Raw genomic sequence first — 57,671 nt, 5'->3', positions numbered from 1 at the left:
GTAAGGTGATGGTGGATAAGATCGCGCAAAAGATCGACGCCTTCCAACAGAACAACAATATCTTGATCAGCGATAAGGCAACCATCAACGCCAAACCACAACTAGAGATCTTTGCAGATGACGTAAAGTGTTCTCACGGTTGTACTATTGGACAGTTAGATGAAGACGCGCTATTCTATCTGCGTTCACGCGGGATTGGAAAGAAAGAGGCTAATGCCCTTTTGATGTATGCCTTTGCTAACAATGTTTTGGAAAGTGTAAAGATCCCAGAATTGAAAAATAGAATCAACGGATTGATCGCTGAAAAGATTGGCGTTCAACTCGGATTTGATCTGTAATATATAGCCCTAAATTTAGATGAATCAAACAGCCAAAATACCTTTTGATGTAGCCGCTATCCGCAAAGAGTTCCCTATTCTCAAGCGCGAGGTAAACGGTTATCCTTTGGTGTATTTTGACAACGCAGCCACGTCTCAGAAACCTCAAGTGGTCATTGACAGTATTGTAGACTACTACAGCAACTACAATGCGAACATTCACCGCGGAGTACACGCATTATCACAAGAGGCTACAGATGCATATGAGGCTGCGCGCAAAAAGATTCAGAAATTCATCGGGGCAGAAAAACAACACGAAGTGATCTTCACTTCGGGAACCACTCACAGTATCAATATTGTGGCCAACGGCTTCAGTCATTTACTTCAAAGCGGTGATGAGATCTTGGTCTCTGCCATGGAGCACCATTCCAATATTGTGCCCTGGCAAATGCTTTGTGAGCGCACTGGAGCAAGCCTGAAGGTAATTCCAATGAACGAGGACGGTACCTTGATCATGGAAGACTATCAGGCGCTTTTAAGCGCCAAAACCAAACTGGTCTTTGTTAATCATATTTCCAATGCTTTAGGGACGATCAATCCCGTGAAGGAGATCATTGCCCTAGCCCATGAGCACGGAGCGGCGGTTTTAATTGATGGAGCACAATCTTGTGCACACCAAGCTGTGGATGTACAAGAATTAGACGCCGATTTCTATGTGAGTTCTGCGCATAAAATGTGCGGCCCTACAGGAATTGGTTTCTTATACGGCAAGGAATCTTGGCTCAATAAACTGCCTCCTTATCAAGGAGGTGGTGAGATGATCAAAGAGGTGACTTTTGAGAAGACCACCTACGCAGAATTGCCACACAAATTTGAAGCCGGAACACCTAATGTGTCTGGTGGAATTGCCTTTGGAATTGCCATTGACTACCTAAATTCCATAGGCTTGCAAGCTATTGCAGATTACGAGAATGAGCTACTAGAATACGGAACTCAGCAGCTTTTGACCCTTCCTGGATTGCGTATTTATGGAACGACAAAAGCAAAGACCTCGGTTATTTCTTTTAATTTAGAGGGCGTGCATCCGTATGATGTTGGCACCATTCTTGACAAATTAGGTATAGCAGTGCGAACCGGACACCACTGTGCGCAGCCCATTATGGACTTTTATAAGATCCCTGGGACCGTACGAGCGTCCTTTTCATTTTACAACACTACCGAGGAAATTGATCGATTGGTAGCTGGAGTAAAACGCGCACAGCAAATGCTTAGTTAAACCTAAATTTGAAGTCTATGCGAATCGCGATATTATTAGTACTCGGCTTAATGTTGAGTTGTAACGGCAGTAAACAAAGCGCAGCAAGCGGTAAATCCAAAGCAGATATGAACCTCAACGGTAATTACAAAGTAGTTACTATGAATGGAGAAGCCTTTGCTGATCAAGGTATGGAGCTCATTTTTGACCCCAATACCAACAGTGTAAATGGTTCCTCTGGATGTAATAAGTTGTTTGGAAACTTCACTCAGACTGATGGCAGTATATCTATTGAGGCTCTAGGGTCGACCAAGATGTTCTGTGAAGGAAGAATGGACCTAGAAAAGCAGTTGATTCAAGGACTTACTGCAGTCAATGGTGTTGCAGCTACTGATGACGGTAAATTGAACTTAATGAACGGCGATACCGTTTTAATGCAATTGGAAAAAATAGCAGAATGACCATAGCGGAAATTCAAGAAGAAATAATTGACGAGTTTGCATTCTTTGAAGATTGGATGCAGCGCTACGAGCACATGATCGCTTTAGGGAAATCATTGCCTCTGGTAGATCCGCAGTACAAAACCGATGAATTCATCATCAAAGGCTGCCAATCTAAAGTTTGGTTACATGCTGAACTCCAAGACGGACAGGTTATGCTTACTGCAGACAGTGATGCCATCATTACCAAAGGTATTGTGGCTTTGCTGATCCGGGTTTTCTCTGGACAATCCCCAGAAGCAATTGTCAATGCTGATCTTGCCTTTGTCGATGAGATCGGACTTAAGGAGCATTTGTCTCCAACCCGAGCCAATGGCTTGGTTTCAATGATCAAACAAATCAAATTATACGCAGTGGCGTATCAATCTCAATTAAAGGCATAAATATGAGCGAGCAAACCGTAGATACCGCCGAACTTGGAGAAAAGATCGTAAAGGTTTTAAAGACCATTTTTGATCCGGAGATTCCAGTTGATATTTATGAATTAGGACTTATTTACGACGTCTTGGTCAATGAAGACATGGACGTAAAAATACTAATGACACTAACCACACCAAACTGCCCGGTAGCTGAAACGCTTCCCAAGGAAGTTGAAGACAAGGTTAAATCCATTAAAGCGGTAAAAGACGCTGAAGTGGAGATCACCTTTGATCCGCCTTGGAGTCAAGACCTGATGAGCGAAGAAGCCAAACTAGAACTGGGTATGTTGTAAAAATTACAGGCATGACTACATACGGAATCGATGCCCTAGCTGTCTATATCCCCAAACTGTATTTGGATATTGCAGATCTGGCTGAAGCACGAGAAATCCCATATGAGAAAACTGAGAAAAGGACTGGGTCTGGAGCAAATGGCCTTGCCCGACACCGATGAGGACGCAGCGAGTTTTGCTGCCAACGCACTCTGGAAACTCATAAACGACAACGGCCTTGATCCCCGCGAGATTGGACGTATATATGTTGGGACAGAAAGTGCGGTAGACGGTTCCAAACCCACAGCAACTTATGCTACGGAGTATGTAGAACAACGCTTAGCTCCACAATATGGCAACCGTTGCTTTAAGAACTGTGACGTTGTTGATTTGACCTTTGCCTGTGTGGGTGCTGTAGATGCATTACAAAACTGTTTGGATTGGGTTAAAGGAGGGCAGGACAGAAAGGCCATAGTGATTGCCTCTGACTTGTCTAAATACGAATTACACTCTACCGGAGAGTACACCCAAGGTGCTGGTGCCGTAGCTACCTTAATCACAGCCAACCCTAGAATTGTGAGCATTGACGATACTTGGGGAATTGGAATGCAGAGTGTGGGTGATTTCTTTAAACCACGCCGCAGTTTTGTCAAAGAAGATCTTTTAAAAGAACTAACAGACTCGGCTGATATCTCACTTCCAAAAACAGAACAAACAGGATCCTTGTGGTCAGACCCACATAGAATTGTCAATGTCTATCGCGAAGAGCCTGTTTTTGATGGACAATATTCTAACGCTTGCTATTCTAACAGGATTACAGAAGCCTTGGCACATTATAAAGAACAAAAAAGTAGTGCTGATTTTACGAATTGGGACTACTTGGTGTTTCACCTACCCTATGCCTATCACGGTCGCAGAATCATTTTGCGCAACTGGCTGGAGTGGATCTCTGGAACTCCAACTTATGACGCTTTGATCGCAGAGGTAGGATCTCCAGATCAAGATCCTAAAGGCTGGAAACGCGCTGTGGCAAAATCAAGTTTATACACAAAATTCGTGGCGGATCACATTGAGATTACAGAACGCGCATCTTCTGTAATTGGAAATATGTACACCGCCTCTATTTTTATGGCCTTAGTGAGCTTGCTGATGCATGCAAAAAATGACCAGACCGACTTGAGCGGCAAAGCGCTTGGATTTATCGCTTACGGAAGTGGTTCTAAATCGAAAGTGTTTACTGGAACTATCCAAGAAAACTGGAAAGACGGCATGGCCACATTAGACCTCAGCGGCCAATTGGCACAACGCCAACAAGTAGATATTGAGACCTATCAGCAGTTACACACTGGAGCTAGACAAAAACCAGTGGTGGTATCGGATGATATTGTATTAACTCATATTGAGTCTGAAAAGGAGACGGCGATTGGTTTGAGAACCTACGCCCAAAACAAAGCTTAAAGCATGGAAGATCCCATTGTAAATCGCGTAGCGAAAAGCCCATTGGTCAACTTGGATCTGGAAGAACTGTTTCCAGAGATCGAGGTGGCAGAGCTGGACATTTCTCAATGGCTTACAGGCGGGTTCATTCTTAAAGAAAAAGAATTCAGAACGGCTTTGGAAGCAGCCGATCTTTCTACTTACACGGACAAAGTAGTTGCTTTGCATTGTAGCACTGATGCCATACTTCCTGGTTGGGCCTTTATGCTGGTTGCAGCCGCAGTGAATCCTATGGCTGAATTGGTTGTATTGGGTGATAAATCCACCGCTATGACCGCCTATGCACAGCGCTATATGGAAGGTCTTGACCTCAGTGAGTATCAAGACAGACCGGTGATCATAAAAGGCTGTGGGAATCGAGATATTCCAGAACAAGCCCTTATTACATTGAGTAATCGTTTACAAGGAATAGCTAAAAGTGTACTCTTTGGAGAAGCCTGTTCTTCTGTCCCGGTGTATAAACGCAGGTAAGACGTCGAACAATTACGTCCTTTCATCCAAATTTCTAAACTTTCATCATCGGTAATTTCTACAGGAATTATATACTGTATCTTTGCGGAGTAACTAATCCGTTGGGGGCTAGCACCCTACACAAATTTTAAAACAGACGAGCAATGAAAAGAATTGCACTACTTTTTGCCCTATTGGTTTTACCAGCGCTAAGTTGGGGACAAGAAACAGAAGAAGAACTCAAAGCTGCTATCTCAGCTAAAAAAGACTCTATTGCCGCCATTCAAGGACGCGCTGACGGCCTGCAATCAAAATTAGACGCACTTCCAGGATGGAAATTTGGAGCTTTTGGAACCGTTGGTTTCAACCTTTCTGAATTCAGCAATTGGTACGCTCAAGGAACTCCAAATGTATCTTCGGGTAATATTGGAATCACCTTCAACAGTTTTGCAAACCTAAAGCAGGAAAAATTCTTTTGGCGCAACGCCTTAAATGTAAACTTAGGATGGGTAAAGTTTGATGATCAAGACGATCCAACAGACGACGACAGTTTCCAAGAAGCGACAGACGTGTTTAACATCACCTCGCTTTATGGACGCAACATCGCTAAGAATCTAGCCATTTCAGGTTTGGCAGAATACCGCTCTACCATTTTGAACAACTTCAACGATCCTGGTTATTTAGATCTCGGTGTGGGTGCTACATGGACCCCTATTGAAAACTTGGTAGTCGTTGTACATCCTTTGAACTACAACTTTGTATTTGCAGACAATGACGCGGTTTACAATTCTTCATTGGGTGCCAAGATCTTGGTAGATTACACCCGTTCTTTTGGAAAATTGAATTTGAAGTCTAACCTATCTGCCTTCCAAAGCTACGAGTCTAGCGATCTTTCAAACTGGACTTGGATCAACTCTTTGGGTTACACCATTTGGAAAGGAATCGGGATTGGATTTGAATTGGGTCTAAGAGGAAACCAGCAAGAGGCCTTGGCAAACGCTTTGGCTAATGTAATGGAAGGTGATGCCATGCCAACCTTTGACAATATTGACAATGATGTACAGAGCTACTGGCTCTTTGGTGTGAACTACAAGTTCTAAATCCGCATTATTGAAAACAAAAAGAAAGCCGCTTGAAAAAAGCGGCTTTTTTTATTCTTGATTTTCTTCATAGGAAGGATACAGAAAGTGATTGTAAGGAAAACGCGTGATGTGAATCTCCCGTACCTTTTCATAAACAACCTTTCTAAATTCCTCCAGATTTTCCTTGTTTAAAGCTGAAATAAAGATCGCATCACCATTGGCTCGGGCCATCCAAGTGCGTTGCCATTCGGCCAAAGTATTGTGCTTGGTAGTGCGTTCTGTGGTTAGATCATCATCTTCGATGATTTCATGAGTATAGGCATCGATCTTATTAAAGACCATCAGTGTTGGCTTGTCGGTACAGTGAATCTCATCCAAAATTGCATTAACCGATTCGATATGCTCTTCAAAATTCGGATGGGAAATATCCACCACATGCAAGAGCAGATCTGCCTCGCGAACCTCATCCAAAGTACTCTTAAAAGATTCCACCAATTGAGTAGGCAACTTTCTAATAAATCCTACGGTATCACTCAGCAAGAAAGGCAAATTGCCAATCACAACCTTCCGTACGGTGGTGTCCAGAGTAGCAAATAGTTTGTTTTCTGCAAAGACATTGGATTTAGAGATCACGTTCATTAAAGTGGACTTTCCGACGTTGGTATAACCTACTAAAGCCACACGAACCAAAGCTCCGCGATTCCCGCGTTGCACGGCCATTTGTTTGTCAATGGTTTTCAGTTTCTTTTTGAGTAAGGCGATACGATCCCGCACGATACGACGGTCCGTTTCAATCTCCGTTTCCCCAGGTCCGCGCATCCCGATACCTCCTCGCTGACGCTCCAAGTGCGTCCAAAGCCCGGTCAATCGAGGTAAGAGGTATTCGTACTGCGCCAATTCCACTTGGGTTCTCGCATAACTGGTCTTGGCCCGTTGGGCAAAGATGTCGAGGATCAATCCGGTTCGGTCTAAGATCTTACAGCGCAGCAGCTTTTCTATATTGTTTTGCTGAGCTGGTGTCAACTCATCATCAAAGATCACAGTGCTGATGTCGTTCTCTTTAACGTATTCCATTAGCGTCTCCATTTTTCCTGTACCAATAAAGGTTTTAGGATTCGGGCGCTCCATACGCTGGGTAAAACGACGCTTTACTTCACCTCCAGCTGTATAGGCCAAAAATTGAAGCTCGTCTAAATAATCTTCAAGGGTGTCAGCATCCTGACCCTGAGTCACGATCCCGACCAATACGGTATTCTCGTAAGCTATTTCTTTTTGCTCTAGCATGAGGGCAAAGGTACAAAACATGCCGATTCCGTCTATTTTTTATGGCTTCAAATCCTTTTATAAAGGGCAATTGCGTTGAATTTTTGTAATTTGATCAACCAGTTTAATCAACCGCATGAAACGCCACAACATCGCCTTTTACAATTTGGAGAATCTCTTTGATCTCCATGACGATCCTTATACGCTAGACGACGACTTTACCCCCAAGTCTGAAAAGCGTTGGAACCGCAAACGCTATGAGAAGAAACTCAAAAAGTTAGGCTCTGTCATCGCGAAAATTGGTTCCGATGAATTGGGTGAACCTCCGGCAGTTGTTGGGATAGCTGAAGTGGAGAACAAAACGGTGATTCGCGATCTGATCGGCAGCAAGCACCTGAGAAAACTCGGATATCGGTATGTGCATTTTGACGCGCCGGATGAACGCGGAATTGACACTGCCTTGCTCTACAGAGATGCCCACTTTGAAGTCTTGGAGAGTAAAACCTTGGCGGTAATGATTCACAATCCAGAAGGAGAACGCGACTACACCCGTGACATACTCTACGTTAAAGGCCTCCTGGATGGAGCTCCGGTACATTTAATGGTTAATCATTGGCCCTCCCGACGCGCTGGCGCCGAACTCACGGAATACAAACGTGTAAAAGCCGCCCAGACCTGCCTGGAAATGGTGCATGAGGTTCGCGCTTCAGAGCCTGAAGCAGATCTGGTGATCATGGGTGATTTTAACGACAATCCGGACTCGGCGAGTATCAAAGAAAATCTGGTGCCGGAATCATTCTACAATCCGATGGAAAAACTCCACACTAGAAAACGTGGGAGTTCTAAATATCGAGACAGTTGGTATCTGTTCGATCAGATCTTGGTCAGCGAGTCTCTAAGGACCAAAGACAAGTTTGGATTGCGCTTTGAACAGGCAGAAATATTCGATCCGATTTACCTGAGAGAATACAGCGGTAGATTCAAAGGAAATCCCTTTAGAACCTACGTTGGGAAAAAACATTTGGGTGGTTTCAGTGACCACTTTCCCGTCTACGCGAGCTTTACAATTCATAAATTTTAGGATTTCGACCCCGCGTTTGTCGATGAATTATGCCGCTTATCTATTATTGTAGTTACTCGGTTGAACTATCATAATTTTGGTTAAATTAGTGTTTCATTTGGTTAGGCGTCACAGCCACTAAAGCCGCTTGAGGCTTAAAAAACCAAGCGTGAAACATCAAAATTTTGCATTGATATAACTAAACAAGAATGAAAAAACTCTACACGCTACTTCTCGTATTTTGTGTTCTTGGTTTACAGGATGCTGACGCACAGCAAGATCCTCAGTACACCCAGTACATGTATAATATGAATGTGATAAACCCTGCCTATGCCGGGTCTAAAGAATCCCTTTCGATGACGGCGCTCTACCGCAGACAATGGTCTGGTTTTGACGGGGCTCCTGAAACCATCACATTTTCTGGTCATGCTCCCATAGGCGAGAAGACTGGTTTAGGGCTTTCTGCCATTAAAGACGAATTAGGACCGGTTCAGGAAACTAACGTATTCGTGGATTTCTCATACACCTTGCAGGTGAGTGACAATGCGAAGTTGGCCTTAGGTCTTAAGGCGGGTGCTACTTTTCACGATGTGGCCTTGTCTACCCTATTGTTGACTGATCCTGGAGATCCATTCTTCTCTCAAGACATCAACAGTACCTACCCGAATATTGGTGCGGGTGCATTCTTTTACACCGATAAATTCTACCTATCTGTTTCTGTACCGAACTTGTTAAACTCGGTACACTTAGATGAAAACGGATTGAAGTACGGTTCTGAGACCAATCACTTCTTTGCCGCGACAGGATATGTATTTGATCTTTCTCAAAACGTAAAGCTTAAGCCACACGTTTTAGTTAAAGGGGCTTTTGATGCTCCCTTATCTTTTGATGCGAACCTCAACGCACTGTTCTACGAAAAATTCGAGCTGGGTGCTTCTTACCGTTTAGACGACTCTTTCAGTGGTCTTGTCGGTTTCCAAGCTACTCCTAACTTCAGAATTGGTTACGCTTATGACAGCGTAGTTTCTGACCTGGATGTGGTTACCAGCGCATCGCACGAAATCATTCTAACCTTTGATATCTTCCTCAACAAGCGCGTGCTCAAGTCGCCTAGATATTTCTAATCCTATTCTTCGAAGAACATGAAAAAAATATACCTCTTTATATTCGCACTTACGGTAAGCACGGCCACCTTGACTGCTCAGAACAGAGACACCAAGGCGGCAGACAAGCACTACGACCGCTTGGAGTATACCGAAGCTATTGAAGACTATGAGCGTCTAATTGCTCGTGGAAAAGCCGACTCTTATGTTTACGAGCGCTTGGCCAATAGTTACTACAATATTAACGACACTGAAAAAGCTGCTACCTATTACAAGCGCATCATGACTGATAGCAATGTAGATGCAGAATCTGTATACAATTACGCACAGAGTTTGAAAGCCAATGGAGACTTCTCTGGATCTAATGATATCATGAAGAAGTTTGCCGGAATGAAGCCTAGAGATAAGCGTGCTCAGGAATTCATGAAAAACCCGGATTACATTCCTGGTCTTTTGAACAACACGCCACAATTTACTGTGGAAAATGCAGGAGACATCAACTCAGAATTCTCTGAATTTGGTGGAACCATGAGTGGAAACACCATGTATTTCTCTTCTGCACGTAATACAAAGCGCAGAGATTACGGATGGAACGATCAACCGTTCTTAGATGTTTATGCGGCTAACTGGACTGATGGAACTATTGGTTCTGCGGAATTGATCCCTGGAGATGTGAACACCAAGTTTCACGAAGGAACTGTTGCTTTCTCCGCGGATGGAAAACGCATCTACTTTGATCGTAACAACTACTTTAAAGGAAAGTATCAAAAAGACGAAGATGGTGTAAACCAGCTGAATCTTTATACCGCTGAGTTGGTAAATGGAAAGTGGGTTGATGTGAAGCCACTTCCTTTCAACAGCAGCGAGTATTCTACAGGTCATCCTTGCTTGAGCAAAGACGGAAAGACGCTTTATTTTGTGTCTGACATGCCAGGCGGAAAAGGAATGGCTGACATTTATATGGTAAGTGTTAATGCTGATGGAACCTACGGATCTCCTCAAAACGTTGAGGCAGTAAACACTGAAGGAAAAGAAGTATTTCCACACATTGCTGATTCTGGAACACTATTCTTCTCAAGTGATGGTCACCCAGGAATTGGAGGTTTGGATGTATTCAAAGCTGAAGGCGGAAAGATCACCAATATGGGAGTTCCTGTAAACAGTGGTGGAGATGACTTTGCCTTCATGTATGACGAAGCTAGCATGAGCGGATTTGTTTCCTCTGACCGTGAAGGCGGTAAAGGAAGCGATGACATCTACCAAGTTGCTGGTATTCCTCCATGTGACGTGAACATGATGATCACTGTTGTGGATGGAGATACTGGAGCGCCACTTGCTGATGCTAAAGTTGACATCTTTGATGCGAGCCGCAACCGTTTAGGGTCTAAGATGACCGACGGAAACGGTAAGGTTGAGTTTATGGGCGAGTGCGATATGAACTACTCCCTAACTGCAGAAAAAGCTGATTATGAAAGCGGAACTGCTATGGCAAGCTCTTCAGAGAACGGACCATACGAGGTGCGCATTGCACTTAACCCAATTGAAGAAATCATTCAAGAAGACCGCGTGGTTCTAGAACCAATCTTCTTTGACTTTGATAAAGCGAACATCAAGCCACAGGCTGCTTTTGAATTGGACAAATTAGTTCAAGTAATGAAGAAGTATCCTGAAATGGTGATCCGCGTAGAAAGTCACACAGACAGCCGCGGTGGAAACCGATACAATATGCAGCTTTCTGAGCGCAGAGCACAATCTACTGTACAATATGTGATCTCTCAAGGAATTGACGCAAGCCGCATTAGCGGAATGGGAAAAGGCAAGAGCGATCCTTTAGTAGACTGCTCTGGTGGATGTACAGATGAGCAGCACCAACAAAACCGCCGCTCAGACTTTATCATCGTAAAGAAATAAAACTAGGAGTTGCTCGAAAAAGACAATAACTAACCAACCAATGAACCCTCCCTTGCGACAAGCTTTGGAGGGTTTTTTAATACTTGATAAATCGATCGCGATGAAGTCGACCTTGATCATCACGCAACTCAACAATATAAGTTCCTGCAGCGAAGCCTGAGACATCTAATTGGCCTTTATAGTTGCTACTAAGGAACAATTGCCCCATGACAGAATAAATTCTTAGGGATTGATAATTTGCCGTGGTTTCAAAATTTAAAGTCTCTACGACAGGATTCGGATACAAAGTGATTCTGCCCAACTCTTGCTCTTCCACACTCAATGGAGTTATCACCGACAGTGCAAAGTCAACCAAAAACTGGAAGCGATCTGTATTTCCTGAATATTCAATACTGTGCACCAAGGTGTGTCGATCTCCAATTCCCAAAGCGTCATAAGCTTCAGTAATGATAATTCCATTCTCTGGATCGTGGATATCGTCAGTCCCAGGCTCAAAGCGATAGACAAAAAATATAGGTGGAGAATCTATAGTGACCTCATCGGTTGGTAACCACCATGAAGGATCTGCCCAAATTCCATCTGGTAAAGCATTATACATGTACAAACCTTTTACATTGGGATTGGGACGATGCCCATAGATCCAACTCACTATGGTTCCTCTAGAGGACCCTCCAATAATCATATTGGTCAAGTCAAAGTTGTAGGTATCGGCATTGGCTTCTAACCATTCGAACATGAGTTCAGCATCTGCCCAAGTAGTTTCTACGTCTTCTATGGAAGTCAAGCTTGTAATTGACTCCCAAGAGACCACAGAGATTCCAACGTCTTTTAGATCGTCCGTAATGGAGCTTGGCAAGTCTGTAGTGCCGCCGTTTGGATGTGCATAGATAAATACTGGAGTAGGTGCGCTCGATGGAGCAATCCAAATATCTAGAAACTGACGGTCTTCTGGACCGTATGAAACTCCCGTATGATCTTGGGCACTTAGACTGACGCTTAAAAGGAGCAATAAAAAGATGGGGCTTATCTTTTTCATGGTAGGATGGTTTTTTCAAATTTAGTGATTCTATAGATATATAGTTGACTCCCAGAATTCTAAAAGGTTTAAAACAAAAAACCCGCCTGTTTCCAGGCGGGTTCTCAATTGCAAATAAAATCGTTCTTAGATTCCAGTCACTTCTACGTTATCTACGTGGTAACGGGTTGAAGCTCCAGATTCAGATCCGGTGTACAAGAATGCAAAGTGTACAGTTCCTTCTAAACAAGATACGTTTACAGGACCAACAGCTTCAAAGCTTCCGAATCCACCAGAAGGACCAACTGGGATTGAAGCATCCAAAAGGTTCCAGTCTGCTGTAGTTGGGTCTCCAGTAAAGTTATTTGAGAACAATACGGTCAACACAGTACCGTTGTCAAAGTTGGCTTGAACGTCAAACATCAATTCTTCTGCAGTAGTTCCATCCATGTCAATTCCAGGAGTTACTAACCAAGACTCAATAGTGTCTTCTCCAGAAGAGAATGCAGTGATCTGTGCGTAGTTGTTTCCGCTAAAAGTACCCAATACCCACTCGGTGCTTCCACCAACAGTGTTTACGTTAGTCCATCCAGCAGCTACTAGATCAGCAAGACTTCCGATACCTTCAAAGTCCTCGCTAAAGAAAGCAGAACCACCTCCTGAAGGACCAGTACACGCTGTGAAATCAGGATCACAACGCTCAGACACATCACCAAAGGCAACGTCAGCTGGCTCGTTGATCACTAGGGTATAGAAATCATCAAAGAAGTCACGAGAAAGAATCCCGTCAATAGCTCCACGTCCATTTGGCAACAATAGTGCTTTAAAGTCCGCGAAAGTAGACGTTTGTACAATGATAGAACCGCCTTCACAACCTTCTAGGGTACGGTCTCCGTCAAACTCATCTGTCGGCTCCGCAGCAAAGGTCAATGGGTTATCACCCAATACATCGTTTCTGTTGAACTGTACATCGCTAATGCGGATGTATACGTTCTCTAAAGCAGAGTCATCACCAGAAGCGCTGATCTCAGCCAAAGTAGTCTCACGAGGAACGATAGTGGCAACCTCTTCAGTTCTGAAGATTCTCCACAAGTTCTCATCAGATCCCTCACCTACCAATACCGATGGAGGCAATTTGTCGATGAAGTCTCCTCCACCCAATCCAAGTCCTAGAACTCCATTAGTTACTGCTAGAGTCAATCCGTCTAGCTTCACTAAGATCTTACGTCCTTTTTCAAAACGAGTAAATAGTGGGTTCACATCTACCAATACTTTCACACCAGTAGTTGGGTTTTCAGCTTTGTCTTGAATAACAATTTCCTCAAACCAGTTTCCTCCTTCGTCGCTAGATACTACATATCCTTCTACAACCAAGTTGTCATCGGCATCAAAAGTCACTTCGCTATCGCCATCAGCAACAGCTTGTTCAAAGATACCTCTAAGGGCATCCAAAGTAATTACAGTTCCGTCTACCTCAACAATATCAATGGAGGTGTTCGGCAGGTCAAATTCATCGTCCTGAACACAGGAGAATCCTACGGCTACAAAAAGTAGCACGGCCATTAGTTTATATAGATTCATGATTTTCATGATTAATTTTTTAAAAGCTATTAAAATCGTAAATATAAGTTGAGATAGTATGTTGTCCCATTACCAAAGAAGTAACGGTTCCCGAATACAGGACCTCCTGCATTGTTCTGATCGTCTAATACATCGCGGTAGTTGGCCAATCGAGATTGCTCAAATCCACCAGTGATGTATTCCTGGTCCAAGACGTTGTTGATTGTTGCAAAGAACCCAACAAAATAGTCTCCGATTTTCCAAGATTTACCTCCTACTACATTTACTAGGAAGTAATCGTCCAGCTGCTCTTGTTGCAACAAACCGCGTGCTACTTCAGGATCGTAATCGTTGAAGGTCAAACCGTCAACATCCTGAGTAAAGGCGTCTGTTCTACGAAGCGTACTGGCATCTACATAAGCATTGCTAAAGTAGTTGGTTGTCAATCCTACCCACCAGAAATCTGGATCACGGTACTCAAAACCGATCTGGTATGCACGTTCTGGACCACCCGCTACGTGGTAGTTCTCAAGCTTTGCTGTTCCATCTCCAATGGTGAATGGCTCCAAAGATGGCAATCCTGTTGAAGGATCAATAAAGTCATCACTGTAGTAAGACACGTTTGGATTGTTGGTAAAGATGTACTGACCCACTGAAGCAGCAGCCTTAACCTTTACTGTTGGAGTAAGCTGGGCTTCAACTCCAAGTTCAACACCCAAGTGACGTTGATCAATTCCGGTAGTAACTTCTTGCGTAAAGGCAGAGGAAGTCGCTCCAAATTGGTTCTCGGTAAAGAAGAATCCGATGTCCGATCCGTCTTGTACTTGTGTGTAGAATCCAGTAATACGTCCTTTTACGATCGGCGAGCGATAGATATAGCTCAAGTCAGCAGTTTGGATCTTCACCTCTTCAATTCCATCTGAGATGATGTTGTTCTGACGAGCGTTAGCAAAAGTATTTCTGATGCTTGGCGCGTTGGTGAAATAAGCTCCGTTAAAGTCGATCAAGTGACGTCCGGTAACTTTATAAGTCAATCCTCCTTTAATACCGTAAGTATTAAAGTTCACTTTTTCACTGTCTCCTAAAGAACTAGCCCCAGGGTAGTTCCCGTTTTCAAAAAGTCCGGTACGTTGGTAGCTGGTAGAACCGATATTAGCTCCCACAAAGAAGTCTACCTTATTGTACTTAAACTGTGCTTGAGCAAATCCAGTGATCACATCAGCATTGATCTCATAGTTGTACTTATAACGATCTCCAAGACCCGCTAAACGGTTTGGATTTCCTAAGTCTGACTGCGCTCTAAGCCCGATGTCTGTGTTAGAATCATCTCCTGCAAAGAAGTCAACATCTAAGTATCCGTTAGCACCTAAAAGGTCCTTTACCTCTGCGAAGTTCTCACTCTTTAGGTTACGGTAGTTCAAAGATCCGTTAAGGGTGATGTTCTCTGTAAGCTGTGTGCTTAAAATAGTATTTGCAGTAAACTGCGTATCGTCTGTGCGATCTTCCTGCAATACGTAGATGGCGTTTCCACCATTAGCCACGGAGATCTCATTTGCGCGATAAAGCGCTGTCCAGTCCAATTGACCGCCATTCACAAAACTCTGACGAGCCAAAAAGGCGTTTTGATAATCCTGTGCTGTAGGGCTTGCATCTTGCAAGAAGAAGCTCGGCAAGTTTTGGTAGTAGTCTGCGTTAGGGTTACGCGCTCCACCTAAGTAAGCCTCTTGCCCATTGAATTCTACCAAACGTGTACCTCCGTTGTCGATACGGCTGTTTCCGATCTTTCCAAACTGATAGGCTACGTTAGTGTTCAAAGTAGTGTTCTCCCCGATGTTCCAGTAGTGGTTCAACATGATCACCGGCTCTTCGATATCACGAACACGACTGTTGCGACGCTCTCCGTCTTGATCTCCCCAGTTTGGGTTGTAACGAATTCCTTTAAGGTCGCGAATCTCACGAGTCACTGGGGCTGAACGTCCTCTGCGGTTTGGCGTATAAAGCGCTGAGAAGTTCAAGCTGTGGTTGTCGTTGATCTTTTTCTCTACGGATGCAAAGAAGGAATTGGCATCATAAAAAGTACCGTGGATGTATCCTTCATCTCCAAAACGACGCGACAACAAAATACTGTATGCCCAACCGTTCTGGTTCACCCCACTGTTGTAGGATCCCATGATACGACCGGCATATGATCTATTTGCCATGGCGTAAGACACACGTCCACCTTGTCTGTATTGGCTGGCGCGCATTACAATGTTGTTCACCCCAGCCAAGTCACCAAATTGGTATTCGTTGGCTTTGATTCCCATGGTAAACTCACGGTTACGCTGAGCGTCATTAAGACCTCCCCAGTTAGACCACTGTGGGCGTCCGTTGAATTGTTTGTTCATTTCAATACCGTTGATAAGAACCTTCCCGTTGGCGTTATCATAGCCGCGAGGTCTAAAGAAAGTGGCACTAAAATCAAAGGCTGCTGCGTTCAAAAACACGTCGTTTGATGCTTGGAGTAGCCCAGAGATGTTGTAAGCAGAGCTGCTTTCATCATCCAATTGGTTATCAGAAAGACTGATGATCCCAATTTGCGCTTCCACCTCAGTGAGGTCAATCTCCATCAAAATACGATCGATGTTTACGGTTTGCCCACTTTGAATTGTGATGGGCAGTTGCTGGGTAATATACCCTTTCTTTGATACCACTAAGACTTGTTCCCCAAGCGGCAGGTTCGGATCGTCGATCTGAAAACTACCGGTCTCATCGGTGAGGTCTCCCAGTGTGGTTCCCTTAATAAGAAGTCGAGCTTCTTCAATTGGCTCACTGGAATCGGTATCAACAACAACACCTGTTACTTGTGTCTGTGCTGCAGCAAATCCGCAGATCAAAACAAGACACAGGCTGGCAAAGAATTTCTTCATGCTGTTAAGTAGTTGAATTGAATTATTAAATAGTTAATTAATAGCGCACAAAACTACGTCTTTTGCTGAGAATAACTACTTTTGGCTCGGCTTTTGTTTAGCCCTTTACACAAACATAATATTGCAGCACAGGATGAAATTCAGATCTATTGTCTTTGGCCTTATTTGCTTGATTACCACAGCTATGGTGGCTCAGGGACAGAAATCATATAAGGTTAATACTATTGCCTTTTATAACGTAGAAAACCTATTTGATACGGAAGATGACCCGATCACTTATGACGACGACCGTACGCCAGAGGGACGCGACCACTGGACCGAAGAGATTTACGCCGCTAAATTGGCCAATATGGCTAAGGTTATTGCCGATGTGGGTCGTGATGTTACGGGTACCGCTCCAGCACTAATTGGTGTGGCGGAAACCGAAAACCGCAAGGTTTTGGAAGACTTGGTAAACCAGCCAGAGTTGTTGCCTTATGATTACGGTATCATTCAGTTTGATTCTCCGGACCGTCGTGGGATCGATGTGGCACTGCTGTATCAAAAGGCCTTATTTACTCCTACAAACTACGAGGCGATTCCACTACTGATCTATGATAATGAGGATCGTGATAAACGCGTCTACACAAGAGATCAATTGGTGGTTTCTGGAATGCTTGATGGCGATTTGATCCACGTTATTGTAAACCACTGGCCATCTAGATCTGGTGGAGAGGCGCGCAGCCGTTACAAGCGTGTGCAAGCTGCCGAGCTCAACAAAAGTATTATAGACTCTTTGCACAGTGCAGACCCATACGCAAAGATCATCACAATGGGTGACCTCAATGACGATCCAACCAACAAAAGTGTCAAGAAGGCCTTAGGTGCCAAAGCAGACCGAGACAAGGTTGGGCCAAAAGAACTGTACAACCCTATGGAAGCCATGTTCAAAAAAGGCTTAGGAACCTTAGCCTATCGCGACGGTTGGAACCTTTTTGATCAGATCATTCTTTCTGATGCGCTTTTAGAAGAGGACTACAGCAGCTACCGCTACTACAAGGCCGAGATTTATAACAAAGCCTACCTCTCTAACCCAAGAGGACGTTATAAAGGTTATCCGTACCGCTCTTTTGCCAACGGAGGTTTTACCGGTGGATATTCCGATCACTTTCCTGTTCTAGTCTATTTGATTAAGGAGATGAATTAGAGCCACTTAGCTCCTTATTCATAGAAGATTTCGTACCTTATAGGTATGAATATTCCATCAGAAGCTCAAGAGATCTTTCTACTCATTGGGGCGATTTGCCTAATTTGGGGCTTTGTGACCTTCTTTACCAGAAAGGGACGGTATCACCGCAATCGCAGAAATAAACGTGCGCGAAGGCAGGTTTAACCGATTTTTAAACAAACTTTAGATATATAGTCGCGACTCCGAGCGAGGCTTTGATTTTCTCGGTGAGTTCCGAAAACCTTTTTTTATGTCACTTTTCCCATTGCCGCAAAAGTGACCAAAAGGTCTAGCCCCTTCAAAGTCTGTTTTTACGCTCCGATTTCTTAACTCATTGTAATCTACGCGTAAAACCGTTCGCAAAATCTGAAGTAGCAACTAGGTTGCTACTATCTAACCGATCTTTGCTCACCTACAGACGCTGCGCAGAAGGGGCAAGTAAAGCATCAACACAAACTATAATAACGCCGGCACCGCTTGATAGTAATTGTAAGGCGTTAAGAAAACGGGAAGCCTTGGACCGTTTTTAGCCGAAAAATTCGGTTTTTGAGCTTGCATAAATTCTACATAATGCAAGCGAGAAAAATCATGTTCGGGAAAGGCTAGAGTTTTTTGTTTCTTTTTTGGGCAATGCAAAAAAGAAAGAGAAAAAGGTGAAATGACCTAGCTTTGTATGCCGTGACTAGCTTCAAAACTATTTATCACTCCATGCGCAAGGGATTGCAACAAACTACCACGTAGTGTGGAAAGCCCGGTGCTGCGCAGCAGCATGCGCCAAAAAGTTAGTCAAACCACTGCCCCCAAGGAATACGGCTCAATAGCAGTACAAAAGCAAGGGTGTAAAAGATCATCAAAGTCTTAAACTTGGGTCTGGAGACCAATTTCTTTTTGTGCTTTGAATATCCGATTGTGATTAAGGCAACTACAATCAACATTACCGTTGGATGCTCCACTGCATTTAAGCGCAATACAGAGTCTTTCATCACGGTTCCCATACCGTTAGCGCTGATAGACTTCAAACCTAAAGGAGAAACGAAATAAAGCACCAAACCGATCAAGAGTTGAATGTGGGTAACGATCAAAGCAAACAGAGAGATTCTAAAGTCCTTGGCGCCGTAATCACGTTTGCTAAAAAAACCGAGTAGGGCATTAAAAGTTGCTAAAAAGACTACAAGAACTACTAAATAGGCCCAATACGAATGTAAAAACTGAAGGGTGGTGTACATGGTTTATTGAAGTTGTTTACACAAAGGTAAGACATAAAAAATAACCCTGCAGTGAACGGTGTTCTACTGCAGGGCTAACTATTTGTTTAAGCTGTATTGCTTAACCTATCCCGATTAGTTGAATAGGTAACGCAATCCAAGCTGCATTTGCCATCTTGAAGATTGCAATCCGAAGTCATCAATTACACGAACTCCTTCGTCAAACTGAGTAGGATCGAAAGTAAAGGCTGGATCTGGTCCTGCAGTTACTGTAGTTAACAATCCAACGTTTCCTGGTATGAAGTTACGCTGACCCCAGTCTTTGTTCAACAAGTTGGTGAAGTTGAAGATATCCAAAGACGCCTGGAAGGTGTGCTTTGTTTGTCCGATCTTCAAGCTAAAGTCTTGCAACAATTTGAAGTCAATAACGTGGCTCCATGGTCCGCGGTCTCCGTTACGCTCAGCGTACTGACCTCTACGTGAACGCAGGTAGTCATCACCTTCAATGAACGCATCAAGAGCAGCCCACTGCTCAGCACTTGTAAGACCTCCGTCTGCAGATTGATCAACTAGGTTGATCTCACCTTGGTTAGCAGGTACATAGATAAGCGCGTTGTCACGTGAGTCATCATTCAATAAGTCACGTCCTTCACGGTAAGTATAGCTGAATGGGTTCCCTTGAACACCTTCGTAGAAGAATCCAATAGTAGTCTTCACGTTCTCATTCCAAGAGATCTCATAAGAAGCGTTAGATGTGATACGGTGTCCTAAAGAGAAATCAGAACGAGCATCAACTGTTAGGTCTGCGTTCTTTCCGTTTACAGTCTGACGGTTTCTCCACTGAGAAGAGTTTTGAGAAGAAGTTCCATCAAATACTTTAAAGGAATCTCCATAAGACCAAGATACTTGCCCTTGGAATCCATTCTCAAACGGCTTGCGGATAGTCGCAGTAACGTTATAAGCGTGTCCAAGACTCGTGTTAGAAGCTAGGATGATACGTCCGTAAGTATCATCGATCTCATCACGACGATCGTAAGTAGGACGGTTATCAGCTCCGTTCAAAGCACCAGATGGGCCTTTAAGGTTTAGGTTCTGATAAAGAATGTCACTAATTACATCAGTATACAAGAAATCAGCAGTTGCGATAAGTCCCCAGAAAGGAAGCTTTTGATCTACTGCGATGTTGTACTTCATTACCTGTGGCAACTTGAAGTTCTCAGCAATAAGGTCAATGTTTCCACCAACACCTCCAGAACCTGGAGCTGGATCTTCAAACTGGTTGTTTACGTCTGGCTCAAAGTCTTGTCCAAACTCAAAGTTAAATCCACCCGTGATACCGTTGTTGTTGTAAGTTCCACCTGGCCATACCAATGGAAGTCTTGAAGTAAATACTCCAATACCACCACGAACCTGAGTTTTGCTTTCTCCGTTTACATCCCAGTTGAATCCAAGACGTGGAGCAAACAATGGGTTAGCGCGAATGGTCTGCCCTACACGAGCTCCTTGAAGATCTTTTCCAGCCGCTTCCAATAATGGAATGGTACGGTTGTTAAAGTCATCATTAGCCAATCCATCTTCCCAGTAAGGAACATCAACACGAAGACCGAAAGTCACTTTCAAGTTATCAGTTGCTTGGAAATCGTCTTGAGCGTAGAATCCTAGCTGAGAAGCTGAGAATTCAGCAGCACCTGCAGAATCATCACCTACAGCACCGTTACCCAATAGGGAATATCCGTGCTGGTATACATCAGCTTGCTGACCAGTCAAGAAACGCTCCAATCCACTAGAGATTAGCACTCCGTTGTCATCAAACTCGTCTTCAAAAGTATAGTCACCAAAGTTAAAGGCGAAGAACAAGTTCTTCACTTTAGCGTATTCAAAGTTCGCACCCAAGGTAATGGTGTGACGCCCTGAATAGATCTCGAAGTTGTTGTTGATGGTAAATACATCTGTGTTCAACAAGTTCGCAGTAGAGAATGGCTCAGATCCAAAAGAGATAGTTCCGTTTCCATCCTGAATGTCTACAGTTGGGAATGGATTACCAGAAGGATCGCGGTCATCACGTACAGTGGTGTAACCAATAACCAAGTTGTTCGCTACGCTGGTTCCAGAATAACGCCACTCAAAAGCGGTAGAGTTAGTCGTAGTAATGAACTCCTCAGAACCGTTGATGAATCCGATACGGAATGGGTTTGAGTTTCGTGCTTCCAAGTTGTCTGCCTTCACGTAAGAGTGACGCAAGGTAAACTTATTCGCGTTGTTCAAGTTGTAGTCTAACTTAGCAGTAATCTTGTCAGAAGTCAAGGTACGCGTGTTAGCGTCAAAGATTCCTGGGTCATACCCGTAAGTAGAACGCAAGAAGTTTACCAAACCGTTCAAGTCTTCCAAAGAAGAACGTCCTTCATACTGGCTGAAGTTGAATGGTTGAGGAGTTTCCTCATCCTGACGCTCATAGTTGATGAAGTAGAACAATTTGTCCTTGATGATTGGACCACCCACACGAACTCCGTAAAGCTGAGCAGAGAAATCGTCAAGGCTTTCACGAGCTTCACCTTCTTCTACTAGACCCGTTGGAGTTTTTCCAGCTAGGCTTTGGTTACGTAGGTAGAAGTAAGCAGATCCTTGAACTTCATTGGTACCTGAACGCGTAATGGCGTTGATGGAACCTCCGGAGAAACCAGATTGACGTACATCAAACGGAGCAATGTTGATCTGGAAAGATTCAACCGCATCCACAGAGAATGGGTTAACTCCAGTTTGACCTCCGTTAGTACCTGATCCTGCAAGACCAAAAACGTCGTTGTTTACAGCACCATCAATATAGATCGCGTTGTAACGGTTGTTCTGACCAGCAAGAGAGATAGAGAATCCGTCGTTTCCTTCCGTAAGCTGTGCTTGCGGAGTAACACGAGCGAAGTCAGCGATAGAACGAGTAACCGCCGGTAGTGTTGCAATGTCCCTAGAGGTTACTGTGGTAGCTGTTCCCGTTTTCTTAGAATCGAAAACATTGTTTCGCTGTGCAACGATCACAACCTCATCAAGTGCAGAAGCAGACTCAGCAAGGTTTACACTGATTTTTTGTGAGTTACCTAGTTGCAAGAACACTCCGTTTCTGTTGAAGTCTTCAAATCCTACGTAAGAGATAGTCACAGTGTAAGGACCACCTGCTCTCATGTTAGAGATACGATAAAAACCGTCATAATCGGTTATCGCACCGTAAGTTGTCCCTGTTGGAGTGTGGACAGCAACCACATTAGCTCCAAAGAGAGGTTCGGCATTGGTGTCAAGGACACGACCGTTCATGCCCCCTGTAGTTACCCCTTGCGCAAATGCACTTGCGCCGAGCAACAAACAAGCCACGGTTAAATAGAAAGTAATTTTTCTCATAAAACAGTTAATTTTGATTGGTACAAAAGTATTACTAAGTGCGCACTTTTAACATTACCTTAAGGTTAAATAAGCGCTTTTTGATACTTTCTTAAGTTACAGCATAATACCGTAGAAAATCTGATAGAAATCATTAACTATCAGATTATTATTAACCGTTTTTTAAGAAATTCCTAAAAAATTATACAATCAAGCTTTTCCTTCAATGGCTTGATGTATTCGAAGTATTGGGGCCTCAGGGAGTCTGCCAAAGGCTTAGAGGCGGGTAAGTCTTGTTTAAAAGGATCTACTTGCTCCCCGTTTTTCCAAAAACGGTAGCAAACGTGTGGCCCTCCGGTATTACCCGTCATGCCAACCCAACCGATAACATCTCCTTGTCTCACAAAGTCTCCAACCTTAACATTTTGAGCCTTCATGTGCAGGTATTGGGTTTCATAAGTACTGTTGTGTTTGATCTTCACAAACTTGCCATTTCCACCACGACGTGTTGACTCGGTAACGGTTCCATCCGCAGTAGCAATGATTGGAGTGCCTACAGGCGCAGCAAAGTCTGTTCCGCGGTGTGGCCTAACTTTATTGCCATAATAGGCAATACGTCTTCTGAGATTGTATCTACTGGAGATGCGGTAATTAAAACGAATGGGGGATTTTAAAAAGGCGCGTCGCAAGTTGTTGGCCTCTTCATCATAATAATCCAACCCAAGGTCGTCATTCTCTACAAAACTAAAGGCGAGCAGTGGAGTTCCCTTGTGTTCAAAATAAGCAGCTTTCACCTCATCAATTCCCGCAGGAATAGAATCATTGATAAATCGTTCGGTATAAACCACTTTAAAACGATCTCCTTTTTGCAGGGCAAAGAAGTTGATGGTCCAGGCGTAGATGCTCGCTAGTTTGTCGGTCATTACCGGACTGATTCCTGATTCATCCAAAGCCTCCGAAAGGGAGCTATTGATCACTCCAAAAGCAGTCTTTTCAACTACTGTTACCGGCTTGCGGCCGTGATAGGCCTTGGCAATGCTGTCACGCAAGTCTACAATAGTGTATTCTATCTTACTGTTTTCATAGATGAAAACTTGGGCGGTGTTTAAGCTGTCTTTGGAATTGAGTACTACATAAGGCTTTCCGGAATTGATCCGACGCACATCAAAGCTGTCCTTCACAGCTTCCACGGCACTGTATACCTTAGCGGCAGGAACGTGGTGATTGTCCATAATCACACCAAAGGTATCGCCATTGCGAACCGTATCGCGTACTACATTAAAATCGTTGAGAATGAATCCGTAGGCCTCTTCTATCTTGGGAGCCTCTACGATGGTGGCAACTTCTTCTACTGGTTTTTCCTTTTCACAAGCCCAGCACAGTCCAAGTACTATGCTCAGCCACAATAATCTTTTCAATGTTGTTTGGTTTTTGCGCTGTTATAAGCATGAGTCACCCACTCACGCCCCCAATTCTCCTTCTCTTCGGGAGTCCAAAGATTGGGAAAATAATGGATTTTCTGAAAACTTGGTGGAAGAAAATCTTTCCAATTGGTTCCTCCGGTTGCCAAGACCGTTTTGCCCTCTTTGTGCAGATACCTAAAGGCGGCACCCATATGCATTAGCAACCAATTGACATTAGCGTTAACGTCAAATTTTCGCAATTCGTTTATCAGGGCTGGGTTATTTTTTTCGCCTTCGGGTAAGGCTAAATATTTGTGATACAAAGTTTGTCCTTTGACCTCATTCATGATTCGAATAAAGCGCGGTGTGTAGCGAAATTCGAACTGTTTTAAGGTAAGGGTCTTGTTTTTGGTTTCTATATCTGTCGCACCCCGTTTCCAATAGATCTGTTCGTACATATCTTCTATGGAATCGGCTTGGGAGTAATCCTCGCGAACCGAAACATGAACCAAGTTTTCCATAGGTGTACTGTAGAATTCGATCATGCGGTATTGGGCCGATTGAAATCCGCTCGCAGGTAGCAGCGACATTCGGAACTTTAAGAACTGCTCCTTTTCCATCCCACGGATCATCACATCAAAGGAATCTATCAAAATTCTAAAGTATCTGTTGATGCGTTCCAATTTTTTGGTGAAGAATTCCGCCTGCTGTAGCTTGTCGTCAATGATCTGCTTTTGTTCGTGAATGATGAGCTTAAAGTAGAGTTCCGTGATCTGGTGATAGCCAATAAAGATCTCCTCGTCTGGAAAATACGTCCGCGGTATCTGCAAACTCAATAAAGTGTCCAAGTGGATATAATCCCAATAGGTCAGGTAGCGGTCGTAAAGCAAGCCATCCAGATAAGACTTCATGTCTTGTCCGGAGTTTTTGAATTTCTCTTCTAATTTCTGCAGTTGGTGGTTTAGTTGTTCGTCCATAGACGTTAATCTACTTGTAATTTAAACGAGTGCTTCAAGCCTTTGAATTCCACAAGATCAGCTTTGAGATTTCCAACGGCTAAACTCGCTTTGATACGCACGGGAATACGATTATCATCATCAGAGACCCAAACGGTAAGGCTTTCCTTCTCTTTAAAGACACGCCCAGCTTGCACGTAAGGTCTAAAGACCATACACGGTACTTTTCCAAATTTGGTTTTAAGCGTTTCTCGGTAAAGGAACTTCAGACGGAATTTATAGTTCTCCTTATCAAAGAACATATTCATCTCCGTCACATCGCCTTCTTTCATATTAGACACATCCAAACGATTGCGCAAATAGTAAAAGGCCGACACCATATCTTGAGCATCTTTTGGAAAACTCAAGGTCTCTTTGTTGTTGTGTTTTTTATTGAAGACCAACGCCTGATTCGTCTCGTGATCAAAATCGATCTGGATGTCCTTGGTGTGTCCGCCTTCATCGATCTTTCTAATGAATCGATACGGAATGTCTTTATCGGTATCAATATAGGATTCGTAATAATCCTCAACGTTGAAGAATAACTTGGTCACTCCTGTAGTGCGCCCTTCCCCTTTGACATGATACACAGACTTCCCATTGAGGGTTTCCTCATCAACTTCCAGGGTAGCATAACCGGCGGTGATCAGGCCGTAATGTATCCTAAAACGGAACCATTCGCCATCGCCATAGGCCTTTTTAGACTGGGCAATACTGGCACTTACGGCAAGCAGTAAGACTAGGGTTAATATGCGTTTCATAGTAGGTGGGCGTTATGTGTTTTATAGGGGGAGTACAAGTTCCATTCCAAAAAGTAGGAAAAAGGCGGATAGCAAATCCGCCTTTAACTATTATTTAGCGTTTTTATAAGGTTCCACGGGCTTCTTGTTCACGTTCAATAGCCTCAAAAAGCGCTTTGAAATTTCCTTTTCCAAAGGATTGGGCTCCTTTGCGTTGGATGATCTCAAAGAACATTGTTGGGCGGTCCAAAACGGGTTTGGTAAAGATCTGCAGCAAATAGCCTTCATCATCTCGGTCAATAAGCACACCTAATTCCTTAAGCGGTTCTAGGTCCTCGTCTATCTCTCCCACTCGGTCCAAAACAGTATCGTAATAGGTTTCTGGGACGTAGAGGAACTCTACCCCATTGTCACGCAGCTGCCCCACAGTCTCAATAATGTTGTCTGTAGCTACTGCGATATGCTGAACTCCGGCACCGTTGTAGAAATCAATGTATTCCTCGATCTGAGATTTCTTGCGACCTTCTGCTGGTTCGTTGATCGGGAATTTAATTCGACCGTTCCCATTAGACATCACCTTACTCATCAAGGCGGTGTATTCTGTAGAAATATCGTTGTCATCAAAAGAGACCAACTGGGCAAAGCCCATCACTTTGGCATAGAATTCACACCATTTGTTCATCTCATTCCAACCAACATTTCCTACCATGTGGTCAATATACTTGAGTCCAACATTCTTGGCAGTCACTGGCTTGTCCCAAGCTTTGTAACCTGGCAAAAATGGTCCGTCATAGGCAGAGCGCTCCACAAATACGTGAACAGTCTCTCCATAAGTATGTATACCAGAAAGCACCACTTTTCCATTGGCATCTTCTCTGGTGGTAGGCTCCATATAAGGTTCTGCACCGCGCTTTACCGTTTCTTCAAAACTCTTTTTGGCGTCGTCTACCCAAAGGGCAACAACCTTTACGCCATCTCCGTGATCGTTGATGTGCTGGTTGATCGGGCCCCCCGGTTTTAGCGGCGAGGTCAGTACCAAACGAATTTTATCTTGTTGCAAAACATAAGACACAGTGTCTTTGTTTCCGGTTTCCAATCCGCTGTAGGCAATTGGAGTAAAGCCCCAGGCGTGTTCGTAATAAAAGGCAGCCTGCTTGGCGTTACCTACGTATAGTTCTACAAAATCGGTTCCTAATAGTGGTAAAAAGTCATCGGCTTGAGGTACAATTTTCTCTAAAGCTTGTGATGTATTATCTGTAATCATTGTTTTTAGTTTTAAGGGTGATGTAAATAAATAAAGGCTTGATAAGAAAGAGCTTTCCTTACCACATCGCCCTACAATGCGTAGACAGTATGTTTTTATGTCTTACTCCAGCCATGACTTAAAATAATCGTTATCTGCGATCTTCATGGCTTCTTCTGTCACCTTTAAAGGTTTAAAGGTGTCGACCATTACTGCCAGTTCGTCTGTTTTAACTTGTCCAATACTGCGCTCTGTTGCTCCCGGATGCGGCCCATGAGGAATTCCAGCGGGGTGCAAAGAGATGTGTCCAGCATCTATATCGTTTCGGCTCATAAAATCACCATCTACATAATAGAGCACCTCATCACTGTCAATGTTACTGTGATTGTAGGGTGCTGGTATGCTCTGCGGATGGTAATCGTAAAGTCTCGGCACAAAAGAACACACCACAAAAGCGTCCGTCTCAAAGGTCTGATGCACTGGAGGCGGCTGGTGGATGCGTCCCGTTATGGGTTCAAAATCGTGAATAGAAAAGGCGTATGGATAGTTGTATCCGTCATAACCCACCACATCAAAAGGATGCGTGGCATAGACCATATCAAAAATGTCGTTTTGCTTTTTGATCTTGATCAAGAAATCGCCTTTCTGGTCGTGTGTTTCCAGTTCCTGCGGACGGCGGATGTCGCGTTCACAGAAAGGAGAATGTTCTAAAAGTTGTCCGAACCAATTGCGATAGCGCTTGGGCGTATAAATTGGGCGGTAAGATTCTACAATGAACAAACGGTTGTCATCGGTGTCAAATTCGATTTTGTAGATAATTCCACGCGGTACGAGTAGATAATCTCCGTATTTAAAATCGAGATTCCCCATATGGGTGCGCAGCTTTCCACTTCCTCTGTGGATGAAGATCAGCTCATCGGCATCAGTATTCTTGTAGAAATAATCTTTTTGAGACTCCGTTGGAGCCGCCAAGATGATGTTGCAATCGCTGTTGGTCAAAATGATTTTACGGCTTTCCAAATAGTCCGCGGTTGGCGGCACCTTGAAACCGTGCAAACGCAAAGATTGCATATTATTCTCGCGAGCCACTTTTGGGGCAACGCTGTATTGTTTGTCAATGGATTTGACCTGAGTTGGTCGGTGCTCGTGGTACAAATTGCTGGACATTCCGTCAAAGCCAATGGTACCAAAGAGCTGTTCGGCATAAAGCGTGCCGTCTGGTTTGCGAAACTGGGTGTGTCGCTTATGTGGGATCTTCCCTAAAGAATGATAAAAAGGCATCTGTTTGAATTGTTACGTTAGTAAATAGTCAGGCTATACTCCTGCGGGCCGTACAATTCCTTATTCCGGATTGCGCTTGAGCCTGTCTCGTAGCTTAAAAAACAGCCTGTTATTGCGTTTGAATGCCATTACACAAATATCGAAAAAATAAGCTTCGTTTAGACAGAAATTCCCCCTAAAACCAAAATCCTAGGGACACATACCAATTGCTTTCTGCTACTTCTGGCGAATAGCTGTAGATGAGTTGTAGTGGTCCGGCAAAGGTTTCAAAACCATAACCCAGTCCGTATCCGGAGTAATCAATACCGTCAATCCACTGATTATTGGTAAATAGATTATTGCCAATATTGGCAATATTGACCACACCAAAGAGGTGGTTTTTGGCAAAGATCTCATAGTCTAAACGTAGGTCCGCCTTTAAATAAGTGTCTCCCCTAAAACTCAAAGGCTCCAGTCCTATAAAAGGCATCAAATTCCCGGTTTGTCTAAAACCGTAGCCGCCTAAAAAGAAGTCAAAAGTGCGGGTAGAATCATCTCCAATTTTAAAGCCGCCTTCTGTCCCAACAAAGACGGTAAAATCTCCAAAACGCTTGGCGCCACCCAAACGAGCTTTAGCAATAGAAAACTCCTTGAAACGATCGTTTCTCCCAGATGCAGTGAGATACACATTTATTTGGCCCTCAAAGAAAAACCCTTTGGTTGGGAAGTAGACATCGTCTCTTGTATCGTACTTCAAAAACCCTAACAAACTGCCGTAATCCGTCTCATCAAAATAGGTACGGGATTCCCCTGGAGTGAGTCCAAAAGTGTCACTGAACTGATTGAAACGCTTGTGCTCCACGCCAACTCCAAAGGCAAAAGCATTACCAATGAGCGTCTGCACATAGACTTGATTGGTCCACTCAAAGTATTCCAAAGCCAACTTATTCAGTGGCCCCGGGTCAATAACATCGTTTAAAAACAACTCTTGAGGCACGTTGGTCTCAAATTCATTCAAATAAGATCGCAGCCCAATACTCCAGTAATAACCTTTGTCTACGTAATAGTCAAAATTGTAGCGGATATTATCTCCAGCAATAAGGTCTAAGGAAACAATGTCATTGTTGGTCAAAACCCGCTTAAAGGTCATATTGACCAGCGCGGCACTCTTGTACAAATTGTCATAGTGAGCACCCAAACGCAAGAGCATGCGACTTTTACTTTCTTTTAAGGTGATGGAAACCTGGGTGGAGTCGTCCGGCGTTTTATTAAAATCGTAATCAATGGCCTGAAAATTCCCGGTGGCCATCAAGTTCTTTACCCCATCACTAAAGCTGGCAAAGCTGGTCTCAGACGGAGATTTTAAGCGCAGTTTCCCTAAAACATAAGAGCGGGTGTACTTTTCATTCCCACTAATGTCCACGCGATTGATCTTTAGTGTTTCTGAAGGCTGATTCACCTTGTATTCCAAGGGTGGATTTTGCTGCTTAGCGGCCAGTTCCTTCATAGCATCCAACTGTTCAAGGGCAGCATCAATACCGGATTGCACAATGGCATTGCCTTGATCAAAAGAGACCACGGTAAAATCATCAATGGCCGGATTGATGTAAATGTCCGTTTTAGGAATCTTGGTATCCATGGCTTGAATGGTCCTGAAATTGTTGATCTGCACCAAAACGTCCAAAGCCGAGGCCAACTGCTCTCGGTCACGGAGCTCATCTTGCACATCGATCCCAATAATTATGTCCATGCCTTTGGCACGAAGCTCATCTACCGGATAGTTGTTAATCACTCCGCCGTCTATCAAAACACGCCCGTCCAATTCTACAGGACTGAATAAAGAAGGTAAGGCACCACTTGCGGTCAAGGCTCGCGGCAAATACCCAGATTCTAACATGACTTGAGTTCCCAGTTCTACATCCGTAGCCATACAGAAAAACGGAATGGGCATTTGGGTAAAATCTACTTCGCCGCCTAAATGTTGGGTAAGCTGCCAAAGCAAATTGTATACGTTCTGGCCTTTAGAAAAGGAAGCAGGCACGCCTACTTTAAATCCATCAAAAGGAAGGGTAATGGCATATTTCTCCGCATCGGCCTTTTCATAAAAAGTACGTGCGTCTCGCGGCAATTCATCTTGAATGAGTTTATCAAAATCCTGCGCTCTAAAAATGGAATCCAACTGTGTAGCAGAATAGCCCGAAGCATACAATCCACCAATAATGGCGCCCATGCTCGTACCGCCAATATAATCAATGCGAATACCGGATTCTTCAATAACTTTGAGGGCTCCAATATGTGCCAAACCCTTGGCTCCACCACCACTCAACACTAGACCTACTTTAAGGTCTTGGGATTGCTCTTGGGCCTTTAAGCTTCCACTCAGCATTAAAAGAATAAAAAGAAAAGTAGCGCGCAGTCGCATGATCTAGGGGGTGATGTTAAAATGTCGGGCAATCAAACTTGCCTTGCTTACACCTACAAGTTGCTCCAATTCTTCAAAGGTTGCGTTGCGAACCCGCTTAGCGCTTTTAAAATGTTGCAATAAGGTAATCACCGTTTTCTCACCAATCCCCGGAATGGTCTCCAATTCAGTTTCCAAGGCATCTTTACTTCGCTTATCGCGGTGGAAGGTGATCCCAAATCGGTGAGCTTCATTTCTGAGCTGTTGGATGATTCTAAGTGTTTCTGACTTCTTGTCCAAATACAAGGGAATCGGATCGTCTGGAAAAAACAATTCTTCCAAACGTTTGGCAATACCCACAATGGCGATCTTCCCACGCAAATCTAAGGCCTCTAGGGCCTTTAGTGCTGAGGACAACTGCCCTTTTCCCCCGTCTATAATAATGAGCTGAGGCAAGGGTTGCTCTTCTTCTAACAAGCGTTTATAACGACGGTACACCACCTCCTCCATGGAGGCAAAATCATCTGGACCTACTACGGTTTTGATGTTGAATTTGCGGTAATCGCGCTTGCTGGGCTTACCGTTTTTAAAGACCACACAAGCAGCCACCGGATTGGTTCCCTGAATATTCGAGTTGTCAAAACACTCAATATGACGCGGCTCTTCTGAAAGGCGCAAGTCCTTTTTCATTTGGGCCATGATGCGATTCTCATGACGGTTTGGATCCGTGATCTTGGTCTGCTTAAAGCGCTCCATACGGTAGTACTTCGCATTGCGGATGGAGAGATCCAAAATGTGTTTCTTGTCTCCCATCTTAGGCACATGTACCTTGATTTCATCGCCTAAATCCAACTTAAAAGGCAGGTAAATCTCCTTACTTTGAGAATCAAAACGCTGTCGCATTTCTACCACGGCTAAACTCAGCAGTTCTTCATCAGACTCATCCAGCTTCTTTTTCATCTCCAAGGTGTGCGAGCGCACAATAGACCCGTAAGAAAGCTGTAAAAAGTTCACATAGCCGTAGCTCTCATCAGAGACAATGGAACACACATCCACATTGTTGATCTTTGGATTGACTATGGTCGATTTGGCCTGGTAATTCTCTAAAACGGTCAGCTTTTCTTTGATCCGTTGGGCGTCCTCAAATTCCATAGCTGCAGCGTGATCTTTCATTTGCTGTTTGAAGCGACCTATGGAATCTTTGAAGTTTCCTTTAATGATCTGGCGGATGGCATCAATATTCTGATTGTATTGATCTTCTGAATACTTGTTTTCACAAGGCCCCAAGCAATTGCCCAAGTGAAATTCCAAACAGACTTTGTATTTGCCTGCATCAATCTTGGTTTGAGCCAGATCGTAATTGCAATTGCGCAGTGGATACAGCCCTCTAATGAGATCCAAAAGGGTATGCACCGTTTTCATGCTGGTGTACGGACCAAAGTACTCGGACCCATCTTTGATCACACGACGCGTTGGAAACACTCTTGGGAAGCGCTCCTTTTTGATACAGATCCATGGATAGGTCTTGTCGTCTTTGAGTAAAACGTTGTAGCGCGGCTGCTGATTTTTGATCAAATTATTCTCCAAAAGCAAGGCATCGCTTTCGGTCTCTACCACAATGTGTTTGATCTGGACGATCTTTCTGACCATCACCCGAATCCGACCGTTATCGTGCTGTTTGGTAAAATAAGAAGAAACCCGCTTCTTTAAATTCTTCGCCTTGCCCACATAAAGCAATTTACCGGCTTCGTCGTAGTACTGATAAACGCCGGGAGCATCGGGAAGGGTAGAAATTTGAAGTTTTACAGAAGCCTGATCCATAACCCAAAGATACAGGATGTCTGTAATATTGCCGCTGTCATTACTGCAGAGTTTTTAACCTCCATTTTCAAAAAACAGCCCTTTATAAAATCCAAGGTGGCAGTGCTTGCGTATCTAAAATAGAACCGACAAAAATCATTGCCATGCGCAACACACTATTGCTTTTTTCTTTTTTGCTGATGGGATGCAGTCTTACCGCACAAAACCTCAGCGGAACCATCCAAGATGCATCTGCAACACCCCTGCAAGACGTGGTGGTGATCAACACCACCAACAACACCCACACCCACACAGACGCCAACGGTTACTTTGAACTCTCCGAGCTCCAAGTAACGGATACCATTCAATTTTCGCACCTTGGCTATGAGACCTTAAGCTTTACCGCTGCGGATTTCATTCAAAAAGATGACAATATTTGGATTCTAGAGTCTTCCCGCCTCTCTCTGGACCAAATTGTGATCAGTCCAGGAGTTCCCCTAGACGTGCAAATGGTAGATGTAGACCTCAAATTGAATCCAGCGCAATCCTCTCAAAAGCTTTTACAAAGAGTGCCTGGGTTATTCATTGGCCAGCATGCAGGAGGCGGAAAAGCCGAGCAGATCTTCCTGCGCGGATTTGACATTGATCATGGGACAGATATAAACTTAAGCGTTGACGGACTTCCCGTCAATATGGTTTCTCACGCCCACGGACAAGGCTATAGCGATCTGCATTTTGTGATCCCAGAGACCTTGAGCAATATTGATTTTGGCAAAGGCCCTTATGAGGCCAATCGCGGGGATTTCACTACCGCGGGTTATGTTGCCTTCAATACTAAGAACAGAATTGACCGCAGCAGTATTAGCGTGAGCTACGGAGACTTTGCGTCTTTCAGAACAGTAGGGCTTTTTAAACTTTTAGATGGAGACAAGACTCAGGCTTATGCAGCAGGATCTTTCAACGCCTTTGACGGGCCATTTATCAGTCCTCAGAACTTTAACCGCGTAAACCTCTTCACCAAATTCAACACCCGCATCAGCAATGATGAAAAACTCGAAATCAGCGCCTCACACTTTAGCAGTAAATGGACCGCGTCTGGGCAAATTCCATGGCGTGCAGTGCTTTCCGGGCAGATCGATCGCTTTGGAGCCATAGACAATACTGAAGGCGGAAACACCTCCCGATCCAACTTAGTATTCAATCATTTTAAACGCCTCAAAAATGGCGGTAAACTGAACTCAACACTTTACTACTCTCGTTATGATTTTGAACTGTTTTCTAACTTCACCTTCTTTTTGGAAAATCCGGTGGATGGAGATCAGATCCGGCAGTTTGAAGACCGAGAACTCATGGGCTTCCAAACCGCTTTAGATCATAAATTCAGCTTAGGCGAACAGGTGGTGAAGTATCAAATTGGAGCCGGATTGCGCTATGATAATGTAGACGATATAGAATTGTCGCGTACCAAAAATCGTAAAGAAACTTTGGAACAATTAGCCTTTGGAGACGTGGATCAGACCCACGGATTCCTCTTTGCCTCTGCAAATCTGACCCTCGGCAAATGGCGCTTTAATCCTGGACTGCGCTTAGACGGTTTTCAGTTCGATTATACGGACAGACTGTCTCCGACCTTTAGCAATCAAACGGCAACCACCTTACGTTTGACTCCAAAATTCAACCTCTTTTATCAGCCTAAGAGCGAGTTGCAATTCTATTTAAAAAATGGATTGGGCTTTCACTCCAATGATTCGAGAGTATCTGTCACGCCCGGAGCTGTAGACAGTACTTTACCCAAAGCTTTTGGAACGGATCTCGGGCTCAACTTTAAACCCAGCGAAAAACTGTTTCTGAACTTTGCGCTTTGGCATTTATACCTGGAGCAGGAGTTTGTTTACGTGGGCGACGAGGCTGTTGTAGAGCCGAGTGGAGAGACCCGTCGTTTGGGATTCGATCTAGGCTTGCGTTATCAACCAACGCCTTGGTTGTATTTGCAACAAGACCTCAATTACGCCTACGCTCGCAGTCTGGAAGCTCCTTCTGGAGAAGACCGCATCCCTTTAGCACCTTCTTGGACGGCAACAGGAAGCGCGACTGTTGATTTTTCGAACGGTTTTAGCGGCGGATTGCGCTATCGTTTTATAGACGACAGACCCGCCAATGAAGATGATTCTATAGTTGCAGCAGGTTATTTTATAACGGATGCGAACATCGCTTACAGCGTTGGAAATTGGCGCTTTGGCATCTCGGTAGAGAATATTTTTGACACCGAATGGGAAGAAACTCAGTTTGCCACCAACAGCCGCTTACAGAATGAAGCTTTACCGGTGGAAGAGATCCACTTTACCCCGGGAACGCCTCGTTTTATCCGTGGACAGATCACCTATAGTTTCTAATGTGGGGCTAAGCGGCTGATTTTTTGCTATTTTGCAATAGTAAATCATTTGACGCGGCACATGAATATTGCCATATTATCGCGCGGTGCGCAATTGTACTCGACCCAAAGTCTGTTCAAGGCGGCCGAACTTCATAACCACGATGTGGAGATCATTGATCCGACGCATTGTATGCTCAGCATTGAAGATGGGCAACCTAAGGTGTATTATTTAGGCGATGTGGTAGACGATCTGCATGCGATCATTCCCAGGATCGGGACCAGCAATACCTATTTTGGATCCTCCGTAGTAAGGCACTTTGAAGCCCAAGGGGTTTTTAGTACCGTAAGCAGTGAATCCATAATTACTTCAAGGGACAAATGGACTTGTTTCCAATTGCTCTCTCGAGCGCGGATTCCAACACCCATGACCATTTTGGGCAACAGTCGGGACCCGGAGCAAATGCTGGAAGGTTGGAGTTCTTATCCGGTGATCATCAAACTCTTAAAAGGGACTCACGGACAAGGCGTGATCTTAGCAGAGAGCAGACAGAGTGCTCTTTCTACCTTAGAGACACTAAACAGCCTTGGAGCGCGTTATGTGCTGCAGGAGTTCATTGCAGAATCGAAAGGAACTGATTTGCGTGCCATTGTAGTTGGCGGCAATGTGGTTGCAGCTATGAAACGACAAAGCAAGGACGGAGATTTTAGATCCAATTTGCATAGAGGGGCTTCTGCAATTCCCGTTAAACTCGATTATAAACAAGAAGCGCTGGCCGTAAGAGCCGCCAAAACCTTAGGTTTGGGCGCATGCGGCGTAGATATCTTGCCTTCTGCAAATGGGCCTTTGGTTTTGGAGATCAATTCCACCCCTGGTTTAGAAGGTATAGAGAATACAACCGGTATTGATGTAGCCCGGCACTTCATCAGCTATATAGAAAGAAATAAACGCTAATGGCCAAAAACCAAGCAAAATTTTTGGAGCTCTGTGGCGAAGAAATCGCTCCTGGAGCCTCCGTAGAGATTAACCTTAACACGGCAACCCTGCACACGCAGACCAAAATAGATGTCCCCATTATAATTGAACGAGCCAAAAAAGATGGTCCAACGGTATTGTTTACCGCTGGGATTCATGGAGACGAAGTCAACGGGATTGAAGTGGTACGTCAATTGATTGCAAAAGGAATCAACAAACCTAAAATTGGAACCATTGTTTGTATTCCTATCGTGAACATCTTTGGGTTTATTCAAAAGTCGAGAGAATTTCCAGACGGACGCGACCTCAACAGAGTCTTTCCCGGCAGCCGATCGGGCTCTTTAGCCTCTCAATTTGCCTATCAGCTCACCAAACAGATCATGCCGCATATTGACTACTGCATGGACTTTCACACGGGAGGCTCTAGCAGATTCAACGTGCCGCATATTCGCATTACCGGGCAAAACAAAAGACAGAATCAATTGGCGGAGATCTTTAACGCGCCTTTTATTCTGCACTCCAAAAACATCAAAAAATCCTTCCGCAGTTATTGCGAGAAAAACGACATCACCGCCTTGCTCTTTGAAGGCGGAAAGTCCAACAGCATAGACAATGTGGTGAGCAACACGGGAGTCAATGGTGCCAAACGCGTCTTGAATGAATTGGGCATGTTGCGCTCTAGATTCAAGGTGAGTTCTCCCAAAAATAAATCGGTGGTGATCACACAGAGCCGTTGGCTGAGAGCCTCTACTTCTGGTATGTTCAAACCCTCTGTAAAGGCTGGAGAGCATGTTCCGGTTGGGCATGTTTTGGGTCATATCACCGACCCTTATGGCAAGGTGCATTATTGGATCCGATCAAACACGGCAGGCTATGTGATCAATGTCAATGAGGCGCCAATTGTCTATCAAGGAGACGCTCTGTTCCACATCTCCACCGAAAACCAATGACCAAAGCCGCTTTGAGAAAGGCGTATAAATCAAAGCGCCAAAACTTATCAGAAGAAGCTCGTGAAGACTGCAGCTTGGCCATTGCCAATCAGGGGTTGACTTTGCCCATTTGGGAGTCTCAATACTACCATTTATTCTTGCCTATTGCCCGACAGTTGGAAGTCAATACAGAATACCTTTTACACATACTGCAAGGCAAGGACAAGAGTGTGGTGGTTTCTAAAAGCAATTTTGAAGATTCCAGCCTCACCCATTATCTCTTGGAAGACCATACGGTGATTAAGCCCAATGCTTGGGGTATTCCAGAACCACAGGGTGGTATAGAGATCGCTGCTCGAAGACTGCAAGTGATCTTTATTCCCTTATTGGCCTATGACTTAAAAGGAAATCGATTGGGTTACGGTAAAGGATTCTACGATCGTTTTCTAGCCGATTGCGATTCGCAAGTGATCAAAATTGGGCTTTCTTTTTTTCCTCCTGAACAGGACATACCTAATGATCCAACAGATATCCCTTTGGATTACTGCATCAGTCCAGAAAAGGTCTATAAATTTTAGTCCTCAGATAGCGAAGCGACGGTATCTGGTTTCTTTGGAAATGCCTTGCGGTGGAATATCAAAAGCATTAAAACCCCGCAGGTAATCGAGGCATCGGCAATATTGAAAACCGGCTCAAAGAAGGTAAAACGTTCTCCGCCCCAGAACGGTAACCATTCCGGCAAATCACCCGACCAAAGCGGGAAATAAAGCATGTCCACTACCTTCCCATAAAAGATTGGCGCATAACCGCCATCGTCCGGCATAAAGCTAGCCACTTGTCCTAAAGAGTCGTTGAAGATCATGCCGTAAAACACAGAATCAATAATGTTTCCAAAGGCTCCAGCAAAGATGAATGACACTGCTACAGTAAGGATTCGAGAGGTCTGTTTCTTTACAGAATCCCACAGCCAATAGCCAATCCCAACAATAGCAATCAGTCTAAATAAGGTTAAGAATAGCTTGCCATATTTCCCAGGAATTTTAGCTCCCCAGGCCATACCTTCATTTTCAATAAAGTAGATTCTGAACCAATCTTGGCCCAAAACGCTAAAGCCTCCATGCAGTTGATAATGGGTCTTGATATAGATCTTGCTGACCTGATCGATCAGCAAAACGAGAAAAATGATAATACCTGCTTTCTTTAAAGACATTAGCGAGTTTTAAGGCTACAAAAATACACTAATTTTTGGCTTTGAGATGGATACTTCCCTGCGGTACCACAACACGAATCAAGTGCGTTCCACTCTGGGGTAATTCATTGGCAATTTTATCGGCTTGTCCAACAGTTTCCGCGTAAAGTCCTCTTTGTCCTTTGACACGCACATTCCCATTAGAAGTCTCTAAAACTCCTGAAGCCAAAAAGTTCTTGGCATCTATATTACCTGCATCGAGTCGTAATTCTACTCCGGCGAAACCTCCATTTAAAGCCACACTTAAACAACGTCCGGAAACGTTCAAATATTTTCCTTCTGGGATTTCTAGAGTCAGTTCTGCCGAAATCACTTTATGAGCGCCCAGTTTGTCATCCTCAGGCAGAAAGCCAGGAGCAAAACCTATATTGACGTTCCAGGTCCCGCCTGTTTCAAAAACATTGAGTACGAGTTCTTGGGCAAACTCTCCTTCTGTGTTCAAAAAGGCTTTGAAGCGATCGGTCTGACTGCTACGAACCGTCAAACGTGCAATATTGTCCACGTCCACTTGCAATACCTCCAAAGCAGAGGCATCCACATCTTTGATGGTTTCACTTTGGGCTGTCGCTGTGAAGGTACACAACAGCGTACATAAAATCTGCAGGAATCGAGACATAAACAAAAACGCCCCATAACGGGGCGTCTAAATTATTTCTGCATGTTTTTGGCCTCAATACTCAGAGTAGCGTGAGGTACCAACTTCAAGCGCTCCGGATTGATCAATTTTCCGGTCACACGGCAAATGCCGTAGGTTTTGTTCTCAATTCGGATCAATGCGTTCTTCAAATCGCGAATGAACTTCTCTTGGCGGATCGCCAATTGAGAGTTGGCTTCTTTACTCATCACTTCAGAACCTTCATCAAAGGCCTTGAAGGTCGGTGAGGTATCATCGGTTCCGTTGTTGGAATCGTTTTTATAAGCGCTCTCAATCAACTCCAATTGTTGTTGAGCCTTCTCCATCTTTTCCATGATGATCTCACGAAATGCTTCTAGTTCCTTATCGCTGTAGCGGTTTTTCAATTCTTGCGCCATAGTCCTAATATTTTTTTATCGCTAGTCGGGTTTCGATATCGTCAAATGCAACTTCCGTGCCTTCTTTTAGGTCATCGGCGAACTCGAGACTCGCGGTTAAAGTTTCCGTTTTAATATAATCCAGATTAGCAGCGACCGCAGCTTCCAACTCTGGGGCTTTTTGGATGGTTACTGATACTTTATCAGTGACTTCAAAGCCCGAATCCTTACGTACATTTTGAATGCGGTTTACCAATTCTCTGGCGATGCCTTCGCTCTTGAGCTCCGGAGTGATGCTAACATCTAAGGCGACTGTGAGAGGACCGTTATTGGCCACGAGCCATCCTTCTATGTCCTGCGAGCTGATCTCCACGTCAGGCAGGCCTAAAGTAATATTTTTTTCATTAATTACAACTGCTATTTCACCTTTCTGCTCAATGGTTTGAATGTCCTCTTGAGTGAATTGTGAAACCGCGGCTGCAACGGCTTTCATGTCTTTTCCGAATTTAGGCCCAAGGACCTTAAAGTTCGGTTTGATTTGCTTGACTAAAATACCGCTGGCATCGTCTAGCAGTTCTATCTCTTTTACGTTTACTTCGGATTTAACCAAGTCTGCAATGAGTTCGATCTCGGCTTTATCCGCAGCATCCAAAACAGGAATCATAATACGCTGTAAAGGCTGACGTACTTTGATCTGTTCTTTCTTGCGTAACGAGAGCACCAAAGAAGATATTGTTTGCGCCTTCTGCATACGATGTTCCAAAGCGGAGTCGATCAAGGCTTCATCGGCCTTAGGGAAATCGCTTAAGTGAACAGAACTCGCCGATTCCAAGGTACAAACAGCGTTCAGATCCTGATACAATCGATCCATATAAAACGGAGCAATCGGCGCGCTCAATTGTGCCACACGATGCAAACAGGTATACAAGGTTTGGTAGGCTGAGATCTTATCCGGACCGTAAGCGCCTTTCCAGAAACGACGGCGACACAAACGCACATACCAGTTACTCAAATTCTCTTGAACAAAGTTGGAGATGGCTCGGGCGGCCTTGGTAGGCTCGTAATCTGCGTAAGCTTCATCCACCACTTTGATCAGGGTGTTGAGTTCCGATAGGATCCAACGGTCAATCTCTGGTCTTTCTGCCATAGGCACATCTGGCTCGCTGTAATTGAAGCCGTCCAAATTAGCGTACAAACTAAAGAAGCTGTAGGTATTATAAAGCGTCCCAAAGTATTTGTTGCGGACCTCACCGATACCGTCTATGTCAAACTTGAGGTTGTCCCAAGGGTTTGCATTTTGGATCATATACCAACGCGTGGCATCCGGTCCGTATTTGTCTAAGGTTTCAAACGGATCAGTAGCATTGCCCAAACGCTTGGACATTTTCTGACCGTTCTTGTCCAATACCAAACCGTTTGACACTACGTTTTTATAAGCCACGTCATCAAAGGTCATGGTAGCAATGGCGTGAAGGGTATAGAACCAACCACGGGTCTGGTCCACTCCTTCTGCAATGAAATCTGCTTTGCGCCAAGTTTTCTCAACCATCTCTTTATTCTCAAAAGGATAGTGCCACTGGGCATAGGGCATAGAACCAGAATCAAACCAAACGTCTATCAAATCAGATTCACGCTTCATAGGCTTGCCCGACGGGCTCACCAAGGTGATCTGGTCTACTATATTTTTATGCAGGTCTACTTTGGCGTAGTTCTCCTCACTCATATCGCCCACAACAAAGTCAGCAAACAGATCAGCTTCCATAAAACCAGCACTCACTGATTCTGCCATGGCTTCTTTGAGTTCTGCCACAGAACCTATGATGCGTTCTTCTTTCCCGTCATCAGTACGCCAGATCGGTAATGGGATTCCCCAAAAACGCGAACGTGAAAGGTTCCAGTCATTAGCGTTAGAAAGCCAGTTTCCAAAACGACCTTCTCCGGTCGCTTTAGGCTTCCAGTTGATCTGTTGATTGAGTTCAAACATGCGGTCCTTAAAAGCAGTTGCTTTAATGAACCAGCTGTCCAAAGGATAGTATAAAATAGGCTTGTCCGTACGCCAGCAGTTTGGATAACTGTGTACGTACTTCTCCACCTTAAAGGCTTTATTATCGGTCTTCAGGATAATGGCCAGCTCCACATCTACGCTTTTGTCTGGCGCTTCTCCATCGGTGTAATATTCGTTCTTGACATACTTGCCGCCCAATTCGCCCACTTCTGGACGGAAGCGGCCTTGCAGGTCTACTAGGGGTACTAAGTTGTCATTCTCATCTTTGACCAACATTGGTGGTACCTCTGGGCTAGCCTCTTTGGCCACCTTGGCATCGTCTGCACCAAAAGTCGGCGCAGTGTGCACGATACCTGTACCGTCTTCTGTAGTCACAAAATCTCCAGAGATCACGCGGAAGGCGTCTTGAGGATTATCATTTGGCAAAGCGTAAGTGAGCAATTGCTCGTAACGGCTCTCCACCAAATCCGCTCCCACAATTGTATCGACTATCAAATAAGGCACTTTTTTAGCTCCAGCTTCATAGGCTGCTAGCGCAGCTGCGTCTTCTGCCTTTTCAAACTTGCCGCTGAACTGTTTCCCGATCAAGGCAGTAGCCAAGACCACAGTCACCGGGGCAAATGTATATTGATTGTAGGTCTTCACAACCGAGTACTCGATCTTAGGCCCAACGGTCAAAGCAGTGTTAGAGGGAAGCGTCCAAGGCGTAGTGGTCCAAGCCAAGAAATGCAGATCAGTATACTGCTGCAGTTTGGCGGGCAAGGTCTCCGTGATGGCCTTAAACTGAGCCACAACGGTGGTATCAGTAACGTCTTGGTAAGTTCCCGGCTGATTCAACTCGTGTGAACTCAATCCCGTCCCTGCCTTAGGAGAATACGGTTGAATGGTGTAGCCCTTGTATAAAAGATCTTGCTTGTAGATGTTCTTTAATAGCCACCAAACGGTTTCCATATACTTGGGCTCATAGGTCACATATGGATCCTCCATATCTACCCAATATCCCACACGTTCGGTCATGTTGTTCCAAACGTCTGTATAGCGCATTACGGCCTTTTTACAAGCAGCGTTGTACTCCTCTACAGTAATCTTTTTGCCAATGTCTTCTTTGGTAATGCCGAGTTCTTTCTCCACGCCCAACTCAATAGGAAGTCCGTGGGTATCCCAACCCGCTTTACGCTTAACTTGGTAACCTTTTTGGGTCTTGTATCGACAAAAAATATCCTTTATGGCGCGTGCCATTACGTGGTGAATGCCAGGCAATCCGTTGGCCGATGGAGGTCCTTCAAAGAACACAAACGGTTCTCCGTCCTCACGGCTGGTCACACTCTGTTCAAACACTTGGTTTTGCTTCCAAAAATCAAGTACTTCTTCCGCAACTTTGGGAAGGTCAAGTCCTTTATATTCAGCAAATTTCGCGCTCATTTATAGGTCTTTTCGAATAAGGGAGCGAAATTAAGGAATTTTGCTCAAAATTCCTTTGGAATCAGGGTTTATCAGGAGTCTTAATGATTTGATGATGTTTGAGCTTGATTAAGACTGAATTTTAATTCTATTACGGTTATCGAGTGATTTGCCTGCGGCAAATCGTATCGAGATAACATCTACATTGTTTTTCTTGAAAATTCAACCAATCGATTGAATTCAGATTGAATAAGTGCGAGCTTCTTTTTTCTGCTCCATCTTTTAATCTTTTTTTCTGTCCAAAATGCCTCTTCTAACGAAGTGAATTGTTGAATGAAAATCAATTTCACTGGCCTTCTTCTTCGGGTATATGCTGAACCTATTCCGTTTTGATGCTGAATAAATCTAGCATTGATATTGTTTGTGCTTCCGACATAAAGAGAACTGTCGGAGCATTTGAGTATGTATAGGAATCCCATGTTTTGAGGTAATATGGGAGTAATACATTAAGTAAGATAACCAAAATGTCATCTCGATACAATTCTCATTGCATTCGAATCACTCGATGACCGGAAGGATTCGAAAAATCACAATATCCTAAAGAACTTGTATTTTCGTCATATGAAAAACGCTAAAGCTGTACTCTTTGACATGGACGGGGTGATCATTGATTCTGAACCTTTGCACCATGAGGCCTATTTTAAAATGTTTGAAAAGGTAGGCATTGAAGTCTCCGACGAACTCTACGAGAGTTTTACGGGCCGCTCCACCAAAGAGATCAGTGATGAATTGGTTGCGCAATTCAATACCGCAGAGTCTGCCGAGGAGCTGACGCGTCTTAAGCGTATGTACTTCTATGAGCTTTTTGACTACAGTCCAAACTTGCAACTAATTGATGGGGTTAGAGATGCCATGATTCGGTTTCATGAGGCAAGATTAAAGCTGGTTGTGGCCTCATCTGCCTCTATGGAAAACATCAAAAGAGTGTTCAATCGGTTTGAGCTGGATCAATATTTTGTTGGGAAGATCTCTGGCGCAGACCTGCCCAAGTCCAAACCACATCCGGAGATCTTTCAAAAAGCGGCGCAAATGGCCGGTCACAAACCAGAGGATTGTTTTGTGATTGAAGACGCCACCAACGGCATAAAGGCCGCAAAAGCTGCAGGCATTTATTGTTATGCTTTTAATTCCACGCATTCTACAGGGCAGGATTACAGGCTTGCGGATAGAGTAATTACTTCTTTTTCTGAAATAGATATTTAAGGGATTTCTTTGGATTAAGAACGTTTAATTTTTTCAAGGACTAGTCCTTGCACCTTTTATCTTTTTTGTTCTGATACTTTTCCCATTGCGGCAAAAGTATCCAAAAGCGCTAGCGACACACTTTCAGCTCTAAAATCTACGCTACCAGCAGACAGAGCTGTTCAGAGTTCGTTCACGGCAAAGCCGTTCACTATTCCGAACAGCTTTATTCCCAAATCCTGCTAGCTTGATTTTAACGAGCCTCAAGTGAAGCCGCGGTGATTGTGTTCTTGCCGCGCGTTTTGTTATCGATGCGGTGGGACGGTTTCAATTTTGTCTGACAGAATGATCTCAAACAATTTAAGCGGGAGCATTTTCGTTATCTTAGACACCAGATATTTACGTTTATGAATCGGATTGTTTTTGCCCTCTGTCTACTGATTTTTGGATCTAGCCTGCAGGCCCAAACCAAAGGGGCGCGTGCAGATTTTGGTTACCTCAGCAACTTGGCTGTGCCTGATTTTAAAGCCAAACAAGCGGCCTTCAAGGTCTATACAGACAGTATGGAAACGGCGCTAGATAGCAATCCGGAGTTCATCGCCCTAAAAGAAAAAAGCAAGCAAATCAACGATTCCGATCAGGACGTGGCAGAAGCCGGTTATAAGGCCGAATTGAAAATGAGTGAGATGAAAGATGCTGTTTCTGCTCAGGTTTCTCAGGCTTACCGCGAGCAATTTGGCGAACTCAATGTCATGGTGCAAACCGTTTATGAGGTTCTTGGACAAAGCGATTATTCCTTTGTTGCGCTCTATGAAGACGGGGAATTACAAGATTATATCTTTAAAGATCGAGCCACTCAAGGAGATTACGGCCAACGCATTTACAAATGCGCTGTGGCGAAAGGAATAGATTCCGGCACCATTGATCTTATGGCGCAAGCCAGCCTTTCTGAAGCTCAGATGGAAATTGCAAATGCCCTTATGGAAGAGTGTAAAAAGGAGCTTTTAGATCCTTTCATTGCCAATGATGCTGACATTACGGCTATGATAGAAGCGGCTTACAAAAAGTAGTGCCTTAGTTCATCTTTCCACCTTTAGCTTCAATGGCCTTTTTGGTTTCTTCTGAGTTGATGTACTTCTGGTAATCTACCATAACGCCTTGTGCCTCTTTCTTGATGCGCGCCCGCAAATTTTCAGGTAAATATTTTAGTACCGAAGGAACTTCATAACAAGCCATCATCATAGTAAAAGTTAACTTCGGATAGATCAAATCCTGCCCTAGCAAATAATCGGCGGTCTTTTGTAATCCTTCCGCCTCAGAGGCTCCTTTGCGGTACTCTTCATACTTGGCAATATAAAGGGCCTCCACACAATCATAATCTCCATTACAAGCCAAGATAGCGGCTCTGTCTGCTTCACTCAAGGGAGTGGCTGCCACCGGACGGTCTTCTGTGGTAGCACCGCCTTCACTGCCGGACTCCCCAGAACCCGTATTACCCTCGCCTTGATAAACCCCTTCAATCCACTGGCCAGCTTGAAAGGTGTCCTTGTCCAATCGAAGCACGCCTTGACCGTGCATTTTATTGTCTTTGAACTCTCCGTAGTAATAGTGGTATTCATCCCACACACGCACGCCATGGCCTTGCAGTTTCCCTTTTCTAAAGATTCCCCAAGAAATTCTACCGCTGCTTTTGATCACTTCTTCCCCCACACCACTGGGTTGACGGTTAATCAATCGGCCAACATAAAAATCTCCATTCCCATACCGATACGCGCCATAGCCATTCATACAGTTGCCACCCACGCAGCCTAAATCCTCCCCATTGGGCTGAATATGCTTAGCAAATTGAGCTTTGTCATTCACAATGCGAAAGTTGTAATAGCGCTGCCCGCCTCTATCAAATCCAAGGCCTACTTTATTGTTATAATCATAGAGGGTGTAGGTATCATCATCGTTATAATAGACCAAAGAAAAGCCGGTGTCCAGACCTTCTGCAAAATCAAAAAGAGAAAAGATCTCAATATCGTTCTTTTCATCAATGATCATGGAGAAACCCGTCCCGACCCCATCTTTATAAAAGCCGTGAAACACACCGCCACCGCGCATGTTGGAGATTCCAAAGCTGTTCAAACAATCACCAGAAACACATTCTCCCAATTGGGCTCTTAGCAGCGCATCACCGGCATCAGCCAAGGCATCTGCCTGTTTGGTTTGCTTTTCTGCATAAGTACCCAGAGGGGTCTGCGGACTTTCCTGAGCAAATAGCGAAGTAGTAAATAAAAGGACGATGAGAAATAAGCGTTTCATTGTTAGTGTCTTAAGGTCACTAAGCTAGGGTTTTTTGAGTTTTATTGGGATTAGGCATATGACGTATTTAAGATACTTTTTCCATTGATGAAAAAGTATCCAAAAAATCTAGTCCCCCCGGAATCGATTTTTTACTGCAACTAGAAACAGTTTTATCAATATTGCCAGAAACCACAAAAACCCGCCTAAATTCTTCCGCAATCTCAGAATTTTTAACGGCGGATTTTGTTATCGATGCGGTGGGACGGGTTCAAATTGGTCAATAGACCTCGAACCAAACAAACCTCATTTTACCGTAGAAGGCGGCGAATTTTAAAGATTGATTTTTACGAGCTTCAAATGGAGCAGCGAGAGAAATATAATCTTAATTATATACTCTGATGCGAACTAAAAGGTTGGTGCTATACCATTCTTGGGCGGAGAGGTAGCGTTTGCCTGGGCTATAGGGCCATGGGTCTCTTACAATGGCATTGACTACTTTTCCGTTGCCGTATTGATCTCTGTCATATTCTAGGGCAGTTAAGACCATGGCGTGGCCTTGTGTTCCTATGATCAAAGGATAATCATTGGCCAGGTCATTGGAAGCCGACATGGGATTGGCGCTGAAGGTTTCTGCGCGTACGGTAAAGGTACGTCCATCTCTATCTGTATAGGTTTTGTTCAAGGCGCCCAAAATATCATAGGCCGTTCCGGGCATATTGTAAATGTCTCCCCAAGTTTGGAACACAATATCTTCTTGGTTGATGTTGTATCCGTAATAATTGAGTACGGCCTCTATGGAGGCTGCCCAACACCATTGACTGGCTTTTTGACGGTCTTTGGCCACCACATTCAATATGGACGAATCTATTCCGGCTATACAGCGCTGAACACCTTGCTGGTTAAATCCCGAGCATTGCAGCCTTACAGCAGTATCAATATTAAGTAAACTGGATTCGGAAGTTCTTTGAGCGGAAGGGATCAATAATAACAGTCCCAATAAAATTAGTTTCATGCCTAATGGTGTTTTATGATATTCAATATTAGGCATTTACATCATTACCCCTTCTACCCATTAGCGGTTAGATTTCATTTACATGGTAATGCACACCTCTCAATTAAACTAAGCTTGAAACTTTATAGACGCTCGCTCGTCTTTAGGGTGTCTAAATAGGTTTCTATGCGCATAAAACGACTTGATCTCCTTGCCGGGGCGGCTTTAACCGCCTCTGCCATTTTCTATATTCTAGGGTTGGTGTTCCCGATCCTATCGTCTAAAACTTCCATACTCGGTTTTGTTTTGGAAGAAGAGAGCATGCGCCTGGTAGGCAGCATTGACTATTTCTGGGAAGAAGGCGATGTCTTTTTGGCCTTGGTGATCTTGATCTTCACTATTGTATTTCCAATAATCAAATACTTAGACCTAAGCGTTCGTTTGGCGGCACCTCAGCTGTTACCTAGAAAGCTGGTAAGCATCCTTAAAGACTTGGACAAATGGTCCATGTTGGATGTATTTTTGGTTGCCCTTTTGATTCTCAATTTTAAGCTAGATACTTCTTTGATCACTATGAATTTGGAGGTAGGGACGAGTTTTATAGCGTTATCAGTAATTCTACGGATGATAAGTAGTCATCTTATCGGAAAAATTGCCTTCCGCTAACGCGAGTGCCTCACTCAAATGTCTACTAGACATTTGGTTTTCTGAGAAAACATCGTTCGGTAATATAGCTGTTTCTGTGATTTTTAGGATGGTGGCGAGTTTTTTTATTGGGAGGATTAAAGCTACTCCTCCAAAACCTTAAACGCTTGAATCGCTTGATTCGGCTCCAAAATATTATACCCCTCCCAAAAAGAAGCATCATAAGCACTCAAATATGTCGGTTCTACCCCAGAACTAGGCCTCGCGTTAGCGTAAGCACCTTCATCAATAGACTCGGCATCAAAAACCACAAACTCATATTTGGTCAAGCTGTTTACGGCTACTAGCATATCCATGGAAAGTTCATTTTGCTTGCGACGACCTTTGACGTTTTTGTTCTTTTCAATCACCTTAAGCGGACGGTCCACCGAGGTGTATTCACCGTCTTCCAGCTCCAAGTATTGCGGGCGGTAGTGACCGTTTTCATCCGAAGTAAAGAGCATCTTGCCACGCAGCACATTACGACGCCATTTGATCCCTAACAAACCAAAACGGTTGGTTGGACGAACGTTGGCAAAGTCCAAACGCATAATGGCATAATCATCGGTATTTACGTAAAGGGTGCCTTCAAAATCCTTTTTCCCTTTAGGCGTAAAGTGCAAGATCCAAACCGGCTCTCCATTGATAAACGTATAGCCGTCAAGCTCCCATCTATAACGGTTAGACTTTTCTAAAAAGTCCAACTCCGTGTCTTCATTGAAAAACAATTGGGTATAAAGCTCATCCAAACGCGCTGTCACCTGAGCAGTGTGGTCGGGTCTTTGGGTGTTTTCAGTCTCCACAGTAACAATAGGATCTGGCTCAGCGCTCTCTGCATTTTTGGCGGAATCTAATTGCACCTTGGTGCCAAAGATCCCTGATTTGATCTTCAAATAAGAGTCACGCTTTACATTCTCTTGGAAAATACGCTCGAGCTTGTCAGACAGGCCATCTAAGGATACATCTTTGTTCTTGTCATATAGCTCTGCAGCCTTGTCAACCGAGACTTTAAAGCCATTGTAGTTGCCATAAAAATCTCCAAGGGTCTCACGGTAGTACCACTCGTTTTGCGCAGCGGCACGCGTGATCTGATTCATCAGTTCTTGATTCAACTCTGGAATACTGCTCTTCTTAACGGTAAACTGCAACTGCTCCATATTCGTGTAGTCACTCTGTCTAAAAAAGAACTTATAGCGGCTTAAAGGCGCTTTGTAGTTTTCAGCCATATTAGCTTTGACACGCTCCAAGATCTCTTCAGAATCCAGATTCTCTGCAGTGATCAAAACCTGTCTCAATTCATTGGTCTTTTGCGGCAGCTGAATCTGCGCTGGCGCGTTGGCATCAATCCACAATCCCATCTTCTCATACCCCATGGAAGAGATATAAATACTGTCTTGCAACTTAGCCACCTGAGACTCAGAAAGCGCAAAGACACCTTCATCATTGGTAATAGTTCCGCTGTGTTCTCCTGTCTGAACGGTGGCAAAAGGAACAGGTTCCCCAGTTTTAGCGTCCACAACGGTGGCTTGATATCCTTGAGCGTTAGCAATGGCGGAGGCCAATAGGGCTCCTGCGGCAAGTAAAATTGAAAAGATTTGTTTCATGATGGTTTTGTTTGCATCCGGATATAAGACGTAATTTTTGATCAAATAGTTGCCTCGGATGTTTTATTGAGACGATAAAGCGGTTTTTTTGTTACTTCAATTCAAGTAGATATACGCTGTTGGTTTCTTTTATTTTTATTTTACTTTCTGATTCAATAAATGCAGTGCTACCCATGGCAACCAAGGTTTGTTCGGGTTCACTCGGAGCCGCATTTTTTGGAGCTATAAAAAATAGAGAATGAAAGCAATCAAATCAATACTGAAAAAAGCGCCTGAAGCCGCTTTTTTAATAGGAAACGGTCCGAACCTGGCAGCAGGCATTATGCCCTCTTGGAAGCAGTTGCTCATTGATGCTGGAGACAAGCGCATTGCCTTTCCGGTGGATGAACTTTCCAATACCGAGGTTTACGATCTGATCCAACTCTATGCGAAGCCGCGCACCAATGTGAAAAAACGCGTGGTGAAAAGTCTTCAATTAAAGCCTGGAGCGGATTTGAGCGTTCATAAACGCTTGATGGAACTCGCCCAAGAACACGAGGCTCCTGTCCTTACCACCAATTTTGATGCGGGTTTTGAAACCTCCATTGGCGCTAAGATCCATCATATCGAATCCAAAGGATTTACCCGTTTTTACCCCTGGAAGTCTTATTACAGCCTTGAGGAATTGACAAAGCCCTGTGGAGGATTTGGTATTTGGAAGGTGCATGGAGATGTGCGTTATTTTGATTCGATCCGATTGGGACTCACCGATTATATGGGCGCTGCAGAGCGCGCCCGCCAGCTTATCACCACAGGAGCAGGACGCTTGGACAACACCCACAGAAAAGGCGAATGGCAAGGGCATATGACTTGGTTGGACATCTGGTTCAACAAACCTGTAATCATCTTTGGCTTGGGTTATGGAAGTGATGAAGTCTTTTTACGTTGGTTGCTCATTGAGCGTCGCCGTTATTTCAATAAACTCGGCAAACCCATGAACGTTTGGTATGTCAACAAAGACAAACCCGAACCCGCAGTCAATAATCTTATGGACAACTTAGGAGTTACTGTGGTAGAGGTCGCTGACTTTAGCGATATCTACGGTTGAGCATTGGAAGAGTTTTAAGCCTTGGCCTTATACTTACTGTCATAACTGTAGAATTCCGGAAGCTGGTCTAGCACGATTTCTTCATTTTCAGAAATCGTGTATTTACCAGTAGAAAGACTATAAGACAAGGTACGCGAGCCTGCTACAAGGGTTGAAACAGATTCGCCACCCATTGTTTTGTCTACGGTATATTCTGAGGTGATATCCGCATAATTTTCTTGAATGAATCTGGAAAGATCATCTTCATAAATGGAATAGATAGCCACCTTACCTTGCGTGTCATATAGGTGATATCGAACAAAGGTTCCATCCTTTTTATAAAGGTCTAGCCTAATCTTTTCCATAGGAATGGTAAGCTCCTTTTTTATTCGGAGGACATCATTTTTTATCACCAATCTGGTGTTGTGCAGTTTGGCTTTTTTCTGAAAAACTCCGGCCACAGTCACTCCAGCAACAATAACGAACATGATGATCTCAAAGGCGTGATCGCCCAAATCTTCAATATCATCTAAAAGGGTAAGAAAGAAAATAAAAGCCGCAAAGCCAACAAAAATGGCACAGCCACTAAAGAAATCAATGGAGTTGTAATGCTTCTTGGGGCCTTTGTAAAAGAATTGCAAACGGGGAAGTATTAATTATCGACTTGAAGATAACTAATAATTAGACAGCATTAAATTCTTGCACCGCATCGATATCAAAACACGCCTCTTAACCCGCCGCCTTCTCAGGTAAAGCGAGGTTTGTTGAGACTGTAATTTTAGACGTCATTAAAAAACGTCCCACCGCATCGATAACAAAACACGCCGTTAAGAATTCTGAGATTTCGGAAGAATTCAGGCGAGTTTTGTGGTTTCCAGCCTAATTATAAGCTCAGCAAGCATCTTTAAGGAAAAATCGATTCCGGTGGGACTAGATTTTTTGGATACTTTTTCATCGATGGAAAAAGTAACATAAAAAAAGAGTATGGTTATAAGACCATTTGTGAAGCTAGACCAAGATGTTATCTCGATACAATTTCCACTACGTGAAAATCACTCGATGTCCAGAGAAGTGAATGTCAATGACACCTCGATACATTTCTCGCCCTGCGAGAAACACTCGGTGTCCGTAAACTAAAATGAATACTTAACAGCCATAATCAAATTCCTTCCTGGAGCAGCAATTCCAGAAGAATAAGGACGATATCTCTGATCGGTGATATTCTCCAAATTCGCCGTAAACAGGATTGCTTCACTAAGCTGATATTGTGCCCCAAAGTTTAGGGTTACCCAATCTGGAGCGAAGGGGTTGCCGTTTTCATCCAAAGCATAAAGGAAAGCATTGTTCTGCTGACTCGGAGCGAGGTCCGTAAAGTCAAACTGACCGTTGTATTCCACAAAAGCGTCTAAGGTTAATTTCTTGCCGCGGTAGGTCAAACGGGTATTTCCAAAAGGAGGCGCAGCGTGGCGTATGGGCGCTTCTGAGCCGTCATCTTCCTCGGTATAGCCATCAGTAATGCTGTATTGAGATCTCAAGCGGAGGTAGTCCGTAAAGTTGATGTTCAAACCGGCTTCAAAACCGTAAACGCGGGCTTCTCCAGCATTTTGAATGGCTTGTACATTACTCGGCTCGCCTTGATAATCAATAACCGTCTGGCCATCTAAACTAAAGTCTCGGCGTACCAAGGCATCGTCTAAGTGGGTGTAAAAAGTAGTGGCGTCAATTTGAACCACATTCTCAAAGTTCAAAGTCACACCCAATTCACCACTGTAGGCATATTCGGGTTCCAAATCTGGATTCGGCACAACCACAGAACCAGGTTCTGAATCAAAGACCTTACCTACATCGTCGATGTTTGGCGCTCTAAAGGCCGTGGAGAAGTTCAACTTCCAGCCAATGGTTGGGTTCGGATTCCAAGCCAATCCAGCTGAGCCCGTAAAGGCTCCTGTATTGATCTCCGCTTGGTCAAAAGGCAAGTCAAAGAAGGTATTGTCAAAATCCGCATCTAAAAGCACATGGCTATAACGCAATCCGCCTTGAAAATTCAGTTGCGAACTGAGCTTCCACTGCAAACTGGTGTAAGCCGCGATAGATTGCCAAGTGGATCCGTCCGGATATCTTGCCGCTGTTGCAGCGCTACTGCCATCTAAAATATTGACTTGTTGCCCGCGTGAAAAAACCTTGTTATACACGTATTCTGCTCCGTAAAACAGACTGGCCGTACCGATCTGCTTGTTAAAGTTCAAGTTGGTATTGATGGCGGCTACACGCTCAAAGTTTTCAAAGAGAATGTCTGAACCAAAGTCGCGATCGTGGCGGCTTTCTTTAAACTGCTGAAAGCTTCCAATCCATTTGGCCTCATCAAAAATGCCGTTTTCTGCCTTGTGCTGTACCTGCAGTTTGGTGGCTAACCATTCTTGAGGCCCATAGAACCATTCGGCAGAGCGCAGTTGCCCCTCTCTTCTGCGGATGAGTCTGTCGTAGCGCGGTACATCTCCAGTCGACGTGTAGAATAGACCAAGATCAAAATCCCAACGCGCACTCGGGTTGTAACGCACCTTTTGCATCAGGTTAAATTGGCTGTAGCCTGTTCCTACTTGCACCTCTGGATCATCATTGGTAGCGATCACATCGGCTCCGCCTACACGCTCCACAAAATCAGGGCGCAGATAGTCATCCGGGCCACGAGAACCCATTCTCAAATCGTCAAAATCACTGAAGGTAACCGAGGTTAAAAAGGCCCATTCCTTCATGCCAATATTAAAGTCGACATGACCGGTCTTTTCATTATTGGCCGTAGAATAACGCGTAAAAGCATTCCCAGACAGCGACATCCCATCAACAAAAGAAAAACCGGGTCTTTGAGTAAAAAAGTTCATTACTCCACCTACAGCATCAGAACCGTAAACCACAGAACCGGGACCGAGAATAACCTCCGTGCGTTCCACCGTAAAGGGATCAATGGAGATCACATTTTGTACGTTCCCTGAGCGGAAAATCGCATTGTTAAAGCGGATTCCATCCACAGCAATTAAAACTCTATTGGTAGAAAATCCACGGATCATAGGGCTTCCACCACCTAATTGACTCTTCTGCACATAGACCTGACCACTGGTTTCTAAAAGGTCTGCGGAGGTCTGCGGATTGAACATACTCACATCTCGCTGAGAAACGGTCAATACCTTTTGGGCAATGTCTTTTTTGTCTTGAACAAACTTGGTCACTGAGAGCACTACCTCATCCAACTGATCTGAATCTTGGGTAAGCACCACGCGATTGTTCTCTTGAATGATGCGTGACTTTCTAAGCTGACGCGTACTGTGCGAAATATGCTGAAAAATAATAGGCTCGTTTTGCGGGAACTCATCCAGATTGGCCTTTCCGTCCAGATCTGTAATGGTCGCAAAATCTTTGCTGAAGGTATAGATGGCCACCCCAGAAACAGGGCTTTGGTCAGCATCGCTAACCACCTGAATTGTCTGGGCGTTGCACAGCGTTAATCCCCCCAAAAATAAGAGCGCAAACAGGGTATTTCGCATGAAACTAAAACAGTTGATTCAACACCGTCAAAGACTGGGGTGCTTTATAATTTTGCAAATGTAGCTGATAATACCTCAATAGCAAATTTAACACCTCCAATCGGCCTGATTTTGGCACTTTGACGCTCGTAGATGCATCAAAATCTATACCGAAAAACTGCTTAAAATGACTCACTACCTCATCGCAATTACACATGGGATCAATGACCGGCTCAGTAAATCGGCCTTCAAGTAAATGGAAACAAGGCAGTTCCGCGGCCTGATCGTCTGGATAAAAGCCCAAAAAACGACTCAGTTGCAACAGAAAAACAATGTGAAAACTGGCGTAGCTCTTGGCCTCATCTAGCCACACAAAAGACTCGGCTAAATAATCAAAGAGCGGTTTATTGGGTTCTTCTTCTTGAATGGAATGCTGCAGCATCTCTGCCAAGAACATCACTAAGGTCTGTTTTATGATATCCGTATGCAGCTCTTGATAAGGCACTAACAGCCGCGCCTCTTTGATGTATTCTAAGTTCCGATTGTCTTTGTGATTGGCCTCGATCTCTAACAGACTCAAGGGTAAAAAGAGCGCCTTTTTAAGCTTGCCTTTCTTGCTTTTGAGTACTCCGCGAAGCAAATAGGACTTTAAGCCTGCTTGTCGGGTATAGCACTTTACGATCAGATCGGCCTCGCCGTATTTTAAAGAAGAAATAACCAGTGCAGGCGTAGTGACGTGCATTAGCGAACAATCATGATTTTAGAAACCTTGGTCTCCAAAGCGTCTTCTGTAGTCGCCATGATAAAATACACTCCAGAGCGCACGCGATACTTTCCAAAGGCAGTGGTATCCCATTGAACACTTCCACCCTCTGAGGTCTGCTCAAAAACCAAGTTACCTTCCAAGTCAGTGATCTTAACGTTGGCACCCTCTGTAAGACCGTCGATAGTTACAGGGCCACTATATTCTGGACGGACTGGATTTGGGAAGGCATAAAGCCCTTGAAGATCATCTCTGGGATCTGTAGCGCGACCGTTAAAAGCAACCAAACCGTTGGTAGTTGCAAAATAGACCCGTCCGCTGAGGCCGTCAATGGCAATGTCTTGTACGTTGTTTGAAGGTAAGGGCGAATTGTCTTTGGTAAATCTAAGCAAAGTCTCTTGGCCGTTGGCTGAGAAATAAAACACTCCCGATGTTGCTGTGGCGACCCATTTGTTGTTGGAACCGTCTACTTCAATATCGGTTATGGGCTGCTCAAAAAGTAATTCCTGAGGGACTCCATTTTCTAAAATAATGATCTGGTTGGAGTCAATATTGCTGCCTTCTTCAAAGATGCCTCCCACATTGAAGAAAACCCGTAAACCTTGTGTAGTTCCTATCCAAAGGCGGTTGCTGTTGTCAAAGGCCAAGGCGCGAACATCATTAAAAGGCAGGTTTCCGCTACCAATTCCTTCAGAGATCTTTCTAAATTCTCCGGAATTTGGACTGTAGGCGATCACCCCATTCTGCGCGCTTCCAAAATAAATAAAGCCTTCTCGGCTGACTTTAAGCTCTGTCAAGGCCAAATCGCCATCAGGAATAACGGAGGTCACATCTACAGAAGAGATTCCCCCGCCAGGGGTAATTCGTTTTAAACCGTCATCCACCAATGATTGTACAAACCACAAATTCCCTTCTCGGTCAAAATCGGCTCCATAAATACGAATGTCTGTGATCTCCGTGGATATAGTTTCCAGAGGACTGTTGCTGTCGTCATACAAAATTGTTGGCGTACCTTCTCGCAACTCCAACAATCCTGAATTGAAAGAGCTGAAATACACCTGTGAGGTATCTGCAGGATTGATGGTCACATTGACAATATCATTGGCTTGAAAGATATCTTCATAACTGTAATTGCGCCAAGAATCGTTGAACAGACGACTCATTCCAAAGCGGCTCAAAGGAAAAGGGTTAAAAGACACCGTCACGTCACCAAAAGAAGCATAAAGCTGATTCGGCGCGGCATCAATGGCAAAAACACGGTTTCTCAAAGGACCATCTGGTAAAACCTGCGTGGGTAAATTGGATCCAAAAGGCACTTCTAGAATTCCAAATTCACGAGTCCCCATATAGATATTGCCGTTTTTGGCAGAGCCTGCATTGAGGCGGTAATCAAATCCAGGCAGGCCCGTTACAAAAGCAACCTTTTCAAAGTCCGTATTGTATACATGTACTTGATTAAGCGTTGTTGCGATTAAGTACTCATCGGTAGCCCTAAAGTCAATAATTCCCTCATCGAGAGTTTCCAACAACGTAAAGCCTCCACCTTCATTCTGACGGGTGATCTGTCCGGCAAATCGAGATATGAATAAGGTGCCGTTAAAATTCACAACCCCACGCTGTGCAGTAAAGACAGTATCCCACAAGTTAAAGTCAATAAGATCAGGACTGGATTGGTCAGCTCGCTTTAAACCTTCTGCTGGAGCAATCGCGTATATGAAACCATCAACAACGGTGGATTGAATAACTCGCAGTCGCGTTCCTCCAGCTCCAATGAAAAAGGTGTCTCCAAATTCAAGGGCGCTCAGATCGTATTCAGAAATGCCGTAGTCCGTACTGATGTAGAGAATGTCTTCAAACTCATAAAAATGGTTGATACGCTTCTCATCTGGCGGGACGGCCAATTCGTCCAAAATATCTACTACGGTGACCACTTCGCCATCCTCCAAAACCACCTCCAAAAGTCCATTGGCGTAACCAATGATGGTGAGGTTATTAGTTTCACTATAGTAAATGGTAGAAATCTCTTCTCCAGAAAGACCTTGAATGGAAGAGGTAGTAGTGATCTCTCTTGTGGTAAGATCGAGCTCAAAATAGGCGTTCTCTGCAGCAACGATCAGCTCATCGGGGCCTTCTGAAATGTCTACGGTAGTATTGTATGAGAAGTAACCCGTCCAACTGTCTTCAAAATTCTGAGCAGTTGCCGTGAGTCCTATCAGCAGGAAAACAAAAAATAATGCAGAGCGCATGCCGGAAGCTTTTCTTCTAAATAACACGCTAAAATAGCTTTTATTGCCAGAACTGGCTTGGGGTACTGTCTAATTGACAAAAAAAACCGCCGAAACTTGCGCTTCGACGGTTTTACTATCTCAAAAAAGGAGAATTTATACCACGCCTTGTGCGAGCATAGCATCTGCTACTTTCACAAAACCGGCTACATTGGCTCCTTTTACATAATCTACATAACCGTCACCGTCTTTTCCGTACTTCACACAAGCATCGTGAATATCATTCATGATCTTGTGAAGGCGCTGGTCAACTTCTTCAGCCGTCCAGTTCATACGCAAAGAGTTCTGTGACATTTCCAAACCAGAAGTGGCTACACCTCCAGCGTTAGAGGCCTTTCCAGGAGAGAAAAGGATCTTCGCTTTGTGGAATACTTCAATGGCTTCTGGAGTACAAGGCATGTTTGCACCTTCTCCAACACAGAATACGCCGTTGTCCACTAAGGTTTTAGCCTCATCTCCGTTCAATTCGTTTTGAGTTGCACAAGGAAGTGCAATATCTCCAGCAATTCCCCAAGGACGCTCACCTTCAAAGAACTTAGCCGACGGATACTCGTTCACGTATTCTTTAATACGCCCGCGCTTGTTGTTCTTAAGGTCCATGATGAAAGCTAATTTATCGCTGTCAATTCCATCTGGATCGTGAATGAATCCGCCAGAATCACTCATGGTTACTACGTTTCCGCCAAGCTCAGTCGCTTTTTCACAAGCAAACTGTGCTACGTTACCCGAACCAGAGATCAAAACTGTTTTTCCTTGGAAGCTCTCGCCGCGCGTCCCCAACATGTTCTGCGCAAAGTATACGTTACCGTAACCTGTAGCTTCTGGACGGATCAAAGATCCACCGTAAGCCAAACCTTTACCAGTCAATACTCCAGTAAACTCGTTGCGTAGACGCTTGTACTGACCAAACATATATCCGATCTCACGACCACCCACTCCGATATCACCGGCAGGTACGTCAGTATTAGGACCAATGTGGCGTGCTAATTCTGTCATAAAGCTTTGGCAAAAGCGCATTACTTCTGCATCTGACTTTCCTTTAGGGTTGAAGTTA

46 protein-coding genes (1 of these 46 running past the window's edge) are annotated in these 57,671 nt (G+C 44.2%); 20 read left to right on the top strand and 26 right to left on the bottom strand.

Annotation, left to right across the window (positions count from 1 at the left end; all coding sequences use genetic code 11):
* The 8 genes from sufD to ACSLP7_RS06255 all read left to right on the top strand — a co-directional run.
* Nucleotides 1–338, top strand: the end of a protein-coding gene (gene sufD, locus ACSLP7_RS06290; RefSeq protein ID WP_435578517.1) for a Fe-S cluster assembly protein SufD. Its footprint begins 976 nt before the window's first position; only the last 338 of its 1,314 coding nucleotides appear in the window; its start codon lies off the left edge, out of view; the stop codon is at nt 336–338.
* Between the two features lie 19 nt (nt 339–357).
* On the top strand, nt 358–1,593 hold the full coding sequence (locus ACSLP7_RS06285; protein WP_435578516.1) for an aminotransferase class V-fold PLP-dependent enzyme: 1,236 nt from the start codon (nt 358–360) through the stop codon (nt 1,591–1,593).
* Nucleotides 1,594–1,610: 17 nt separating this feature from the next.
* Nucleotides 1,611–2,033, top strand: a complete 423-nt coding sequence (locus tag ACSLP7_RS06280; RefSeq protein ID WP_435578515.1) for an META domain-containing protein — start codon at nt 1,611–1,613, stop codon at nt 2,031–2,033.
* Nucleotides 2,030–2,455, top strand: coding sequence for a SufE family protein (locus tag ACSLP7_RS06275; protein ID WP_435578514.1), 426 nt, complete (start codon nt 2,030–2,032; stop codon nt 2,453–2,455). Before ACSLP7_RS06280 ends, ACSLP7_RS06275 begins: the two co-directional genes overlap by 4 nt.
* A 2-nt stretch (nt 2,456–2,457) precedes the next feature.
* On the top strand, nt 2,458–2,784 hold the full coding sequence (locus tag ACSLP7_RS06270; RefSeq protein ID WP_087524039.1) for an SUF system Fe-S cluster assembly protein: 327 nt from the start codon (nt 2,458–2,460) through the stop codon (nt 2,782–2,784).
* Between the two features lie 102 nt (nt 2,785–2,886).
* Nucleotides 2,887–4,221 (top strand): hydroxymethylglutaryl-CoA synthase family protein, encoded by a 1,335-nt coding sequence (locus ACSLP7_RS06265; RefSeq protein WP_435578513.1) that lies wholly within the window; start codon nt 2,887–2,889, stop codon nt 4,219–4,221.
* A 3-nt stretch (nt 4,222–4,224) separates the two neighbouring features.
* Complete coding sequence (locus ACSLP7_RS06260; protein ID WP_435578512.1) at nt 4,225–4,731, top strand: DUF2480 family protein; 507 nt, start codon at nt 4,225–4,227, stop codon at nt 4,729–4,731.
* A gap of 143 nt (nt 4,732–4,874) precedes the next feature.
* Nucleotides 4,875–5,810 carry a DUF3078 domain-containing protein gene (locus tag ACSLP7_RS06255; protein WP_435578511.1) on the top strand — a complete coding sequence of 312 codons (936 nt, stop codon included), beginning with the start codon at nt 4,875–4,877 and terminating at the stop codon, nt 5,808–5,810.
* Between the two features lie 51 nt (nt 5,811–5,861).
* Here the strand turns inward: ACSLP7_RS06255 and hflX are convergent, their stop codons facing one another.
* Nucleotides 5,862–7,076 carry a GTPase HflX gene (gene hflX, locus ACSLP7_RS06250; protein ID WP_435578510.1) on the bottom strand — a complete coding sequence of 405 codons (1,215 nt, stop codon included), beginning with the start codon at nt 7,074–7,076 and terminating at the stop codon, nt 5,862–5,864.
* A gap of 115 nt (nt 7,077–7,191) precedes the next feature.
* Between hflX and ACSLP7_RS06245 the strand changes: the two genes are divergently transcribed.
* The 3 genes from ACSLP7_RS06245 to ACSLP7_RS06235 all read left to right on the top strand — a co-directional run bounded on the left by ACSLP7_RS06245 (nt 7,192) and on the right by ACSLP7_RS06235 (nt 11,129).
* A complete protein-coding gene (locus ACSLP7_RS06245; protein ID WP_435578509.1) occupies nt 7,192–8,136 on the top strand; it encodes an endonuclease in 945 nt (314 codons plus the stop codon).
* A gap of 188 nt (nt 8,137–8,324) precedes the next feature.
* The gene (locus ACSLP7_RS06240; RefSeq protein ID WP_291182251.1) at nt 8,325–9,239 is read left to right on the top strand and encodes a PorP/SprF family type IX secretion system membrane protein; all 915 of its coding nucleotides are present in this window, start codon (nt 8,325–8,327) and stop codon (nt 9,237–9,239) included.
* A gap of 18 nt (nt 9,240–9,257) precedes the next feature.
* Nucleotides 9,258–11,129 carry an OmpA family protein gene (locus tag ACSLP7_RS06235; RefSeq protein WP_435578508.1) on the top strand — a complete coding sequence of 624 codons (1,872 nt, stop codon included), beginning with the start codon at nt 9,258–9,260 and terminating at the stop codon, nt 11,127–11,129.
* A gap of 76 nt (nt 11,130–11,205) precedes the next feature.
* On the opposite strand, the gene ACSLP7_RS06230 is transcribed toward ACSLP7_RS06235, so the two are convergent.
* The 3 genes from ACSLP7_RS06230 to ACSLP7_RS06220 form a co-directional block, all read right to left on the bottom strand.
* Nucleotides 11,206–12,165: a T9SS type A sorting domain-containing protein gene (locus ACSLP7_RS06230; RefSeq protein WP_435578507.1), complete on the bottom strand. Its 960-nt coding sequence runs from the start codon at nt 12,163–12,165 to the stop codon at nt 11,206–11,208.
* Nucleotides 12,166–12,291: 126 nt separating this feature from the next.
* Nucleotides 12,292–13,725, bottom strand: a complete 1,434-nt coding sequence (locus tag ACSLP7_RS06225) for a DUF5689 domain-containing protein (RefSeq protein WP_435578506.1) — start codon at nt 13,723–13,725, stop codon at nt 12,292–12,294.
* Between the two features lie 29 nt (nt 13,726–13,754).
* Entirely contained in the window at nt 13,755–16,613 is a 2,859-nt protein-coding gene (locus tag ACSLP7_RS06220) for a carboxypeptidase-like regulatory domain-containing protein (protein ID WP_435578505.1), read from the bottom strand.
* A gap of 133 nt (nt 16,614–16,746) precedes the next feature.
* Here ACSLP7_RS06220 and ACSLP7_RS06215 point away from each other — a divergent pair, with 133 nt between their 5' ends.
* The gene (locus tag ACSLP7_RS06215; protein WP_435578504.1) at nt 16,747–17,799 is read left to right on the top strand and encodes an endonuclease/exonuclease/phosphatase family protein; all 1,053 of its coding nucleotides are present in this window, start codon (nt 16,747–16,749) and stop codon (nt 17,797–17,799) included.
* 803 nt (nt 17,800–18,602) lie between these two features.
* On the opposite strand, the gene ACSLP7_RS06210 is transcribed toward ACSLP7_RS06215, so the two are convergent.
* From ACSLP7_RS06210 to uvrC, 9 genes are all read right to left on the bottom strand, one after another.
* The gene (locus ACSLP7_RS06210) at nt 18,603–19,046 is read right to left on the bottom strand and encodes a hypothetical protein (protein ID WP_435578503.1); all 444 of its coding nucleotides are present in this window, start codon (nt 19,044–19,046) and stop codon (nt 18,603–18,605) included.
* A gap of 114 nt (nt 19,047–19,160) precedes the next feature.
* Nucleotides 19,161–22,412, bottom strand: a complete 3,252-nt coding sequence (locus ACSLP7_RS06205; RefSeq protein WP_435578502.1) for a TonB-dependent receptor — start codon at nt 22,410–22,412, stop codon at nt 19,161–19,163.
* Between the two features lie 173 nt (nt 22,413–22,585).
* On the bottom strand, nt 22,586–23,809 hold the full coding sequence (locus tag ACSLP7_RS06200; RefSeq protein ID WP_435578501.1) for a peptidoglycan DD-metalloendopeptidase family protein: 1,224 nt from the start codon (nt 23,807–23,809) through the stop codon (nt 22,586–22,588).
* Nucleotides 23,806–24,771 (bottom strand): tryptophan 2,3-dioxygenase family protein, encoded by a 966-nt coding sequence (locus ACSLP7_RS06195; protein WP_435578500.1) that lies wholly within the window; start codon nt 24,769–24,771, stop codon nt 23,806–23,808. Before ACSLP7_RS06195 ends, ACSLP7_RS06200 begins: the two co-directional genes overlap by 4 nt.
* Nucleotides 24,772–24,776: 5 nt before the next feature.
* Nucleotides 24,777–25,550, bottom strand: a complete 774-nt coding sequence (locus ACSLP7_RS06190) for a DUF3108 domain-containing protein (RefSeq protein WP_291182240.1) — start codon at nt 25,548–25,550, stop codon at nt 24,777–24,779.
* 103 nt (nt 25,551–25,653) lie between these two features.
* Nucleotides 25,654–26,793 carry a 4-hydroxyphenylpyruvate dioxygenase gene (gene hppD, locus ACSLP7_RS06185; protein WP_435578499.1) on the bottom strand — a complete coding sequence of 380 codons (1,140 nt, stop codon included), beginning with the start codon at nt 26,791–26,793 and terminating at the stop codon, nt 25,654–25,656.
* A gap of 102 nt (nt 26,794–26,895) precedes the next feature.
* Nucleotides 26,896–28,053 (bottom strand): homogentisate 1,2-dioxygenase, encoded by a 1,158-nt coding sequence (locus tag ACSLP7_RS06180; protein ID WP_435578498.1) that lies wholly within the window; start codon nt 28,051–28,053, stop codon nt 26,896–26,898.
* Between the two features lie 175 nt (nt 28,054–28,228).
* Nucleotides 28,229–30,454, bottom strand: coding sequence for a patatin-like phospholipase family protein (locus ACSLP7_RS06175; protein WP_435578497.1), 2,226 nt, complete (start codon nt 30,452–30,454; stop codon nt 28,229–28,231).
* 3 nt (nt 30,455–30,457) lie between these two features.
* Nucleotides 30,458–32,254 (bottom strand): excinuclease ABC subunit UvrC, encoded by a 1,797-nt coding sequence (gene uvrC, locus ACSLP7_RS06170; protein ID WP_435578496.1) that lies wholly within the window; start codon nt 32,252–32,254, stop codon nt 30,458–30,460.
* A 143-nt stretch (nt 32,255–32,397) separates the two neighbouring features.
* Here uvrC and ACSLP7_RS06165 point away from each other — a divergent pair, with 143 nt between their 5' ends.
* The 4 genes from ACSLP7_RS06165 to ACSLP7_RS06150 are packed head-to-tail and all read left to right on the top strand — an operon-like array spanning nt 32,398 to nt 37,087.
* Nucleotides 32,398–34,626: a TonB-dependent receptor gene (locus tag ACSLP7_RS06165; protein WP_435578495.1), complete on the top strand. Its 2,229-nt coding sequence runs from the start codon at nt 32,398–32,400 to the stop codon at nt 34,624–34,626.
* A 60-nt stretch (nt 34,627–34,686) separates the two neighbouring features.
* The gene (locus ACSLP7_RS06160; RefSeq protein ID WP_435578494.1) at nt 34,687–35,559 is read left to right on the top strand and encodes a RimK family alpha-L-glutamate ligase; all 873 of its coding nucleotides are present in this window, start codon (nt 34,687–34,689) and stop codon (nt 35,557–35,559) included.
* A complete protein-coding gene (locus ACSLP7_RS06155; RefSeq protein ID WP_435578493.1) occupies nt 35,559–36,530 on the top strand; it encodes a succinylglutamate desuccinylase/aspartoacylase family protein in 972 nt (323 codons plus the stop codon). Before ACSLP7_RS06160 ends, ACSLP7_RS06155 begins: the two co-directional genes overlap by 1 nt.
* The gene (locus ACSLP7_RS06150) at nt 36,527–37,087 is read left to right on the top strand and encodes a 5-formyltetrahydrofolate cyclo-ligase (protein ID WP_435578492.1); all 561 of its coding nucleotides are present in this window, start codon (nt 36,527–36,529) and stop codon (nt 37,085–37,087) included. Before ACSLP7_RS06155 ends, ACSLP7_RS06150 begins: the two co-directional genes overlap by 4 nt.
* Here ACSLP7_RS06150 and ACSLP7_RS06145 read toward each other — a convergent pair.
* The 5 genes from ACSLP7_RS06145 to ACSLP7_RS06125 all read right to left on the bottom strand — a co-directional run bounded on the left by ACSLP7_RS06145 (nt 37,084) and on the right by ACSLP7_RS06125 (nt 42,654).
* Nucleotides 37,084–37,719: a lipoprotein signal peptidase gene (locus tag ACSLP7_RS06145; RefSeq protein WP_435578491.1), complete on the bottom strand. Its 636-nt coding sequence runs from the start codon at nt 37,717–37,719 to the stop codon at nt 37,084–37,086. The genes ACSLP7_RS06150 and ACSLP7_RS06145 overlap by 4 nt on opposite strands.
* Nucleotides 37,720–37,747: 28 nt before the next feature.
* Complete coding sequence (locus ACSLP7_RS06140) at nt 37,748–38,374, bottom strand: hypothetical protein (protein WP_435578490.1); 627 nt, start codon at nt 38,372–38,374, stop codon at nt 37,748–37,750.
* Between the two features lie 32 nt (nt 38,375–38,406).
* The gene (locus ACSLP7_RS06135) at nt 38,407–38,790 is read right to left on the bottom strand and encodes a TraR/DksA family transcriptional regulator (RefSeq protein ID WP_291188116.1); all 384 of its coding nucleotides are present in this window, start codon (nt 38,788–38,790) and stop codon (nt 38,407–38,409) included.
* A gap of 4 nt (nt 38,791–38,794) precedes the next feature.
* On the bottom strand, nt 38,795–42,196 hold the full coding sequence (gene ileS / locus ACSLP7_RS06130) for an isoleucine--tRNA ligase (RefSeq protein ID WP_435578489.1): 3,402 nt from the start codon (nt 42,194–42,196) through the stop codon (nt 38,795–38,797).
* Between the two features lie 179 nt (nt 42,197–42,375).
* On the bottom strand, nt 42,376–42,654 hold the full coding sequence (locus tag ACSLP7_RS06125; RefSeq protein WP_291187947.1) for a GIY-YIG nuclease family protein: 279 nt from the start codon (nt 42,652–42,654) through the stop codon (nt 42,376–42,378).
* A gap of 142 nt (nt 42,655–42,796) precedes the next feature.
* Here ACSLP7_RS06125 and ACSLP7_RS06120 point away from each other — a divergent pair, with 142 nt between their 5' ends.
* Nucleotides 42,797–43,438, top strand: coding sequence for an HAD family hydrolase (locus tag ACSLP7_RS06120; protein ID WP_435578488.1), 642 nt, complete (start codon nt 42,797–42,799; stop codon nt 43,436–43,438).
* A gap of 386 nt (nt 43,439–43,824) precedes the next feature.
* Nucleotides 43,825–44,487: a hypothetical protein gene (locus ACSLP7_RS06115; RefSeq protein WP_435578487.1), complete on the top strand. Its 663-nt coding sequence runs from the start codon at nt 43,825–43,827 to the stop codon at nt 44,485–44,487.
* Between the two features lie 4 nt (nt 44,488–44,491).
* On the opposite strand, the gene ACSLP7_RS06110 is transcribed toward ACSLP7_RS06115, so the two are convergent.
* Both ACSLP7_RS06110 and ACSLP7_RS06105 read right to left on the bottom strand, forming a co-directional pair.
* Entirely contained in the window at nt 44,492–45,724 is a 1,233-nt protein-coding gene (locus tag ACSLP7_RS06110) for a hypothetical protein (RefSeq protein ID WP_435578486.1), read from the bottom strand.
* Between the two features lie 364 nt (nt 45,725–46,088).
* On the bottom strand, nt 46,089–46,718 hold the full coding sequence (locus ACSLP7_RS06105) for a C39 family peptidase (protein WP_435578485.1): 630 nt from the start codon (nt 46,716–46,718) through the stop codon (nt 46,089–46,091).
* Between the two features lie 165 nt (nt 46,719–46,883).
* Between ACSLP7_RS06105 and ACSLP7_RS06100 the strand changes: the two genes are divergently transcribed.
* Entirely contained in the window at nt 46,884–47,363 is a 480-nt protein-coding gene (locus ACSLP7_RS06100; RefSeq protein ID WP_435578484.1) for a paraquat-inducible protein A, read from the top strand.
* Between the two features lie 122 nt (nt 47,364–47,485).
* Here the strand turns inward: ACSLP7_RS06100 and ACSLP7_RS06095 are convergent, their stop codons facing one another.
* On the bottom strand, nt 47,486–48,985 hold the full coding sequence (locus tag ACSLP7_RS06095; RefSeq protein ID WP_435578483.1) for a carboxypeptidase-like regulatory domain-containing protein: 1,500 nt from the start codon (nt 48,983–48,985) through the stop codon (nt 47,486–47,488).
* A 238-nt stretch (nt 48,986–49,223) separates the two neighbouring features.
* On the opposite strand from ACSLP7_RS06095, the gene ACSLP7_RS06090 reads away from it, so the two are divergent.
* Nucleotides 49,224–50,072, top strand: coding sequence for a hypothetical protein (locus tag ACSLP7_RS06090; RefSeq protein ID WP_435578482.1), 849 nt, complete (start codon nt 49,224–49,226; stop codon nt 50,070–50,072).
* A 14-nt stretch (nt 50,073–50,086) separates the two neighbouring features.
* Here ACSLP7_RS06090 and ACSLP7_RS06085 read toward each other — a convergent pair whose 3' ends face one another.
* From ACSLP7_RS06085 to ACSLP7_RS06065, 5 genes are all read right to left on the bottom strand, one after another.
* On the bottom strand, nt 50,087–50,692 hold the full coding sequence (locus ACSLP7_RS06085; protein ID WP_435578481.1) for a hypothetical protein: 606 nt from the start codon (nt 50,690–50,692) through the stop codon (nt 50,087–50,089).
* Nucleotides 50,693–51,184: 492 nt separating this feature from the next.
* Complete coding sequence (locus ACSLP7_RS06080; RefSeq protein WP_435578480.1) at nt 51,185–53,590, bottom strand: TonB-dependent receptor; 2,406 nt, start codon at nt 53,588–53,590, stop codon at nt 51,185–51,187.
* A 4-nt stretch (nt 53,591–53,594) separates the two neighbouring features.
* Nucleotides 53,595–54,311, bottom strand: coding sequence for a DNA repair protein RecO (recO, locus tag ACSLP7_RS06075; protein WP_435578479.1), 717 nt, complete (start codon nt 54,309–54,311; stop codon nt 53,595–53,597).
* The gene (locus ACSLP7_RS06070) at nt 54,311–56,578 is read right to left on the bottom strand and encodes a two-component regulator propeller domain-containing protein (protein WP_435578478.1); all 2,268 of its coding nucleotides are present in this window, start codon (nt 56,576–56,578) and stop codon (nt 54,311–54,313) included. Before ACSLP7_RS06070 ends, recO begins: the two co-directional genes overlap by 1 nt.
* Before the next feature lie 135 nt (nt 56,579–56,713).
* Nucleotides 56,714–57,671, bottom strand: a 958-nt coding sequence (locus ACSLP7_RS06065; protein WP_435578477.1) for a Glu/Leu/Phe/Val dehydrogenase dimerization domain-containing protein, incomplete at its 5' end; no start/stop codon positions are given.

The sequence above is a fragment of the Gilvibacter sp. genome, from assembly GCF_965601605.1.
Classification (GTDB): domain Bacteria; phylum Bacteroidota; class Bacteroidia; order Flavobacteriales; family Flavobacteriaceae; genus Gilvibacter.
This window is presented reverse-complemented; position numbering and strand designations above follow the sequence as displayed.

What these genes read in the sequence shown, in the direction of transcription:
- ACSLP7_RS06285 (WP_435578516.1), top strand. Translation starts at nt 358, where the DNA reads ATGAATCAAACAGCCAAAATACCTTTTGATGTAGCCGCTATCCGCAAA.
- ACSLP7_RS06280 (WP_435578515.1), top strand. Translation starts at nt 1,611, where the DNA reads ATGCGAATCGCGATATTATTAGTACTCGGCTTAATGTTGAGTTGTAAC.
- ACSLP7_RS06275 (WP_435578514.1), top strand. Translation starts at nt 2,030, where the DNA reads ATGACCATAGCGGAAATTCAAGAAGAAATAATTGACGAGTTTGCATTC.
- ACSLP7_RS06270 (WP_087524039.1), top strand. Translation starts at nt 2,458, where the DNA reads ATGAGCGAGCAAACCGTAGATACCGCCGAACTTGGAGAAAAGATCGTA.
- ACSLP7_RS06265 (WP_435578513.1), top strand. Translation starts at nt 2,887, where the DNA reads ATGAGAAAACTGAGAAAAGGACTGGGTCTGGAGCAAATGGCCTTGCCC.
- ACSLP7_RS06260 (WP_435578512.1), top strand. Translation starts at nt 4,225, where the DNA reads ATGGAAGATCCCATTGTAAATCGCGTAGCGAAAAGCCCATTGGTCAAC.
- ACSLP7_RS06255 (WP_435578511.1), top strand. Translation starts at nt 4,875, where the DNA reads ATGAAAAGAATTGCACTACTTTTTGCCCTATTGGTTTTACCAGCGCTA.
- hflX (WP_435578510.1), bottom strand. Translation starts at nt 7,076, where the DNA reads ATGCTAGAGCAAAAAGAAATAGCTTACGAGAATACCGTATTGGTCGGG.
- ACSLP7_RS06245 (WP_435578509.1), top strand. Translation starts at nt 7,192, where the DNA reads ATGAAACGCCACAACATCGCCTTTTACAATTTGGAGAATCTCTTTGAT.
- ACSLP7_RS06240 (WP_291182251.1), top strand. Translation starts at nt 8,325, where the DNA reads ATGAAAAAACTCTACACGCTACTTCTCGTATTTTGTGTTCTTGGTTTA.
- ACSLP7_RS06235 (WP_435578508.1), top strand. Translation starts at nt 9,258, where the DNA reads ATGAAAAAAATATACCTCTTTATATTCGCACTTACGGTAAGCACGGCC.
- ACSLP7_RS06230 (WP_435578507.1), bottom strand. Translation starts at nt 12,165, where the DNA reads ATGAAAAAGATAAGCCCCATCTTTTTATTGCTCCTTTTAAGCGTCAGT.
- ACSLP7_RS06225 (WP_435578506.1), bottom strand. Translation starts at nt 13,725, where the DNA reads ATGAATCTATATAAACTAATGGCCGTGCTACTTTTTGTAGCCGTAGGA.
- ACSLP7_RS06220 (WP_435578505.1), bottom strand. Translation starts at nt 16,613, where the DNA reads ATGAAGAAATTCTTTGCCAGCCTGTGTCTTGTTTTGATCTGCGGATTT.
- ACSLP7_RS06215 (WP_435578504.1), top strand. Translation starts at nt 16,747, where the DNA reads ATGAAATTCAGATCTATTGTCTTTGGCCTTATTTGCTTGATTACCACA.
- ACSLP7_RS06210 (WP_435578503.1), bottom strand. Translation starts at nt 19,046, where the DNA reads ATGTACACCACCCTTCAGTTTTTACATTCGTATTGGGCCTATTTAGTA.
- ACSLP7_RS06205 (WP_435578502.1), bottom strand. Translation starts at nt 22,412, where the DNA reads ATGAGAAAAATTACTTTCTATTTAACCGTGGCTTGTTTGTTGCTCGGC.
- ACSLP7_RS06195 (WP_435578500.1), bottom strand. Translation starts at nt 24,771, where the DNA reads ATGGACGAACAACTAAACCACCAACTGCAGAAATTAGAAGAGAAATTC.
- ACSLP7_RS06190 (WP_291182240.1), bottom strand. Translation starts at nt 25,550, where the DNA reads ATGAAACGCATATTAACCCTAGTCTTACTGCTTGCCGTAAGTGCCAGT.
- hppD (WP_435578499.1), bottom strand. Translation starts at nt 26,793, where the DNA reads ATGATTACAGATAATACATCACAAGCTTTAGAGAAAATTGTACCTCAA.
- ACSLP7_RS06180 (WP_435578498.1), bottom strand. Translation starts at nt 28,053, where the DNA reads ATGCCTTTTTATCATTCTTTAGGGAAGATCCCACATAAGCGACACACC.
- ACSLP7_RS06175 (WP_435578497.1), bottom strand. Translation starts at nt 30,454, where the DNA reads ATGCGACTGCGCGCTACTTTTCTTTTTATTCTTTTAATGCTGAGTGGA.
- uvrC (WP_435578496.1), bottom strand. Translation starts at nt 32,254, where the DNA reads ATGGATCAGGCTTCTGTAAAACTTCAAATTTCTACCCTTCCCGATGCT.
- ACSLP7_RS06165 (WP_435578495.1), top strand. Translation starts at nt 32,398, where the DNA reads ATGCGCAACACACTATTGCTTTTTTCTTTTTTGCTGATGGGATGCAGT.
- ACSLP7_RS06160 (WP_435578494.1), top strand. Translation starts at nt 34,687, where the DNA reads ATGAATATTGCCATATTATCGCGCGGTGCGCAATTGTACTCGACCCAA.
- ACSLP7_RS06155 (WP_435578493.1), top strand. Translation starts at nt 35,559, where the DNA reads ATGGCCAAAAACCAAGCAAAATTTTTGGAGCTCTGTGGCGAAGAAATC.
- ACSLP7_RS06150 (WP_435578492.1), top strand. Translation starts at nt 36,527, where the DNA reads ATGACCAAAGCCGCTTTGAGAAAGGCGTATAAATCAAAGCGCCAAAAC.
- ACSLP7_RS06145 (WP_435578491.1), bottom strand. Translation starts at nt 37,719, where the DNA reads ATGTCTTTAAAGAAAGCAGGTATTATCATTTTTCTCGTTTTGCTGATC.
- ACSLP7_RS06140 (WP_435578490.1), bottom strand. Translation starts at nt 38,374, where the DNA reads ATGTCTCGATTCCTGCAGATTTTATGTACGCTGTTGTGTACCTTCACA.
- ACSLP7_RS06135 (WP_291188116.1), bottom strand. Translation starts at nt 38,790, where the DNA reads ATGGCGCAAGAATTGAAAAACCGCTACAGCGATAAGGAACTAGAAGCA.
- ileS (WP_435578489.1), bottom strand. Translation starts at nt 42,196, where the DNA reads ATGAGCGCGAAATTTGCTGAATATAAAGGACTTGACCTTCCCAAAGTT.
- ACSLP7_RS06125 (WP_291187947.1), bottom strand. Translation starts at nt 42,654, where the DNA reads ATGGGATTCCTATACATACTCAAATGCTCCGACAGTTCTCTTTATGTC.
- ACSLP7_RS06120 (WP_435578488.1), top strand. Translation starts at nt 42,797, where the DNA reads ATGAAAAACGCTAAAGCTGTACTCTTTGACATGGACGGGGTGATCATT.
- ACSLP7_RS06115 (WP_435578487.1), top strand. Translation starts at nt 43,825, where the DNA reads ATGAATCGGATTGTTTTTGCCCTCTGTCTACTGATTTTTGGATCTAGC.
- ACSLP7_RS06110 (WP_435578486.1), bottom strand. Translation starts at nt 45,724, where the DNA reads ATGAAACGCTTATTTCTCATCGTCCTTTTATTTACTACTTCGCTATTT.
- ACSLP7_RS06105 (WP_435578485.1), bottom strand. Translation starts at nt 46,718, where the DNA reads ATGAAACTAATTTTATTGGGACTGTTATTATTGATCCCTTCCGCTCAA.
- ACSLP7_RS06100 (WP_435578484.1), top strand. Translation starts at nt 46,884, where the DNA reads ATGCGCATAAAACGACTTGATCTCCTTGCCGGGGCGGCTTTAACCGCC.
- ACSLP7_RS06095 (WP_435578483.1), bottom strand. Translation starts at nt 48,985, where the DNA reads ATGAAACAAATCTTTTCAATTTTACTTGCCGCAGGAGCCCTATTGGCC.
- ACSLP7_RS06090 (WP_435578482.1), top strand. Translation starts at nt 49,224, where the DNA reads ATGAAAGCAATCAAATCAATACTGAAAAAAGCGCCTGAAGCCGCTTTT.
- ACSLP7_RS06080 (WP_435578480.1), bottom strand. Translation starts at nt 53,590, where the DNA reads ATGCGAAATACCCTGTTTGCGCTCTTATTTTTGGGGGGATTAACGCTG.
- recO (WP_435578479.1), bottom strand. Translation starts at nt 54,311, where the DNA reads ATGCACGTCACTACGCCTGCACTGGTTATTTCTTCTTTAAAATACGGC.
- ACSLP7_RS06070 (WP_435578478.1), bottom strand. Translation starts at nt 56,578, where the DNA reads ATGCGCTCTGCATTATTTTTTGTTTTCCTGCTGATAGGACTCACGGCA.